Origin of the sequence: Kitasatospora sp. NPDC086009, assembly GCF_044540385.1 — a bacterium.
In the GTDB taxonomy this organism is placed as follows: Bacteria; Actinomycetota; Actinomycetes; order Streptomycetales; family Streptomycetaceae; genus Kitasatospora.
Genome location: NZ_JBITSA010000013.1, coordinates 107,818 through 162,566, shown reverse-complemented (window position 1 = coordinate 162,566; position 54,749 = coordinate 107,818). Strand labels below are relative to the sequence as shown.

Here is a 54,749-nt window from a genome sequence, read left to right as displayed (position 1 = left end):
CGCGACGGCGTCCCGGAGGGCGAGCGGGACGGCGACCTGCTCGCGGCGTACGCCCGGCTGATGGAGAACCCCGACCGGGCCGTCCGCGCGAAGGCCGCCGCCGACTGGCTCGCCTGGGAGGACGCCGTCGTCTCGAACGAGCCCAACGGCATCCCGGGGATGTACAGCGACCGCGAGGTCGACGAGCAGATCGCCTTCGTACGGATCTGCGCCCACTACTTCAGCAACGGTGCCTGGCTGGAGGAGGACCAACTGCTGCGCGACGCCCACCGGCTGGCCGGGATCCCGGGGGTGCTGGTGCACGGCCGGCACGACATGGGGAGCCCGGTGGAGACGGCGTGGGCGCTGGCGAAGGTGTGGCCGGACGCGCGGCTCCACATCTTCGAGGACTCCGGGCACGTCGGGAGCGAGGCGATGGCCGAGGCCTCTCGGGCGGCGATCGAGGAGTTCAAAGACCGGTGACCCGCGCGGGGTCCGAGCACCCGGCCACCACGTGGTCACCGAGGGCCGGCACGTCCCCCGGCGACCACGTGGCGGCCGGTGCGGCCCGCGCGCGGATCAGGAGGGCCGGCCCCCCGCGTACGCCAGCGGTGGGGCGATCGCCTGGGCGTCCGCGCCCTCGCCGACCCACAGACCGATCAGGAACGCTGCCGTCGCCTCCAGCAGGCCCGCCCGGTCGAGGCCGCCCCCGTCGACCGGTGTGCACCCGAGGTCGCGGACGAGGCCCCGTACGGTCTCCAGGGCCGACGCGTCGTCACCGCAGAGCGGCACCGCGAGCGGGCGTCCGTCGAAGACCGGCGGCGTCCTGCGCCACACGCTCTCGTGGCAGAGGTTGAACGCCTTGACCACGGAGGCGCCGGGCGCCGCGGCCGCGATGCGCTCGGCGGCCGAGGGGCCGCCCCGGGTTTCGAGGACGAAGCCCGGGGCCACCGGGTTGGTGCAGTCGATCAGTGCCCTGCCCCGCAGAGCGCCGGCCAGACCGGACACCACGCCGACCGCCGCCGCGTACGGCACGGCCAGCAGCACCGCGTCCCGGCCGTGCTCGGCCGCCTCCCGCGCGGTCCCAGCCCGTGCGCCGATCCGGTCGGCGAGGGCGCCGGCGCGGTCCGCGTCCCGCCCGGCCACGAGCACCTCGTGGCCGACCCGCGCCCACTGCTCACCCAGCGCCCGCGCCATCGTTCCGGTGCCGACGATCCCGATCCTCATCATGCTCAACCCCTCTGTCGTGACCCGTCCTTCAGAATCGGGACGACACTACGAAACCGCTGGGGCACCATCTGGTAAGTGACCACCGACCACGGCTTCCTCGCCGACTGCCGAGCCCGGCTCGCCTTCGATCTGCTCGCCAACACCTGGAACGCCGTCGTGGTGTGGGCGCTGCGCGACGGTCCCGCACGGCCCGGCGAACTGCGCGAGCGGATCGGCGGCATCAGCCCCAAGGTCCTCACGGAGACGCTGCGCCGGCTCCAGTTCAACGGTCTGGTGGAGCGCCGCGCGTACGCCGGGTCGCCGCCGCACGTGGAGTACACCCTCACCGGGCTGGGGCGGACGCTGCTGGAGCCGGTCGAGGCGTTCGGCGCCTGGGCCTTCGAGCACGGCGAGGACGTGATGGCGGCCCGGGAACGGGCGGAGGCGGCCGAGGACGGCCACGGCTGAGTTGGCCGCTCCGGTGCGGGCGGTCAGCGCCCCCGGCCGGCCCCGAGGGCGAAGCGGCGCGCGGCCGGGCGGCCCTCGACCAGGTCCGCGGCGAGGGCGCCGAGCACCGACGCGAACTTGAACCCGTGCCCGGAGAACCCGGCCAGGACCGTCACCGGGCCCCGCCGGTCGACCACGAAGTCGTGGTCCGGGGTGGTGGTGTACAGGCAGGTGGTGGCGGTCGGCGCGGTGTGGTCGACGCCCGGCAGCCAGCGCCGCGCGTACTCCCGCACCCGCTCCACCGCGCGCGGGTCGGGGTCGCCCGCGCGGTGGTCCGGGTCGACGACCGGGCCGACGCCGTGGAAGCCGACCTTGACGCCGTCGACGCTCCCGAGGCCGTACACGCCGACGTCCGAGACCAGTTGCGCCCCGCCGTGGTGGATGAAGCTCGGCCAGTCCAGCGCTGCGGCGGCCGGGAAGTGCACCGGCCGCTCCTCGGTCACCCGCATCGGCGGCAGCCCGGGCACGAGCCCCGACAGCAGGCCCGGCGCCCACCCGCCGACCGCCACCACGACCTGCTCGGCGAGGATCACCTCCTCCTCGGTGGTCACCAGCTCGACGCCCGCGCCGCCGTTGCCCCCGCCACGGCTCCCGTCGCCGTTCCCGTCGCCGCGTACGGCGATCCGGGCGATCCGGACGCCGTGCCGGACCTCGGCCCCGTGCGCCGCGGCCGCCCGCTGGAACGCCGCCACCGCGTGGTCGGCGTGCAGCCGCCCGGCCTCGGGGTGGAACAGCGCGGAGGTGTCGGCCCGCAATCCCGGCCACCGCTCGGCCACCCGCGCCGGGTCGAGCAGCTCGGCGGGCCGCCCGGCGGCGGCCAGCGCGGCGTGCAGGGCCGAAGTCGCGGCGGCCGGGCCGTGGTCCACCGCTCCGGTGAGCTCCAGGAGGGCGGTGCCCGTCTCCTCCTCCAGCCGCCGCCACAGCGGCAGCGCCCGCACGGCGAGGGCGACGTACTCGGGCTCCGGGTAGGCCAGCCGGAAGATCCGTGAACTGCCGTGCGAGCTGCCGCGGTCGTGCCCCGGGGCGAACCGCTCCAGGAGCGTCACCCGCCGGCCCCGCGCCGCCAGGTGCCAGGCCGCCGACGACCCCATGACCCCGCCACCGACGACTACGACCTCACCGGTCATGCCCACTCCGTACGTTGTCGCCACGGTCCGCCTCCCGGCCGCGCCGCGCCCGGCCGTTGACAGTGGAGAGTACCGGAGGGCCGACGGCCCCCGGGTGGAGGGGGCGACGGTGCCGGTCGCCATCGACGGGAGAGCTGCGGCGGAGCGGTCGGCCCCACCTGGCGGGTGCTCAGGGGTTGCCTTCCCGGCAGAAGTTCGGTCTTCGCACCCGGCCCGGTGGTGTACTGACGGAACCGGGAAGTTGTCCGAAGAACCGGTGGAGGTCCCACGGCGCGCCATGTTGGATTGTCCGGCTACGAGGAATCGGCCGAGGGCCGACCGAGCGGCGGACAGCCCGGATCGTCCGCGTACACGGGAGGGGGCAAGAGGTGGGTAGTGCTGGACGCCCGCAGGGGCGCCTGAAGGGGGAGACCGAACAGGCGGACGCCCTGGCACGGTTCGTGCGGGAGGTGACCTCGGGGGTGACCGTCCGCAGGCTCGCCCAGCGCTACCCCGCCGGTCGGACGAGCTGGAGCGCGTACCGCTCCGCGGAGAAGGACATCCCGTGGCACCTGCTCCAACGGCTGGTCCACGACCAGGTGGAGGACCCGCGGGCCCGGGCGGCGCTGCTGGCCCGGGCCGCCCAGCTGCACGAGCAGGCCACCCGGGCGGCCGAGGGGATCCAGCCGCCCGCGGCCCGGCGGTCGGCCGCGCAGCAGGCGCTGGACCGGGCCCGGGACGCGCAGCGGCAGGCCGAGGAGGGCATGGCGGAGGCGGAGGACCTGATCCGTGTGCTGGTCGCGATCGTGGCCGAGCTGCGGAGTGAGCTGGCCGGTGGTGCCGGTGGTGCCGGTGGTGCCGATGGTGGCGGCGGTACCGGCAGTACCGACGACCCGGAAGGTGCCACGGCCGACCCGGTGGCAGCGCCGCTCCGGCAGGTCCGGCAGGTCCGGCTGCGGGAGGCGACCTGGTGTCTGGCCGAGGTACGGCGCATCAGGGAGAGCGCCCGTGAGGCGCGGCACACGGCCGGCCGGGAGCAGGAGGCCGTCGGGCTCCTGGTCGACCAGGAGCGGTCACGGGTCGGGGCGGAGCCGGCGAACAACGGGGTGGAGGCGCACCTGCCGGTGCTGCGGCGGCTGGAGGCCGACCTCGTGGGGGTGCGGGAGGCGCTGGCCGGCCAGTACCGGGAGGTGAGCGGGATGGCTCTCGTCCCGGCCGGGTCCCGGATCGTCCGGGGGGAGCTGGTCCGGGTCGTGGACCACGGCCGGAGCGGCCCGACCGGCCCGACCCGCGAGGTCGCGGTCGGTGCGACCGTCCTCGGCCCGCCGCGCGGCGGGCCCACGGGTGCGCGATGGCGCCGTAAGGCCGGGGCGGGGGTGGTCGTCGGGGCGACGGGGGCGGTGCTGGCCGGGCTCCTGGTGCTGGCCGGGGTGTTGGTGGGCGTCCGTCTGGGCGCGGCGGCGCACGGACCCTTCGACGCCGTCCCGCAGGCGGCCGGCGCCTGGGGCAGGCCGGGCTCCGGCGCCCCCTCACCGGCGGCCGGGAGCCCCTCGGCACCGGCTCCGGGTACGGGGCCGGTCTCGTCGACCCCCTCCGCTCCTGCCACCCCGGGCAGTGCGCCCGACCGGTCCGGCGGGACGCCGACCGCACCGCCGGTGCCGCTGCCGTCCGCTCCGGTGGCACCCGAACCGGGCGGGACGGCCGCTCGGAGTACGGGAGCCGGCCAGCCGCCGGATCCCGCCGTTCCCGCCGTCCCCTCGGCCGAGGCCACGCCCGCCGGTACGCCCTCGGCGCCCGCCAGCTCCACACCGACCGCGGAGGTCCCGGCACCGGGCCGGCTCGGCGGCGCCCCGGTGGTTCCGCCGACGGGATCGGTGGAGATCAGGAACGGGAACAGCCAGCAGTGCATCGCCACGCCCGGGGGCACCCGGGAGGACGGCCGGGAGGTCCAGCAGTACCCCTGCGGGGACTTCCCCGACCACTTCTGGGAGGCGCAGAAGGCCTACACGGACCCGGACGGCGACACCTACTACCGGATCGTCAGCTACAACAGCGCCCTCTGTCTGTCCGTCCGGGACTCCAGTACCCGGGCCACCGCCGAGGTGGTGCAGTCGGAGTGCCGGAGCAGCCCCGGGCAGTCCTGGAAGATCGAGAAGTGGCCGCGCGGCATGCGGTTCGTCAACGACAACAGCCACCAGTGCCTCGCCGTCACCTACCGCAGTACCGCTCCGCAGGCGCCGCTGATGCAGTACCCGTGCGGGGACTACCCCGACCACTACTGGGACTACGGCCCGCGCCGGTAGCCCCGGTCCGGGCCCCGTCGGCGACCCGGGCCGCGTCGGTGGCCCCGGTCCGGGTCTAGCGCGTCGGGACCAGTCCGAGGAGTTCGCCCAGCCGCTGGATCGTGGCGGGAGCCTCGCGGTGCAGACCGGCGACGTCCATGCCCTCGTCGCCCAGGATCATCAGCAGCGCCTGCTCACCGATCGCCAGCACCACGACGTAGCCGCCGTTGCAGCGGGTGACCACGTCGCGCAGGCCGCCCAGGCCGACCTCGGCGGCGGTGCGCCGGCCGAGGCCGAGCATGGCGGCGGACAGCGCGGAGGCCGACTCGGGATGGACGGCGGCCGTGTCGGCGGCCACGAGCAGGCCGTCGGCGGTCGAGACGACGCTCTCGGAGATGCCCACGACCCGGTCACGGAGGGACTTCAACTCGTCGACGAGTGCTGCGGATGACGTCTGGCTGCTCATGGTGCGCTCTTCTCGGTCTCTTCGGTCTTCTCGGTCCGCTCGGCGCGGTGAACGTTCGATGGCTGGCCGGAGACGGCAGCCGGGCCCTCGGGCCGGGTGGGCAGGCGGGGGAGCCCGCCGGCTGCGGTCGGTCCGTCCAGGACCTCCGGGCCGCGCCGCACTGGGACCCGGCGGGGCAGCGGCCCGTTCGTGGCCGGCGGCGGGCCGGTGTGCGGCGCGCGCGGCGCCACGCTCGGCACGGCGGCGGGCGGGACCACCGGCTCGCGGTGGAGCAGCTGCCGGGCGTCCATCCGGGCGAGGTCGAGCAGCACGGCGAACAGTCCGCGCCCGAGGGCGAACCCGATGTCGCGCGCGGTGCGCCGCCCGGTGGCGGCGACCAGGATCTCCCGGTAGCGGTCCGGGATCCGCGGGGCCGTCGACCCGGCCGGGGTGGCCGGGCGGATCCGGCTGCGGGCGAGCTGTCCGGGCGACCCCCAGAGGCGGGTCAACAGGGCCACCCGCCGGCCGGTTTCCTCGAACAGCCGCTGCGGCTCGACGCCGGGGCGCAGCGCGATCCTGGCGGGGGCGGCCGCTTCGGCCACCTCCCAACTGCCGGGCGGGCTCAGGACCAGGGCGAAGGCGCCGTCGAAGGCTGCGGCCGCGCAGACCATTTCGAGTTCGGCGGCGCCGATCGACCCCTGGGCCACCAGTGCCGCGCCGAGGTCGCCGCCCTGCAGGCCGGTGACGCCTTGGGCGTTGGCGGCGGCGGCCGTCTCGGCGGCGGACCAGTCCGCCTCGCCGACGCGCCGTGACTTCAGCAGCAGGGTCTCGACGGTCGGGGCCCCGGGCGTCTCGATCGCGGTGATCAGCCCCCGCTCCAGGTGGATGGTGCCGCCCGGCGCGCTGGAAACGGTGACCGAGCCGGTGAACTCGCCCTGGCGCAGCGTCAGCAGGAGGGCGGGCACGTTGCGTGCGGCGGGAGAGACGCGTGGGGACGCGGCCGCGGCCGGGTCGTGGAGACGGCCCGTCATGCCAGCAGGCCCTCTGCCCGGTCGGCGCTCTGGCGGATCGCCAGGGCGAGGTTGGTCTGCCCGCGGTCCAGCACGGTGGCCAGCAGCAGCGGGTCGCCCTGCCGGGGGACCACCTGGACGACGTGGTGGTGGCGGGTGCTGGTGACCACCAGGCTCTCCAACTCGCCCTCCGCCCCGGCCTCGCACAGCCGTTCGCCGATCAGGTTGGCCAGCTCGGCGAGTTCGGCTCCGGTCCCGAGCAGTCGGTGCTCCCCGGCGGACCGATAGGTGAGGCCCGTGACGGCGTCGACGAGCGCGGCGCCGACCACTCCGGGGGAGTCGAGCACATCGGAGAGGGAAGCTTCGAGCGCGTGCACCAGTACCCCTTCGCTTTCTGAACCGCTGGCAGCGTACTTTATTTCACCATTTCCGTGCGGTGGCCACACCCGATGGCCTTCTTGCTACTTTGATTCCTGCACACGGGGGTTCCGCCCGGATGGCACGCAAAGGACGAACAGGTCATGAACATTGACAGCGCACTCACGGACGCGATGGGCATCGAGGGCGCCATCGGCGTGGCCCTGGTCGACTACGAGAGCGGTATGTCGCTCGGGCATCTCGGGGGGAACCAGCAGCTCGATCTGGAGGTCGCGGCCGCCAGCAACACCGAGGTCGTCCGGGCGAAGCTGAGGGCCATGGCGGCGCTGTCGATCGACGATGTCATCGAGGACATCCTGATCACCCTCGGTGGCCAGTACCACCTGATCAGGCCCCTTGCGGGCGCGCGTGGTTCGCTCTTCCTCTACCTGGCCCTGGACCGCTCGCGGGCCAACCTGGCACTCGCCCGGCACAGCCTCAAGCGCATCGAGGCCGGGCTGGACGTCTGAGCCCGCCCACCGGAACCGGCCACCCCGGCCGGGCGAAATGCGGCGGACCGCGCTCCGCCCGGCAATTGCCGGGCGGAGCGAAAGCGATGCGTGATGAACCGATTACCGCCGGCCGCCCGTAGAAGGGGGTCCGGTATCCATTCGGGGAAATGCGTGACATTCCGATGACTGGGCGTCATATCCACTCCCGGCGGAACGCACAGTAATTCGACGGTGACGCAGCACCGGCGAAATGCCACCCGCCGGAGTTCGCCCGCGGCGGCCGGCGGCATCTCCCGGACCGGCCGGCGGCCGGGGAGGGTCCGCCTCCGCCGCTGATGCGTCGGCGAGTCGCCATGCCATGTCATCCCCATTGACCCGCGCGGCCTGCGCGAACAGCTCCTCGGTGGTGTGGGTGGCACGCGGCACGTGCGGTGCGGCCTGTGCCCGCGACGCACACCGTTTCCCGCCCCCTGCCGGCGAGTCACCCCAGGGCGTCTGTCGCCGCGGTGATCAAGGCACGAGCGGCGGAGCCGTGAACAGCGAGCTGGGCGAAGCGGGCGAAGACCCGCGTGTAGAGCGCCAGGTCGCTGGGTGCGGTCGTCGGGCGTGGTGAGCAGGGGCGGGCGGCCCGTCAGGGCCGGCGGCGCAGGCCGGCGACGAGGAGCGCGGCCAGCGGGCGCGCGTCGTAGCGGGGGTCGCTGTCGGCGCCGATGCAGAGGTTGCCGATGCCGCGCATGAGTTGGTACGCGGTGAGGTCGGAGTCGGTCTCGCCGGCGGCGGCCGCGGCGTCGAGGAGCAGGGTGCACACCGGCAGGAGGCGGTCGAGGAAGTAGGCGTGCAGGGTCTCGAAGCCGGCGCTGTCGGTCTGCATCGCGGCGGCCAGGCCGTGCTTGGTGACCAGGAAGTCGACGAAGAGGTCGGCCCACCGCGCGAGCGCCGCGTGCGGTGACGGGCTGCTCGCCAGCAGGGCAGGGCCGGCCTCGGCGCACGCCTCGACCTGGTGGCGGTAGACCGCGATGACGAGGTCCGCCCGGGTGGGGAAGTGGCGGTAGATGGTACCGATCCCGACGCCGGCGGCGGCCGCGATGTCGCGCACCGGCGCCTCGACCCCCGAGGTGACGAAGGCCGCGGCGGCCGCGTCCAGCAGGGCCTGCTGGTTGCGCCGGGCGTCCTTTCGCTTGGACCCGGCTGCGCTCTCCGCGCCCTGGCCGCTGTCGTTCACCACGGCCCTCCTCCCATGACCGACCGGGGCCGTGACGGACCCGGTCGACGAATGACGATCGACGAATGACGATCGATGACCGACGCTTGTAAAGCGGAACGCCGTTCCGTATCGTTTGCGGAGCGAGGTTCCGTTTCGCCCATGATGGCAGAACACGGGACCACCGGCCATGCCGTCCACCGGCTGTCCCGTCGCCTCCGGACGGCGGAACGCCCACGATCGCCGATTCCCGGCCCGGCGGCGCCAGCCGCCGCCGGGCCCACCGAAGCCACCTGCGCAGCGAACCCGAACGGAAGGCACCTCCATGTCAGTTCCCCCCAGCACCGACGCACCCGCCACGGTGCTCTCCGCCAAGCCGGTCGTCCTGCCCGCCCCGGGCCGCGGTGAGGACCTCCAGGTCCGGGTGTCCGCCCCGGCGACCGGCCGTGGCCTGCCGGTGGTCCTCCTCTCGCACGGCTTCGGCTGGTCGATGGACGGCTACGCCCCGCTCGCGGACTACTGGGCCGCCCACGGCTTCGTCGTCCTGCAGCCCACCCACCTGGACTCCCGCACCCTCGGCATCCCGGCCGACGACCCGCGCACCCCGCGGATCTGGCGCCTGCGCATCGAGGACCTCACGCGCGTGCTGGACGGGCTCGACGTCCTGGAAGCCGCCGTGCCGGGCCTCGGTGGGCGCGTCGACCACGGCCGCGTCGCCGTGGCCGGCCACTCCTGGGGCGCCCAGACGGCGAGCGCGCTGCTCGGCGCACGCGTCCTGGACGCCGACGGCGTTCCCGGCGAGTCCATGGCCGATCCCCGGGTGAAGGCGGGCGTCCTGCTGGCGGCGGCCGGTCTGGGCGACGACCTGACCCCGTTCGCCGCCGAGCACCTGCCCTTCCTGAAGCCGTCCTTCGACGCCATGACCACACCGGCCCTCGTGGTCGCCGGGGACCGCGACCAGTCCCACCTGTCCACCCGCGGCCCGGACTGGTTCACCGACCCCTACACCTACAGCCCGGGCCGCAAGAGCCTGCTCACCCTGTTCGGCGCGGAGCACTCGCTCGGCGGCATCGTCGGGTACGAGGTCGCCGAGACGACCGACGAGAGCCCCGCGCGGGTCGCCCTGATCCGGCGGCTCACCACGGCCTTCCTCCGCAGCACCCTCCAGGCCGAGGACGCCGACTGGCAGGCGGCGCTCACCGCCCTCGGGGCGGACCCCGAGCCTCTGGGCAGCGTCCGGAGCAAGTAGCGAGCCCGGCCCGCCCCGGCGCTACGGCGTCCGGTCGGCCTCCCGGACGTCGTGGAGGTGGACCAGGACGTCGAAGGACGTGCCGAGCGCGACGTTCCCGGGCGGGTACGGGTACTGCGTGCCGTAGGTGCGGACGGGCCGGGTGCCGCTCAGCCAGGCCCTGGCGGCGGCCGGGGCGGTGCGGACGTCCAGGTAGAAGTCCCGGTGGCGGACCTGGTCGAGGGTGTACTCGCTCATGTCCGAGGTGGGCGGCCCCTCGGTGAACTTCTTCCAGGGGCCGCCCAGGGCGGCGTCCTTGGAGAGGAGCGATCCCTGGTAGAAGGTGAAGCCGATCGGCAGGTAGTCGCGGCCCATCGTGTCGTTCAGGTAGGCGCCCTGCGTCCTGGGGTACAGCGCCGGGTCGCCGGCGAGGCGGCCGACGTGGTCGTTGTGGGCGGAGAGCAGCACCTTCCCGCCGGTGCGCCGCTGCCACCAGGTGACGTTCTGCGCCATCACCTCGTCCCGGAAGCGTTCGAACTCGGGCAGTGTCGTGGCGTCCCCGGGGTCGAGGGAGAGGAAGGTGGCGGTCTGGGCGACGGAGCGGGCGTTCTGCTCGGCCCAGGCGGCGGCCTCCGGGTCGCTGCCCCGCAGACCGCCGACCAGGTCGAGGGCCTGCCGGGCCTGCGCGGCGAGTTGCCGGCGCTCGGCGAGCGGCCTGCCCAGGTAGGCGAAGGCGTCGTCGATCGGGCGCAGTCCGGTGTAGAGCGCGTCGAGCCGGGCGAGGGCCTGCGGGTCGGTCTGCCGCACGTAGTCGGTGATCCGGGCGAAGAACGCGTCGTCGAGCGAGGGCGCGCCGATGTCGTCGCCCATGAAGTGGACGGTGCGGTCCGGGTGGTGGCGGTTGTAGTCGCGCATCCACTCGATGAGGCTGACGAACTCCTCGCGGTCCCAGGGGGAGTCGGCCAGGGCTGCCTTGGCGACGCTGCGGGCGTCGCCGCCGCGGCCGGTCTGCAGGTAGTCGTCGATCCGGAGTCCGGCGGACCAACTGAGTTCCAGGGCGAAGGTGGTGAAGCCCTTCTCCTCGACGAGGTGGCGGAAGACCCGCTCCTTCATGGCGAAGAACTCGTGGGAGCCGTGGGTGGCCTCGCCGAGCCCGACCACCTTCGCGTCGCCGATCATCGCCTCCAGGGCGCGCAGGTCGGCCGTGCCGCGGCCCGGTTCGGTCGAGCGCAGCGGGTGGGCCGCCCGGTCCAGCGCGCGGACCACGCCGCTCGTCCCGGCCGCTTCGACGGGCGGTGCCGCCGATGTCGCCGGCGCCGCCTGGGCCGCGACCGGAGCAAGGACCGCTCCGATCGCGACGGCCGCCGCGGCCAGCAGCCCCCGTCGACCGATGTGCTGGTGATGCCGTGCCATGTCTTCGACCCCTCAACTCGCTGACTGTGTCGTGGGATCGATCATCGCCTGCGATTCCATGGCGGCGCGCTGCGGATGGCCTCCGATTGAGGCGGGGGTTTACCCCCGTGGGACGAGCGACAAAGGGGCAGCCCAGGCTGCCCGGACGGCCCGGCCGCACCCCCGCCGGGTTCACCGGGGCAGGGTGATCGGGAGGCCCTCCTCGATGCGGCGCAGCAGCCGGCCGCCGTGGACCTTCGGGGCGTCGAAGCCGCGGTACTCGTCCGGGTCGTCGTCCGCCTCCGTGCGGAGGACCTCGGGGACCAGGACGGTGGCCGGGTCGATGTCCTGGGCGTAGCCGTCGAGGTACGGGGGCGCGATCACCGGGCCGTGCAGCGCCCCACCGACGAGGTCCGGGGCGAACTCGGCGGACAGCACCGTCACGTCCGCGCACAGGTCGCCGTGGATCATCACCAGCTTGTCCGTCATGTTCCCGACGAAGGCGCCGACCCGGACGCTCCCGCGGACCAGCAGTCTGGCATCGCCCCCCCAGGTAGACGGCCGCGCGCACCGGCGGGGGCTCGGCCGGGCTCCGGTGGGAGGGGGCGCTACTGGCCCACCCGGCCGTCGACGCACTCGCGCAGCAGGTCGGCGTGCCCGCAGTGCCGGGCGTACTCCTCGATCCGGTGCACCAGCAGCTCCCGGACGGCGATCCCGTCCTTCTCCAGGCGCGCGCCGAGGTCGGTGTGTCCGGCCAGCGCGGCGTCGGTCGCCGCCTGCTCACGCGCCAGGTCGGCGTACGCGGCGTCGACGGCGGACCGTTCGCCGACCACGTCGTCGAAGTCCGCGTCACGCCTGCCGTACAGCTTGGGCAGTGGCTCGGCGTCGTCCAGCCAGTTCCGCCAGTCCCGTTCGACCTCGGCGAGGTGGCGGACCAGGCCGAGCAGCGACATCGTCGACGGCGGGACCGACCGGCGGGCGAGCTGCTCCGGCTCCAGGCCCTCGCACTTCATCAGCAGGGTCGCACGGTAGTCCGTCAGGTAGCCCATCAGCGTCGCGAGTTCGCCGTCCGGAGCGGGTCCGTCGCCGTTGCGCGGGTCGTTGTCAGGATCGACCCACATGTCGGGGTAGACGGTCGCCTGGGTCCATCGCACGGGTTGATCGTTCATACCGCCGATGATCGCCATTGCGGGTCTGGGCCCGCCAGCGGATTTCTCGACGGCGGGCCGGCCGTGCTCCGCAGGCGGCGGGGCCACCCGGTCGGCCGAGCGTACGGAACCGGCCGGACGCCGGGCAGCGGCCCGCGCGCCGCCCTGGGCGTTCCCCCGCAGGTCACGTTGGGTAGCACGATCATGACCATCCGTAGTGAACGTGATGGTCCCGCACCGCCGCCGAGCGGCCACCCCGCCGCAGGTGACCGCCCCGGTGCGCGGCACGACGATGAGGAGCGGCGGTGTCGGAGCAAGGTCACCCGGGCCGGCGGCCCGACGCCGGCGACCCCGGGCCGGAGCCGGGCGCGACCCCCGCCCCGCACCCCGCGGCGCCGGGCGGCCCCGGGCCCGAGGACGCCCGCGGCGGGCTGGTCGCCCCCCGGCCGCCCGCCGACGGGGAAAGCGTCCCGGGGCGCGCCGGTCGCGGGGACACGCCCTGGCCGGACCGGATGCGGCCACTGGTGCGCATGCCGATGGCCGAACGCCCGCTCGCGGCCGGCGGAGAACCGCGGCAGCGGCCCGGCCCGGCGGAGGCGTCGGGCGTCCTGGACCTCGCCCTGCGGGTGGGCGAGGCGCTGCTCGCCAGCGGCGAGTCCGCGGAGGACGTGGAGGGCGCGATGCTGGGCGTCGCCCACGCCTACCGCGTGTACCCCTGCGAGCCGCAGGTGACCTACACCCTGGTGGCGATCTCCTACCAGCCGACGCCGGACGTCGCGCCGCTGACGGCCGAACGGGCGGTCCGCCGTCCGGCCAGCGACTACACCCGGCTCGCCGCCGTCTTCCGCCTGGTCACCGCCATCACGGCGGGCGAGGTGGCGGCCGAGGAGGCCCGGCACCGGCTGACCGTCCTGCTCGGCCGCCGGCCCCCGTACCCGGGCTGGCTCCTCGTCCTCGCCTCCGGGCTGCTGGCCGGCTCCGCGACCCTGCTGGTCGGCGGCCGGGCCGACGGCCGGGCCTGGCTGGTCTTCGGGACCGCCTTCGTCGCCGCCCTGACCGGTGACCGGCTGGCCGCCCTGGTCGCCCGCCACGACCTGCCCGAGTTCTACGGCTTCGTGGCCGCCGCGACACCGGCCGCGACGATCGGCAGCCTGCTCTCGCTGAACGGGCTCCACCTGCGCGGCTCCGTGGTCATCACCGGCGGGCTGTTCGCCCTGCTGCCGGGCCGCCCGCTGGTGGCCGCGGCCCAGGACGGCCTGACCGGCTTCTACCTCACCGCGGCCGCCCGGCTGCTCGAAGTGCTGTACCTGATGGCCGGCATCGTGATCGGCGTCATGACGGTGCTGTACCTGGGCGTCAGCAACGACGCCGACCTGACCCCCGACGGGGCGCCGGGCAGCACGGTGAACCCGCCGCTCCAACTGGCGGCCGCGATGCTGCTGGCGCTGACCTTCGCCGTCCTGCTGCGCACCGACCGGGCCACCCTGGCCCCGGTCGTCCTCAACAGCGCCGTCGGCTGGACCACCTACGCCGTCCTGGCCGGTGCCCGCGTCGAGCCGATCGTGGCCACCGGGCTCGCCGCCGGGCTGGTGGGCCTGTTCGGCCAGCTGATGGCCCGCTACCGGGCGATGTCCGCGCTGCCGCACGTCACGGCGGCGCTCGGGCCGCTGATGCCCGGCTCGGTGCTGTACTTCGGGATGCTCGCCTTCGTCCAGGGCCGGCCCGAGGCCGGGTGCAGCTGGGTCGGCCGGGCGTGCGCCACCGCGATGGCCCTGGCCATCGGCGTCAACCTCGGGGGAGAGGTGGCCCGCCTCTTCCTCCCGGCCTCGCGGCCGGCGTTCACGTCCTGGCGCCCCACCGGCCGCCACCGCCGCTGAGGGGCGCCGTCCTCCCGGCGGGCGCCGCCGGTCCGACCGACGTAGGTTTCGGCCGGGGGCGCGCGTGCGAGGGCCCGACGAACGGCCGCCCGGGAATGGCGGCCGCGGGAGCGGGCAGCGAAGGACCGGACGCACCCCACCGCCGCCACCGCGGCCTCCGCACGGAAGGAGCGACACCCATGCCCGACTTCGACGCCTTCGCCGCCCTACTGGACTACCCGGTGTACGTCGTCACCGCGGCCGCCGGCCGGGAGCGCGCCGGGTGCCTGGTCGGCTTCGCCGGTCAGTGCTCGATCCGGCCGGTGCGCTTCGCGGTGTGGATCTCCAAGGCGAACCACACCCACGCCGTCGCGTCGCGCGCGGAGTTCCTGGTGGTCCACCTGCTGCCCCGGCACCGCCACGACCTCGCCGAGCTGTTCGGCGGGCGCACCGGCGACGACACCGACAAGTTCGCGGACGTCCGCTGGACGCCGGGACCGGGCGGGGCGCCCGTCCTGGCGGACGCGGCGGCCCACTTCGCCGGCCGCGTCCACGCCCGGACCGACGGCGGCGACCACACCGGCTTCCTCCTCGACCCCGTCGACACCCGGACCACCGCGGACCGAGCGCCGCTCACCTTCCGCGACGTCACCGACATCGACGCGGGGCACCCCGCCTGACCGTCCCCGGCGTGCCGGGGACGGTCCCGGTCCACCGTCCGGCCGACCGCGCGGCCCACGTGCGGGTGACTCCGGCCCGGTTCCCTCCGCGTCGGCTGGACGGCGCGGTCCGGCCCGGCTCGGCTGGAGCGATGACCGACGAGACCCTGCCGCTCAACCTGGGTGAGCAGCTGATGGAACAGTTCCTCACCACGCGACGCACGCTCGACCCGGCCGACGTCCCGGTGCTGGCCCAGCAGTACGCCCAGACCCTCGGCATCGGCGTGAGCACCGTGTACCTGGCCGACATCCAGCAGAACCACCTGTTCGCCCTCGGCGGCGGTGCCGCCCTCCCGATCGAGGGCACGCTGGCCGGCTGGACGTACCGCACCGGGGGGCTGCGGGTGGCGGAGAGCGACGACGGCAAGCTGCTCGCCTGGTTCCCGCTGGTCGACGGCGCCGAGCGGCTCGGCGTCCTGGGCGTGCGGACCGCCGCGCTCGACAACGCCGCGGTGCGCCGCTGCCGGCTGCTCGCCGCGATGCTGGCGATGGTGATCACCTCCAAGCGCGACACCAGCGACAGCTACGCCCGGGGGACGCGGGTGGAGACGATGAGCCTGCCGGCCGAGATGCTGCGGGCCTTCCTCCCCCTGCGGACCGTCTGCAACGGCCAGGTCATCTCGACCGCCGTCCTGGAGCCCGCCTACGACCTCGGCGGTGACGCCTTCGACCACTCGCTGGCCGCCGGCGTCCTGCACGCCGCCGTGCTGGACGCGATGGGGCACGACCTCGCCTCCGGTCTGACCGCCGCGGTCGCCCTCGCGGCCTGCCGCAACGCCCGTCGCAACGGCGCCGACCTCCCGGACCTCGTGGACACCATCGACGACGCCCTGCGGCGCTGGTTCCCGGACCGCTTCGCCACCGGCATCTTCGCCCGGCTCGACCTCGCCACCGGCACCCTGCACTGGTCCAACTGCGGCCACCCGCCCCCGCTGCTGATCCGGGGCCACGAGGTCGTCGCGGACGCCCTGACCCGTACCGCCGAGCCGCCGCTGGGGCTGTCGGGTCTGTCGGGCGGTCCGCGCGCCGTGCACACCTTCTCGCTCCGGCCGGGCGACCGGATCCTCCTCTACACCGACGGCGTCGTCGAGGCCAAGGGCACCAACCACGAGATGTTCGGGCTGGAGCGCTTCGCCGACTTCGTCATCCGCGCCACCGCGGCCGGCGAGGCGGCCCCCGAGGCGCTGCGCCGTCTCATCCACGCTCTCCTGGAGAACCAGGACAGCACGCTGACCGACGACGCCACCATCATGATGATCGAGTGGCAGCCGTCCGACCTGCCGGCCTCCGACCCCGACCGGCTCCCGTGACGCCCGCCCCGGCGCTCCCGGCACGGGGTCGGCCGGTGCTCCCGGCACGGGGTCGGCCGGTGCTCCCTGCGGGGGAACGGCCCGGGCGCGGCGCCGGACCAGGTCCGGCGCCGCGCCTTCGAGCCGTGCGGGTGGTCAGCAGCTGAGGACCGGGCCCGCCCAGTCGGCGTGGTCGCTGATGGTGCCGTCGCCGCCGTCGGTGACCACGAGCCGCAGTTCCTCGGCGCCCGTCAGGTCGGCGGTGAGGTGCCTGGGGGCCGATGTCACGGTCATCAGGCCGCTGTCGGCGACCTTGACGGCGTCCTTGTAGATCTCGAAGGAGACGCTCGCGCGGCCGTTCGCCTCGGCGTCCACCCCCACGTCGGTGGCGAGCGAGGTGCAGGAGCCGCCGAGGAAGTAGACCACCTGGCTGAGCGCGTTGACGCCCAGGCCCTTGGCGTACGTGGTGCCCGCGATGGTGATGGTCCGTCCGTCCCGGGCCTGGTTCTCGCCGTTGCTCATGTCCTTCTCGACCGGGCCCCAGCTGTTGCCGGCGGAGGCCCAGGCGAGGTCGGAGAGCTGGTGGGCACCGGCGGCCGGGCCGCTGCCGCAGGCGAGCCGCGGGCCCGCCCAGTCGGCGTGGTCGTAGCTGGTGCCGTCGCCGGCGTCGGTGACCACCAGACGGACGGTGGTGGCGCCGGTGAGGTCGGCGGTGAGGTGCCTGGCGGGGTCCTTGCCGGTCATCGGCCCGCTGTCGGCGGCCAGGGCGGCGTCCCTGAAGATCTGGAACCTGACCGAGCCGTTGCCGTAGGTCTCGTCGTCGATCCCGACGTCGGTGACCAGGTTCCGGCAGGCACCCCCGAGGTGGACGCCGACCTCGCTGGGCGCGTGCACCCCCAGGCCCTTGGCGTACGCGGCGCCGCGGATGGTGAGGGTGTGGCCGTCAGCGGGCTGGATGTCGCCGTTGCTGCGGTCCCGCTCGACCGGTCCCCACTGGTTGGTGGCGGTGCCGAACGGGAGGTCGCTCAGCTGGGTGACCCCGGTGGGCGGGGGGACGGGCGAGCCCGGGGTGACCCGGAACATCGCGGTTCCGTGCCCCGGCACGACGGCGCTGACGGTCCCGTCGCCGGTGCTGGACTTCTTCGACCAGAGGTCCTTGACCTTGTAGGAGTTCGCCCCGGCGATGCCGAGGGTCCGTGCGGTCACGGTGATGGTGGCGTCGTAGGAGCCCTCGTTGGTCAGGGTGACCGCCCGGCCGCCGTCCGCCAGGGGCTTGGACATCACCACCAGACCGTTCTCGCTGGAGACCACCGAGCCCTGCCGGCCGAGCGGGTCCTGGTCGACCGCGATCACATCGGTGTTGGTCAGTATGGCCAGGGTCTCCGGGGCGGCGGTGCGCAGATCGGTGCCGATCATCAGGGGCGCGGCCATCTCGGCCCAGAGGCTGAAGTGGGTGCGGTACTCCGTCGCGGTCATGCCGCCGTTGCCGACCTCCAGCATGTCGGGGTCGTTGAAGGCCCCGGGCTTGGCGTAGTCGGCCAGGCCCTGGTTGGCCTGGGCGATGGAGATCATGCTGTCCCAGGTGTCGTCGATGTCGCCGGTGGTGCGCCAGGAGTTGCCGACCGGCGGGGCCCACTCCCACGGGCCGGTGCTGCCCCACTCGCAGATGCTGTAGAGGATCGGGCGGCCGGTCGCCTTCAGCGCGTCCCCCATCGCCCGGTAGCGGGTCCGGGCGTCGACGCCCTGGTTGTGGCAGTTGTCGTACTTGAGGTAGTCCACTCCCCAGGAGGCCCAGAGCCGGGCGTCCTGCTGCTCGTGGCCGAGCCCGCCGGGGAAGCCGTTGACGTCGCAGGTGTGGTCGCCCGCGCTGGAGTAGAGGCCGAACTTGAGCCCCTTGGCGTGGACGTAGTCGGCGAGCGCCTTGATGCCGTGCGGGAAGCGGACCGGGTCGGGGACGAGGTCGCCCGCGCCGTCGCGCTGCGGCTGCGCCCAGCAGTCGTCGAGGTTGACGTACTGGTAGCCGGCCGCCTTCAGGCCCTTGCTGACGAAGAGGTCGGCGATGCCCTTGATCATGGCTTCGTCGAACTGGGCGCCGCAGTGCGTGGAGTTCCAGTTGTTGAAGCCCATCTGCGGCGTCAGGTTGAGGCCGTTGTCCAGGGCCAGCGCCGGTGGTGCGGTCGCGAGTTCGAGGCCGACGGCGAGGGCGCCGCCACCGGTGAACAGGGTCAGGGCGGTCAGCGCCGAGGCCATGCGGCGCGGCAGTTCCGTGCGACGCGACCGTGCGGCGCGGCGCGGTGGTGCGGTGCCGGGGGAGCGCAAAGGTCCTCCAGAGAAGGGGTGTCGGGTGGGACGGGGCCCCGGCTCCGGCGCTGCGCCGGAGCCGGGAGACAGGGGAGTTTCCGGCGGACGGCGCGTCAGGAGAGCAGGCTCCAGGACTGCCCGACCAACGATCCGTCGGGCGGGCCGGTCACGACCGGGGAGGTCGCGGCGGTCTGCGGCGCGGAGAGGACGAGACCGGTGGCGACGTTGGTGATGGTCAGCGCGCCGGTCGTGGTGCTCTGGACGACGCGCCACTTCTGGGCCGGGTCGGCCGGGTCCCAGGCGTTCCGGACCCGGGCGGGCTGACCGGCGACGGCGGCGCCGGTCAGCGTGCCGTGGCGCTGCGTGTCGGTGTAGCAGTTGTCGGTGATGCGCACCGTGCCGTCCGGGTTCGGCGCGAAGTTCCACTGCTCGGAGGTGTGCCAGCTCCACCAGGTGTTGATGTCGGTGGGGGAGCCGTCGGGGGCGCTGCAGATGCCCTGGACCTCCAGGGCCTGGCCGCCGGTGCCGCCGGCGCTGATGCCGTGGTAGCGGCCGTCGCCGATGACCGCGGCCGGCCCGGTGCCCGGTAGCGGCTTGAGGCGGTACAGGACGACGCCGTGCGGCTCGACCTGGGCGCCGAGCGCGCCGGTCACGTTGCCGGTGGCGCCGGTCCAGAGGTCCTTGGCCGAGTAGCCGGGGCCGGTCAGGCCGAGTTCGGCGAGCGTGGTGGAGACGTTCCGGTAGCCCGCCGGGTCCTGGTTGACGAGCAGGACGGCGGTGTCGCCGTCGGCGAGCTGCCGCTTGAGGACGATCGGGGCGGTGCTGCCGGCGGGCGGGGCGCCGACCAGGGTGGCGGGCCTGGTCAGCCGGTCCTGGTCGATCGCGATGACATCGGCGTTCTTGTAGACGGCGAGCTGCTCGGCGGTGATGCCGGTGGACCAGGTGAGGCCGTCCCGGGTGTGCCGGGAGTCCGCGGCGGTGCGCAGGTCCGCGCCGGAGATGAGCGGGGAGGCCAGCATGGCGAGGATCGACATCTCGCTGCGCGACTCGGTCACGGACATCGGCTTGTGGCAGGGGCAGGTGTCGGTGACGCCGTACACGCCGTACGGGTTCTGCCAGCCGGCGAACATCATGTCCAGGTCGTTCCAGCTGCCCGGCCGCACGTTGCCCGGGTACTTCAGGGCGGTCTGCAGCTGGCCGTTGTAGAGCACGCCCTCCAGGTCCGGACCGCGGTCGCCGCCGATCCGGCAGAGGTTGGCCACCTGTCCGCACCAGACCCCGGTCGGGGCGTAGCCGGGGGCCTCGAACGCGGGGGTGCCGGCCGCGACCACCACCGGGTCGGTGCGGGCCGGGTCGTCGCCGGCGAGCAGGTAGGGGACCCCGCTGTGCACCGGCTGCGCGGAGACGCTGAGGGCCACCCGCGGGCGGCCCTGGGCCCGGGAGGCGGCGTCGAGCGCCTGCTGGAAGTCGCGCACCCGGGCGTAGATGGACCGGGTCAGCTCCCTCCCCTCGCCCTGGGTCCAGTAGTTGTGGCCGTCGGGCCCGATGATCTGCGGTCCGTAGGGGCAGTCGTCGTACTTGACGAAGTCCACGCCCCAGGCGACGAAGTCGGCGGCGTCGGTGGACTCGTGCCCCAGGCTGCCGGGCCGGCCCTGGCAGGTCGTGTAGGTGTCCGTGGCGTAGAGGCCGAACTTCATGCCCTTGCTGTGGGCGTACCAGGACAGGTACTGGATCCCGTTCAGGGTCTGCCCGTTGACGGTGTGCGCGGGGTAGCGGGCCGGATCGGGGACGAGGTGGCCGGTGGTCAGGTCGAATCCGGTGCCGTCCGTCCCGGTGGTGGGGTTGCGGTTGGCGTCGTAGAGCTGCATCGCGCCGTAGGCGGTCTTCACCAGGTCGGTGGTCTGGCCGTCGCGGTGGCCGAGCGACCAGCCGTCGTCGATGGTGACGGTGTCGTAGCCGGCCTGGACCAGCCCGTTGGCGCCCATGAAGTCGATGGTCTGGAGGACCTCCTCCTGGGTCACTCCGGTGCCCAGGGTGTTCCAGGAGTTCCAGCCCATCGGCGGGGTGAGGGCGAGTCCGTTGTCCAGGGCCGCCGCGGGGGCAGCCGTCCCGAGGACGACGGTGCCGAGCCCGGTCGCCGCGAGGGACAGTGCGACGAGGGCACGGGGCAGCGCACGGCTCAGTGCTCGGGGCACGGCTCGGGGCAGGGGTATCCGCATGGGCGCTCCAGGGTGCGCGAGGGGGGTGGGGGATCGGCAGCCCGCTGCCGTTCGTTTCTGTTCGAAAGTCTCAACAGAAAGCAACGCAGCAAAGAGAAGCACACGTGCTGGCCGTCCTCAAGTGCCTCACACAGACTCGTCCGTGACGGTCACTCGGCGAAGCGCGGCACGGGAGAACCCCTTGCGTGCCGCGTTGAGTCACAGGTTGATCTCGACGTGACGGAGCTCTTGACGAGAGGATGCCAAGTCATGTGACATTTCACATGACGTTGAAATCCGTTTAGTTCTGATTACTTGTCAGGCGTCCGCTCGGCCCCGGCGTGCCCGGCGCCACCCTCGATTCCCGCCTGCGCCGATACCGGGTTTCCCGGCCGGGACGAAGGAGCGTTCCATGAGTCGACACACCGTCGACAGGCTCTCGGTCTCCAAGCCGAACGGCCCTGACGCGGGCGCGCGTCAGGGCCGTGAGCACCGTGCGGCCGACCGGGGCCGCCGGGCCGGTCGCGCGGCCGGGGCGGGGTGGCGGATTCCCGGTGTGCTTAGGATGAGATGACTTGCTGTCAGGACGAGTGGGGATTTCATGCGGGACGATGCGATGACCGGCTGGTCGGGGCCGGTGGCGGCGGGGGAGTGGCAGCCGCCGGCGGAGCTGAACACCGGCACCCCGCACCCGGCCCGGATGTACGACTACTACCTCGGCGGGAAGGACAACTTCCCGGCCGACCGGGAGGCCGCCGAGAAGGTCATCGCGGCGATGCCCGACGCCCGGCTCGGGGCCCGGATCAACCGTGAGTTCCTCGGGCGCGCGGTGGAGTTCGCCGTCGGCCGGGGTGTCCGCCAGTTCCTGGACATCGGTACCGGGATCCCGGCCGTGGGCAGTACCGCGGAGGTCGCCCACCGGGTGGCTCCGGACGCCCGGGTGGTCTACGTCGACAACGACCCGATCGTGCTCACGCACGCCCGCGCCCTGCTGGCCTACCACCCGGCCGGTCACACCAGCGTCCTGCACGCGGACCTGCGGGACCCGGAGGCGATACTGGGGGATCCGGGCCTGAAGGAGGCGCTCGACCTCTCCCGGCCGGTGGCGCTGATGCTGGTGGCGGTGCTGCACTTCGTCCGCGACGAAGAGGGCGCCGCCGAGACGGTGGCCCGGCTGCGGGACGCGCTGGCGCCGGGCAGCATGCTGATCCTCTCGCACGGCACCCAGGACTTCATGACCGCCCGGGCGGCCGCCGAGACCACCGAGGTCTACAGCCGCGCGAGCTCGCCGCTGGTCCTGCGGGCCCAGGAGGAGGTCCGGGAGTTCTTCGGCGACTTCGAGCTGGTCGACCCCGGCCTGGTCCAACTGCCGCTCTGGCGGCCGCAGGCGGAGCTCCCGCCGCGCTGGCAGGAGGCGGCCCCCGCCTACGCCGGAGTCGCGGTCAAGCGCTGACCGGTCCCCGGGGCGGCACGGTGTCCCCCGCGTCGAGACGCGGGGGACACCGGCGTTTCCGGGCTCGGCGGGGCGCCCGTCAGCCCATGCTCTTGGAGCCGTCCAGGGCCTCGCGGAGGATGTCCGCGTGGCCGGCGTGCTGCGCGGTCTCGGCGATCAGGTGCAGCAGGACGCGGCGCGCCGACCAGCGCGCGGAGGCCTCGAACCAGGGAGCCTTCGGCAGCGGCTGCGAGGCGTCCAGGTCGGGCAGGACGGCGACCAGCTCGTCCGTGCGGCGGGCCGCCTTGGCGTAGTCCTCCAGCACACCGGCCAGCGTCTCGCCGGGCAGCAGCCGGAAGTCGTTGTTCCGCCGCTCCCAGTCGGCCTCGGTCATGGTGGTGAAGTCGCCCATCGCCGAGGGCCCTTCCAGGATGAAGGCCGTCCAGGCGCGCTCGACGCTCGCGACGTGCTTGATCAGACCGCCCAGGCAGAGCTCGCTGACGGTGGTCCGGCGCCCGGCCTGCTCGTCGGTGAGGTCACGGGTGGTGAAGCGGAGGAAGTGCCGCTGCTTGCCCAGCGCCTCCAGCAGCTCCGCCCGCTCCCCGCCGGCTGCGGCCGCCGCGGGCTGCTCGGGCGTGGTCGCGGTGGTGGTGGTGTCGGTCATGGTGTCCGCCTTCGTCGTTCGTTCTCCGTTGCCGAGAACCAAGGTAGGAGCCATCTGGGTCAGGTCCTGTCCTAGTGCCGCACCGGAGTGGGGCCAGTTCCGCGCAGCGGCGCACGGGGCGCGCGTGGCGGCCCGCACCGATACGGGGACGTAACGCCTTTACCGGAACCTGACGGTATCGATGAAGGGATGAAACCCCTTCCTGACCGAGGTCTGACGACCCGTCCGTAGCGTGCCGGACATGTCGATAACCCATGGTCGAACCAGTCGCCCCGACGGCCGGACCCACAGCCGGGCGCGCACCCGAGCCGTGCCCCGCGCCGTCCACCGCACCCTCCCCCGGGCCTTTCCCCGCACGTTCGTCGCCGCGGGAGCCCTCCTGCTGAGTACCGTCGCGGCCGTCGTGCTGCTGCCGAACACGGCCCTGGCCGCGGCGCCCGCCGGTCAGGAGTCCGTCACCGCGCACGCCGGCGCCACCACCGATCAGGAGCGCGGCCGGATCGACACCTACTGGACGCCGGAGCGGATGAAGCTGGCCGGTGCCATGGTCCCCGAGATCACCCCGGTGCCCGAGGACGACGACACGGCCGACGATCCCCGGCCGCTGCCCGCGGACACGCCGGACCCCGGGGGCGTCTGGACGCACGGCGGCGCGGTGAACAGGAGCGTCGGCCGGCTCTTCTTCACCTTCAGCGACGGCTACGACGGCAGTTGTACGGCAACGGTCGTCAACAGCGCCAACCGCAGCACCGTCATGACGGCGGCGCACTGCCTGCGGGGCGTCGGCGCCCCGGCCGCCGAGGACACCTGGCACCACAACCTCTACTTCGTGCCCGGCTACCGCAACGGGACGAAGCCGCTCGGCGGCTTCGTCATCAGGAGCGCGGCCACCTCCTCCCGTTGGGACGCCGACCCGGGCGGCACGACCTCGGCCGATCTCGCGGTGGCCGGCTACGACACGGGCGTGCTGGTCGCGCACCGTTCCGCCGACGGCCGACGGATCGCGGACGTCACGGGAAGTCAGCGGATCGCGTTCACCCGGCCGGTCGAGGGCGAGTTCGTCCACACCTTCGGCTACCCGAAGGACCGGCTCAACGACCCCGGCGCCAAGTACGCCGGATCTCGCATGATCCACTGCGCCGGACCGGCCCGGCCCGGCACCGCGGCCCCCCTGCTGTGGGGCGAGCCCTGCGACATGGGCCACGGGGCGAGCGGCGGCCCGCACTTCGCGACGTTCGACACCAGGACCGGCACCGGTACGGTCGTCGGCGTCACCACCACCTCCGAGGACCTGGCCGGCGGCCCGGCCGCCACGCTGTACGCCACCCGCCTCGGGGACAGCGCCCACCGCCTCCACACCTGGGCGCAGACCCGCCCGGCCTGACCACCGCGCGGCGCACAGGCCCGGGAGGTCCGTGCGCCGCCCGCCCCCGGGGCCCGGTGCTCCTGCCCCCCGCCCGCCCCGGCGACTGGCAGGATGGTCCCGCGGCCGCTCCGCTCCCTCCGCGAGTCCGGGTCGGCCGCCGGAGCGGCGGGAAAGCACGGGAGGGGAAGCTCGGTTGACGACCATGCGGATCATCGGTGGCGGCATCGCCGGAACGGCCGCCGCGCTGGCGCTGCACAAGGCGGGGTTCCACGTCACCGTCCACGAGGCGCACCCCGACACGGGCGAGGACATCGGGGCCTTCCTGACCCTCGCCTCCAACGGGATGCGCGCCCTCGCCGAGATCGACGCGGCCGAGGCCGTCGTGGCCCTCGGCTTCCCGATCACCACCATGACCGTGCTCGACGCGAGCGGCGCCGAACTGGCCGCCGTCCCGCTGGGCGAGCCCGGCCACCGGCTGACCCGCTACCGCTGCCTGCGCCGCGCCGAGCTGGCCGCGGCGCTGCGGGCCGAGGCGCGACGGCGCGGCATCGAGGTCCGGCACGGGGCCCGGCTCACCTCCGTCACCGAGACCGACGCCGACATCACCGCGCACTTCGCCGACGGCACCAGTGCCACCGGCGACCTCCTGGTGGGCGCGGACGGCACGCACTCCGCCGTCCGGGCCTGGCTGGACCCGGCCGCGCCCGCGGCCGAGTACGCGGGCCAGCGCGTCTTCTACGGGTACAGCACCGCCGCCGCGCCGTCCGCCGGGCCGGAGCGGATCACCATGGTCCGGGGCAGCGGCGCCGCGTTCGGGTACCTGGTCTCACCCGGCGGCGAGACCTGCTGGTTCGCCCGGGTGCCCGGGCCCGCCGCGTCCCCGGTGGAGGTCGCCGGCACCACTCCCGCGCAGTGGCGGGAGTGGCTGGCGCCGCTGCTGGGCGCGGACCGGACCCCGGCCGCGGGGATCGTCGCCAGGACGGGCGACCGGCTGATGGTCACCAACGCGCTCCACGTCGCACCGGGGGCGCGCTGGCGGACCCGGCGCGCCGTCCTGATCGGGGACGCCGCGCACGCCGCCTCGCCGGCCACCGGCCAGGGCGCCTCGATGGCCCTGGAGGACGCCGTCGTCCTGGCCAAGGCGCTGCGCGACACCCCCGGAGCCGCGGCGGCCCTGGCCCGCTTCGAGCACCACCGCAGGCCCAGGACCGAGCAGAACACGGCCGCCAGCGCCCGTCTGACGGCCGGCCCGCCCTCGGCCGCCCCGCAGGCTCGTCCGGACGGCGCCCGGCCGCGGGTGGACGAGGACCTGCTGCGCCTGCTCGCCTGGGACGTCCCGCTGCCGGAGCCGTCCGGCGCCGTCTGAGGGCCCGTCACCTCGGGCGGTCAGGGCCGTGCGGCGGGCGGGAGGAGCGTGGCGATACCGGCGCAGATCAGCTCCAGGCTGCGGGTGAACTGCCCGTCCTGGTCGTGGGCGGCCGCGGCGACGGTGCGGGGAAAGCGCCGGTGCAGGGCGGCGACGGCCTCCGGGTCGGGCGGTACGACCGGCGGTTCGCTCTGCTCCTGGAGGACGTAGCCGGTCACGTGGCTGAGCACGGTGTCGGCGGCGGTGCCGCACTGCTCCGCCGGGACGCCCGCCGCCGCGAGGGTGTCGAGCAGCCGTTCCATCACGGACAGCGCGCCGGGGCTGAGCGTCTTCGGGCTGTCGGCGAACATGATCGCCCCGCCGGGGTGCCGCCGGATGCTCCGGCGCAGGGCGACGGCCTGCGCCGTCACCCGGGCCTGCCAGCCGCTGGAGGCGTCCAGTGCGGCGAGTGCCCCGGTGCCCGCGTCGTACGCCTGGCGGGCCACCCGGTCGGCCATCAGCTGCAGTAGCGCGGCCTTGTTGGGCACGTGGTAGTAGAGGCTTCCGGCGTGCGCGTCGAGGCGTTCCGCCACCCGCCGCATGGAGAGGCCGTGATAGCCGGACTCGGCGAACACGGCCATTCCGGCGTCGATGATCCGGTCTGCGGTCAGCTTCACCCCGGCAGTCTAACGATCACCCCGGGTTTTCGAACGCCGTTTGAAACCGGCTCGGCAGCCTTTCGGCCACGAGCGGGCCGGGAGGCGGGGTCGGGAGGCGGGGTCGGGAGCGGGCCGGGGGCGGGCTGATGCCGGCATCCCTGGGCGGGGTGCCGGCACGGTGGTTCAGCTCCGGTCAGACCTTGACGACGTTCTCCGCCTGGGGGCCCTTGGGTCCCTGGGTGACGTCGTACTCGACCACGTCGTTCTCGTAGAGCTCCTTGAAGCCGGTGGTCTGGATGGCGGAGAAGTGCACGAAGACGTCCGGGCCGCCGTCGTCCTGGGCGATGAAGCCGAAGCCCTTCTCCGCGTTGAACCATTTGACCTTGCCAGTTGCCATGCCGATCTCCTTCACACGTGCTGGGCGCGGCCACGATACCGCCACTGAGCAGTGTCGATGGCGGAAGGTGTCCGGTCTGTCACCCCGAGTGGTGCGAGCGGGTGATCCGGCGGCGAGGTCAGGTCCGGTCGCGCTCGTCCCGCCGGCGGATCAGCTCCTCCACCGCGCTCGGCAGGGTCGTCTCGAAGTCGATCAGCTTCGCCCAGGTCGGGGTGACGACGATCCGCACCATGCCGTCGTAGAGCGAGCGGACCTCGGCCTCCCACGCGGCCCGCTGCTCGGGGGTCATCTCGTAGGCGCCGTTCCCGCGCAGGTACTCGTCCGGGATGCCCTCGACGACGTCGAGCGCGGCCCGGCCGCGGACGAGCAGGATCTTCGGCGGGTGCGCCTCGGTGTCCATGGTCAGCGCGACCGCCGGGTTCCGGCGCAGGGACGCCAGCTTCGGGGCGTTCTTGACCGTGCACATCACGATCTCCGAGCCGTTCCAGACGAACCCGATCGGTACCACCCGGGGCGTGCCGTCCTTGGCGACATAGGCCAGCCGGGTCAGCGCCCGAACCAGCAGCTCCTGGCTGAGCGGCCGGTTCAGGACCTCGTTGATCTCGGTCGGCTGCACGGTCGATCCCACCTTCCAGCGGTAGTCGAGCAGGGCCGTTCCAGCTTAGGAAGGTTCCGGGGCCGGGGCCTCGTCGGGCGGGGAAGGGGCCGAGCGGGCGGGGAGGGGATTGACAGGGCCCAGGAGAGGAATGAATATTCATTCCGTGGCACCCAGGAAGCCCGACCTCGACCGCCTGCTGATCGACACCGCCCTCGCGCTCTTCGCCGAACGCACCTACGAGGGCACCCAGATGCCCGCCGTCGCCCAGCGCGCCGGCGTGGGCGTGGGCAGCATCTACCGCTACTTCCCCAGCAAGGAGGCGCTCGGCAACGCGGCCTTCCAGCACGCCAAGCGCGCCCTGCTCGACCACCTCGCCGGCGCGCTCGCCGAAGGGGGACCGGCCGGTGACATCCGGGCGGAGTTCGGCCGCTTCTGGCGCGGCTTCACCCGCTACGCCGGCGCGTACCCGGACGCCTTCGTCTTCCTCGAACACCAGCAGCACGACACCTTCCTCGCCCCCGAGAGCCGCGCCCTCGCCGAGGAGATCGACCGCGTCGCCGCCGACTTCATCGAACGCGGCCAGCGGGCCGGCGAGATCCGCGAAGGCGACGCCGCCCAGCTCGTCGCCCTCGCGCTCGGGGCCTTCACCGGCCTCGTCAAGCTCCGCCGCCCGGGCGGCCTGCACACCCTCCCCGCCGAGGACCTCGACCGCGCCGAAGCCGCCGTCTGGGACCTCCTGCACCGAAAGGTCTCGCCATGACCGACGCCGCACGGACCGTGCTGATCACCGGCTGCTCCTCCGGCCTCGGCCGGGAGACCGCGCTCGCCCTCCACCGGCTCGGCCACCGGGTCCACGCCACCGCCCGGCGCCCCGAGACCCTCGCCGACCTCGCCGGCCTCGGCATCACCACGCTGGCGCTCGACGTCACCGACGAGGCCTCGATGGCCGCCGCGGTCGCCGCCGTCGAGGCCGCGCACGGCCAGGTCGACCTGCTGGTCAACAACGCCGCGTACGGCCTCCACCTGCCGGTCGAGACCGCCGGCCGGGAGGAGATCCGCGCCCAGTTCGACACCAACGTCTTCGGGCTGGTGCGAATGGCCCAGCTGGTCCTGCCCGGCATGCGCCGCGCCGGGCGCGGGCGCATCGTCAACATCTCCTCCATGGCCGGCCGCTTCTCCCCGCCCGGCGGCGCCTTCTACCACGCCAGCAAGCACGCGGTGGAGGCGATCAGCGACTCGCTGCGCCTGGAGGTCGCCCCCTTCGGCGTCGAGGTGGTCGTCGTCCAGCCCGGCCCGACCATTACCGGGTTCGCCGCGACGGCGGTGGCCACCATGCACGGCGAGGCCGACCCGGCCGACCCGTACGCGGGGTTCCGCAGCCGCCTCGCGGAGATGTACGGCGGCCGCACCTTCACCCGCCGCAACGGCGCCGTGCCCGCCGAGGCCGCCACCCGGGTCGTGGTCCGGGCGGCCACCGCCGCGCGCCCCCGCGCCCGCTACGCCGTCGGCGCCCTGGCCCGCTCCACCATGCTCGCCAAGCGGCTGCTCCCCGACGCGGCCTTCGACGCCCTGATGCGCCGGAGCTTCCCGCTGCCCGAGCCGGTTCGAGCGGCCTGACCCGTCCGAGGGGGCCGGGCGGCGGGCCGGCCCGCCGCCCCGCTGGGGCAGAATCGCCCCGTGCTCGAAGAACACTTCACTCCCGTGGACGAACCGCTCGCCGGCCTGGCCCGCCGGCTCCTCGCGGCGCGGACCGGCGGCTGGACCGAGGACGGCGCCCGGGCCCTCGTCGACGGCCTCGGCCTGCGCCGGGCCGGCCCCGCCGACGGGGCGTCACCCGACGGACCGCGGCTGCGCCCGGTCGGGCCGTCCGAACGCCGCTACGCCGAGGGGCGGGCCCATCTCGAACTGGCCGTGCCGGCCGGGCGGGGCGGCCCCGACGCCGCCGGCCACGTGCTGGCCTTCGGCCGGGCGCGGACCGAACTGACCGACGAACTCGGCGAGGCGTCGGTGATCGGCTCGTACGGCTCGCTGGGGCCCTACTACGGCCCGACCCCGGCCTGGGGCGCGCCGTTCCTGCGGTGGCGCGGTCCGCACGACACGCTCGAACTGCGGGCGGGCCGCCGGGGGCCGGAGCTCGTCCTGCGGCCCACCGCTCCGCTGGAGGACTGGTACCTCGGCCTCGGCCACGGTGAGGAGAACGCCATCGGCGGCTTCCTCGGCACCCGCCGGGCCCCGTCCACCGCCGGAATGAGCCTGCCCGGCCGCTGGTCGGCGCGGAGTTGGGAGACGGTGACCGGAGCGCTCGCCGCGTTCCTCACCACGCTGCCGGCCGAGTTCGCCGCGCTCGGCATCGCCAAGGTCATGCGGCTCTACGGCCGGACGGGCGGCGGGGCGCCGCGCCTGTTCGACATCGACGCGGACAGCCGGCTGATGCTGGCGTCCTTCGCCGACCACGACGCCGACCCGGCCGCGGCGGGCTGGGGCACCGTCGCGGAGCACCCCGGCACACGGGAGACCTGGGCGGACGACCACGAACCCAGGTGGCGCCTCGACGCGGGCGGCCCGGGCGAGCCGGACGGCCGGGCCCTGGCCGGGACCCTCGTGGCGACCGCGCGCGCGGCGGGCGTCGCCACCCCCGGTGACCTGCTGCTGGGCAGCGAGGCGGAGGACATCGGCCCCTACCGGGTGACCTTCCACGGCCTCGGCCTGGCCACCGTCTGACCGGCCGGCCGGGGGGGGGGGGGGGGGGGGGGCGCGCCCCCCCCCCCCCCCCCCCCCCCCCCCCCCCCCCCCCCCGGCCCCCCCCCCCCGCCGGGGCCCCCCCCCCCCCCCGGGGGCGCGGCGGCCCGGCCCCCCCCCCCCCCCCCCCCCCCCCCGGCCCGGCCCGCCGTCAGCGGACGACGGTGACGGTCACGGTGGTGAAGCCGAGCGAGGTGAGCAGGTTCTGCAGCATCGCCCGGGTGTTCTTTTCCGCCGTCGCGGTGAGCGCGGTCTGCTCGGCGGCCGCCTTGATCTTGTCGGTCGCCAGGATCTCCAGCTTCTGCTGGTCGCCGGGGTTGCCGGAGAAGAAGTCCCCGAGCCGGTCGAAGAGCCCGCGCTGCTGGGAGAACACGTAGGAGCGCTTCACGTCCAGCGCCGGGTCGGCGAGGCGGGCGTGCGGCAGCGTGACGGTGGCCGAGCGCCGGTCGTCGGAGACCGTCACCGCGCCGTTCGCCAGCTCGCCCAGGTCCACGTACGCGTCGACGGTGCCCGCGGCCACGTACAGGGTGCGTTTGCCGAGGATCTGGGACGGGAGGAACTTCGCGTCCTGGTCCAGGTCGACGATGACCTGGAAGTTGCCGCCGGCCGCCGTGTAACGGCTCATGTCCTGGATGGACTTGAGGACGGCGGGCTGGCTCCGGTCGATCTGGCGCTCGGCGAAGGGATTGGGCAGTCCGGGCAGCAGGTCCAGCTTGGCGGCGGCCAGGAAGACCGCGAGGATCGCCGCCAGGGTGACCGGCAGTCCGACGTACCAGGGGACCCTGCGGGGCCGCGACCGGGCGTCCGGGGTGCGGCGGGGCGCCGTCGCCTTCCGCTCGGCCCCTTCCGTCCCTTCCGTGCGCTGCTCGTCGGATTCGTCGCTCCGTTCCGTGTACGGTCTCTCGGTTTCGTGCCGTCGACCGTTCGTCGGCCACCGCATCGCTGGACCTCCTCGACGGGCCCGCGCCGGGTCGGCCCGGGCATCGAGGCCCTTCTGCCCGCTCGGGCGCGGGGCAACGGTTCCGTCGTGTGCGGATCTGTTCCCGGGCGCTCCGGCGGCCGCGCCGGGGGCGGGCGTGGTCGGCGGCCTGCTGACGGCGGCCCTGCCGAGCCGGGCCCGCGCCCGGCATGCCGAACTCCCGCGCCTGCGGGAGGTCTCGGCGCGGGCCGCGGCCGGGCCGGCGCCGGCGGGTCCGGTCAGGTCCGCAGGTGGGAGGCTCCGTTGAGGTCGAGGATGGTGCCGGAGGACCACTCGGCGGCGGGGGAGGCGAGCCAGAGCACCGCGGCCGCGACCTCGGCGGCGGTGGCGACCCGGCCGAACGGACTCTGCGCGCGGATCGCCTCCCCCTCCGGGCCGTTCAGGCGCGGGGCCACCCGCTCCGTCTCGAAGAAGCCCGGGGCGACGGAGGCGACGGCGATGCCGTGCGGGGCGAGGGAGACGGCGAGCGACTGCCCCAGGGCGTGCACGGCGGCCTTCGTCGCCCCGTACGCCGGGTGGTCCGGCTCGCCCCGGAAGGCGCCCCGGGAGCCGATGTTGACGATGCGTCCGCCGCCGCCCCGCTCGATCATCGCGTGGGCGGCCCGGTGGCTCAGGTAGGCCGTGCCGAGCAGGTTGACCGAGACGTGCCGCTGCCAGCTGTCGACCCACTCGTCGTACGGCGTCCCGGGCAGCGGGTGGCGCAGATTGACGGCCGCGTTGTTCACCAGCACGTCGATGCCGCCCAGCGCCCGCACCGCCGCGTCGGCGACCCGGGCGGCCTCCGCCGGGTCGGCGAGGTCACCGTGGACGAGCGCGTGGCCCGAGCCGTCGAGCGAGGCGAGCGTCTCGGCGGCGTCGTCCGCGCGGGTGCCGTAGTGCACGGCCACCCGGTCGCCGTTGGCGGCGAAGGCCTGGGCCACCGCGCGGCCCAGGCCCCGGGAGGCCCCGCTGACCAGCACGCGACGGCCGGTGGAGGGCAGGTTCATGGCGGGATGCTCCCGGGGTCGGGCCGTCGGGCACGGCCGGCTGTCCAGCACCCTACGGCGGGCCCCACCGGGGCGGCCGACCGGGCCGCCGACACGGTCGCGGGCCTCCTGGCCTGCGGGCGCCGGGGTGAACATTTCACTGCGGGAAATATTTACCTCATCACGCATGTTGGAGGTCGGGCGGCGCGGGAAGGACCCGCCCGGCTGAGGACAGGAGCAGCGCCGTGCGCGTCGAGATCTGGAGCGACATCAACTGCCCGTGGTGCTACATCGGCAAGGCACGGTTCGAGAAGGCCCTCGAACGGTTCCCCCACCGGCAGGACGTGGAGATCGTCCACCGCTCCTTCGAACTCGACTCCCGGTCGCCCGCCGAGGCGCGCCCGGTGGTCCCGCTGATCGCCGCCAAGTACGGCCTCGGGCTGGACCAGGCCGAGGCGGCCGAGCAGCGCATCGCCGCCAGTGCCCGCGAGGAGGGGCTGGACTACCGCACCGAGGGGCGCGACGCGGCGAACTCCTTCGACATGCACCGCATGCTGCACTTCGCCGAGGAGCACGGTCGCCAGGCCCGACTGCTGGACCTGCTGTACCGGGCCAACTTCGCCGACGAGCGCTCCGCGTTCGCCCCGGGCCGCCTGGTGGAGCTGGCCGTCGAGGCCGGGCTGGACGCCGGGGAGGCGGCCCGCGTGCTGGCCGACCCCGACGCGTACGCGGAGGCCGTGCGCGAGGACGAGGCGACGGCGACGGCGATGGGCGCCACCGGAGTGCCGTTCTTCGTCTTCGACCGCCGGCTGGGGGTGTCCGGCGCCCAGCCGCCGGCGACCTTCACCGCCGCGCTGGAGCAGGCCTGGGAGAGCCGGGTCGTCCTCCTGCCGACGGCCGGCGCCGAGGCGGGAGAGGTGTGCGGACCGGACGGCTGCGCGATCCCGCAGGGCTGAGCTGCGCGGAGTGGGACGTCGGCCGGTCCGACGCCCTGCTCCGCACCGCCGGCCCCCGAAGGCCGGCGCCCCCGGTCAGAGCCGCTGGGCCGACCAGGACGGGTCCCGCCCGGTGAGGGCGATCAGCTGGTCCTGGGCGTCGGCGCCCGGTGCCGGGCTGCGGGCGGGGGCGAACTGGCCGGTGCCGGCGAGATCGTGGCAGCTCCGGAACTCGGCGAGTGCGTACCGGGCCGCAGCCTCGGGTATCCGGCCGTCCCGGCCCAGCGCCCGGGCGAGGTCCCAGCCGTGCACGACGGTCTCGGCGGTCAGCTCGCGGGCGTAGCCGCCGACATCGCGCAGCCCGTACGGTACGTGCGCCAACTGGTCCGGCGCGCCCGGTCGGTCGAGGGCGCGGACGGCGCTGCCGAGGGCCATCGTCCAGACCCCGACCGGGTTGCGGCCCAGGACGTCGCCCTCGAACCGGTGGCCGATCTGCGCCGGGGTGTAGCCGGCGACCGCCTGGCAGACCCACAGGTGCTGGGCCGTGAGGTGGTTCAGCAGGGTGCGCACGTCCCAGTCGTGGCAGGGGGTGGGCGCCGTCCACCGGTCCTCGGGCACCGCCCGGACCAGCCGGGTGACTTCCGCCCCGGCGGCGGCGTAGCGCTCGCGGACCTCGGTGTGGAACCCGAGTGTGTGGGGACATCCCATGGCCGGGCCTCCGTTCCTGCCCTGGTGACTCCCAGTGAACCGCTACCGGGCGTGAGAAGCCAGATCTACGCGGGCTGATTCCGGCGACGGTGCCGGACGGTGACCGGGGGGTCGCCGAGCGGACCCGGGGGTGCGGTCCGCCGGGCGGGTCGGCGGCTGTGCCGTCGGGCGCTCGGGGCCGGCCGTCCCGGGAGGGCCACCGGCTGCCCGAAACGGCCCGTACCCCGTACGGGCCTTACCGCAGCTGATTGGTTCGTCCACGTGCTGGCGTGTCGGCGACCGGCCGGTGGCCTCGCCCCGCCATGATGACTCCGCGGGCACCCGAACTCCCCTGCTCGGGCGGTCCCGTGGCCGGTCTCCCCAGCCGGCCGGGTGGTGAAGTCCCCGCACACCGCACCGGGAGCATGTGTGACGAACCTTCGGCCGTGGCACCGGCCCGCACCGAAGGCTCCTTCGTGGCACCCGGCCTGAGCGCCCGTCGGCAGTCTCCGGGCCGGTGTGCGGTGTGATCTTCGAACCCGTCTCCGCGGTCGCGTGTCCGCGCCGCAGAACCCGCCCTTCCCCGCGTCGACGTTCATCCAGCCGGGGAGGCCCACGGGCCGGGCGACCTCCTCGCCGTGGGGCCGTCACCGACCAAGGAGACCTCGTGACCGACCTCGAAGACCACCTCGACGCCCAGTACGAGAGCAGTTTCCCGCGCCTCGCGGGCTACCTCCCGGAGAGCCGGGAAGCCATCGACAGGTGGCAGTCGGAGTTCGTCGCCCGGCTCGCCGACGGCCCGACCGAGCCGGCCGGCGCGGTGCTGGACCTCTGGACGCTGCTCAGGAACGACGCGATCGTCCGGATGTACGTGATCCAGATGATGGAGCAGGTGCAGCCGCCGCACAACCGCGTCCGCACCGTCGACCAGTTGCTCCAGGCCCTGACCCGCATCATCCACGACGTGCCCAGGTACGACCCGGACCCCAGGCAGCGGATCGCCTTCCCGATGTCGGCGCTCTTCGTCTACATGATGATGACGCCGGCCGGCCAGGCGGTGTTCCGCAACGAGAAGTTCAACAGCGCGCTCCAGAAGGTCCTGAAGGACTGGTGCGGCTACCTGGACTCCGCCGACAGCTGCCGCGTCCTGAACGAGGGACCGGAGGGCTGGCTGTCCCCGGAGGCCGTCAAGGAGTTCGACCTCGACGACTTCGAGATCGACCGCACCGAGCCGCACTGGGGCTTCACCTCCTACAACGACTACTTCCACCGCAGGATCCGGCCGGACCTGCGCCCGGTCGATCCGGACCCCAAGGCGATCGTCTCGGCCAACGACGGCACCGTCTGGAAGATCGCCCACCTCGTCCGGGAGTACGACCGGTTCTGGCTCAAGGGGCAGCCGTACTCGTTGGCCGACATGATGGCCGGCAGTCCTTACGCCGAGCGGTTCGTCAACGGTCACGTGCTGCAGTCCTTCCTCTCCGGCGCCGACTACCACCGCTGGCACGCCCCGGTCTCCGGCACCGTCCGCAGTGCCGAGGTCGTCTCCGCCCTGATGTTCAGCAACGCCGAGAGCGCGGGCCAGGACAGGACCGCCGGGACGCACTCGCAGGGCTACCAGTCCTCGGTGAACACCCGCGGCCTGGTGTTCATCGAGGCCGACGATCCGAAGATCGGTATGGTCTGCGTGGTGCCCATCGGGATCACCGAGATCTCCTCCGTCACCCTCTCCGTGACGCAGGGGGACACCGTGCGCAAGGGCCAGGAGCTCGGCTACTTCAGCTACGGCGGATCCAGCATGTGTGTGGTCCTCCAGCAGGGCGCCGTAGGGGGCTTCGGCACGCTGAAGGAGAAGGACGTCATCAAGGTCAACGCGAAGATCGCCCGGGCGGGCTGACCTCCGCCGCCCGCGGGGTGCCGCCGCCGACCCGGTCACCGTCGGGCCGGCGGCGGCACCCCGCGGTGCGATCGCCGTCCGTTCCGGGCAACCGGCGCGGGGCCCGTGTAGCGGCCACGGAGCGGGGCAGGCGCGGGTCATGGACGACACCGCGGCCGTGCCGACCGGGCCGACCGCCGGCGCCGGTCCCCCCGGCTGCCCGCTCGACGCAGAGGCCGAAGAGGCGATGAGGACGATCGACCACACCACCGAACCCCGTGCGCAGCAGACCAGGCGGCTGTTCCTGGCGGAGCGAGCCGGCGCCGTACCGCGCTCCCGCGACTTCTGCCGCCGCGCACTGACCGACTGGCAGTGGCTGCCGGCGGCCGACGACGAGCAGCTGGCCGCGGCCGAGGACGTCGTGCTGATGGTCTCCGAACTGGTCACCAACGCGTGCGTGCACGCCCCCGGAGGCCCGTACGAGCTGCGTCTCGCCTGGGACGGCAGCCGGCTGCGGATCGAGGTCGGCGACGCCGGCCGGGAGCCGCCACGGCTGCGCCGGCCCGCCGACCGGGGCGCGCCCGGCGGGCACGGGCTGCGGGTGGTCGACCGGCTCGCCCGTGCCTGGGGGTACCGGCCGGAGCGTGACGGGAAGACGGTGTGGGCCGAGGTGCCGGCCCCGCCCGGCCCCCGGCGGCCCTGACGCGGGGCGCCGGGGGCCGCTCAGCCGGCCCGCAGCCGCTCCACCGCCCCCGGCGCGCGACCGGCACGCACCAGGCCGTCCGCGAGCCGGACGAGGTCGCGCGGCGCGACGAGGCCGGCCAGTGCCCCGGGGCTGCGGGGGAGGCCCAGGGTGGAGGCGCTCCGCCGGGCCCGCGTGTCGAAGAAGGGCCGGAGTTCCGGCCAGACGCCCTGGGTCTCGCGGCAGAAGATGTCGGCGGCGGTCGGGCCGATCCTGGGCACCTCCCGCAGCAGCCCCCGCAGCCGTTCGACGTCTCCGTCGGCCTCCCGGCGCAGCGCCCGCAGATCCCCGTGCCAGCGGTCGAGGACGAGCTGCGCGCCGTCGCCGAGAGCCGTGGCCGTGCTCTCGTCGTACCTGCGGTAGTGGGCGCGGCCCAGCGCGTCCACGCGGTCCTGCCACGTGGCACGCACCATCGCCCGGGGCGTCCGCAGCCCGGCCGCGAACAGCTCGCGGGCGGCGGCGACCGCCGTCTCGGTCCGGATCGGGGCCGCGCACAGGACGCAGAGCACCAGCACCTGGTACAGCGGCGCCGGGGTGTCGGCCAGGCGGATGCCGGCCTGGTGGGCATAGGTCTCGCCGTAGTCGTCGAGCACCCGGCGGGCCGTCCGCTTCGCGTCCATCGGAGTCACCTCCGCTCGGCGGCGCCCTGCGCGGGGGAGGTACCCGGCGCCGGACGGGCGGTTCCTCCCACCGGCTCGGCTACCCGGCCCGGCGCGGGTGACACGCCGGGCCGGTGGCACTGATCGGTGCTCAGGCCCCGGTGGTCTCGCTCAGCTGGGCCTGGAGCAGTTCGTGCTGGACCTCGCCGTCGGCGAGCGCCGGGTGGAGCCCGGCGGCCTCCACCGCCATGCGCCCGGCCCACCCCCCGTTGACGGGCCCGGAGGGCGGGGCGCCCTGCGGGTTCGACCCGGTCGGCGGGGGTACGTACGAGTCGAGGCTTACGGGGGCGGGCGTCCGCGACGGTCGTGGGTGCGGCGGGCCCGCTCGCCGTGGGCGCCGGGCCGGTGCGTCCGGCGCCGGCCGAAAGGGGCAGCAGCATGGGCGACGTGGCACCGGGCGGTGGGCAGGACCGGGACACGGCCGGGTACGCAGGGTCGGCGGACTGTCGCAGGGCCTTCGCGGAGGTCGCCCCGGAGGACGCGGCCGCCCTTGTCGCCCGGGTGCTCACCGGGCCGGACCCGGCGACGGCGAGCGACGCCGTCCGCGAGTACCTCGGCCGCCGGGCCGCCGAACTGCTCACGGACCCGGGCTACCCGGCCTGGTGCCTGGAGATGACCGGCCCGGTGGCGGCGGACGCCTCCGCCGCCCGGCGGCTGCGGGAGTGGACGCTGCTGCGGGCCGTGACGCTGGACGAACCGTGGGAGGCGGACGCCCTGCTCGCCGCCTCCGACTGGCTCCAGCTGCGCACCGCCGAGGAGTCCTCGGCGGTGATCGCCCTGGCCGTTCTCGCCGAGGGCGGCCGGACCAGGCGCATCCGCAACACCGCGCGGTCCCGGCTGACCGGCGCCTAGACCGGGGGACGGGCGGCGAGCACCTCCTGGACCTCGGCGAGCGCGGGCGAGTCCGTCCGGCGAGGGCGAGGGCGAGGGCGAGGGCGGCCCGGCCCCGGCGCTCGACGGCGGCACGGCCCCGGCCGACGGCGTGCTATTTTTGTGAGCGATCGTTCAACTAAGGGGGTCGCGGGTGGGGCGCAAGCAGCTCTGGGACCGGGGCGAGGTCCTGGCCCGTGCGATGGGGCTGTTCCGTCGCCGCGGCTACCAGGGGGCCTCGGTGCGGGACATCGAGGAGGCGACCGGGCTGCATCCGGGCAGCCTGTACCGGGTGTTCGAGAACAAGGACGGCCTGTTCCGCGCGGCGCTGGACGCCTACAACGACCAGGTGGTGCGGGGCCGGGTCCGGGAGCACCTCCTGGAGCCGGCGGACCCGGTGGCGGGTATCCGGTCGTTCCTCACCTCGACGTTGGAGACCGGCCCCGATCCCGACCCGGGGTGCCTGCTGACCAACACCGCCGTGGAGTGCTTCACCGTCCCGCAGGCCGCCGACGCGGTCCACCGGGGGCTGGAGACGATCGAGTCGGGCTTCGCCGAGGCCCTGACACGCGCCCGGGCGCTGGGCCTGTTGTCCGCGGACCTCGACGTCGAGGTGTCGGCGGCCCAGCTGCTGGCGCTCTACCAGGGCCTGCTGGTACTGGTCCGGGCCGCGACCCCCGTCACCAAACTGCGCACGATCACCGACGGCGCGATGGCGTCGATCGGCTACGAGAGAGACGGACAGCGATGAGTGACTCACAGCAGCTCTGGATGGACTACGCCGCGTGCTGGTCGGCGGACGCCGGCGAGCGGCTCGCCGCGCTCGGCGAGGTGGCGGTCGAGGACGTCGCCTACCGGGACCCGGGCACCGAGGTCGCCGGGCTGGCCGGGCTGGCCGGCTACATGGCCGGGTTCGCCGGGGCCTTCCCCGGTCACCGGTTCCGCATCGACGAGGTGCTCGAACACCACGACCGCTCGCTCGCCCGGTGGACCCAGCTCGGCGAGCAGGGCGAGCCCGCCATGGCGGGTGTGAGCACCGCGCTCCACCGCGACGGCCGGCTCGCCGACATCACCGGGTTCTTCCTCCCCGCGTGAGCGGTTCCCGCAGCCTCGCCGAGCACGTCGCCGACCAGCTGGCGCCGCTCGGCGAGGTCACCCTCCACCGCTACTTCGGCGGCTGGGCACTGCGCAGCCGCGGCAGCCAGTTCGCGATGGTGATGGACACCCTCTACCTCCGTGTCGACGGCGCGGCCCGCCCCTCCTATGAGGAGGCGGGGTCCATGCCGTTCACCTACCACGCGGCCGGCCGCGAGGTGGTGGTGCGGGCGTACTACAGCGTCCCGGCGGAGGTGATGGACGACCGGGACGGGCTGTGCGCGCTGGCCCGCGCGGCTCTCGCCTGACCGCGCAGCTCCTCGAGGACACCGCCGCGCCACCCGACCGGGCCGGCGGTCTCTCCGTCTCCCGCCGTCACGGCACTACCGTTTCAGGGCCCTGTACCGCTTGAGGAGAGCGGTGAGCCGCTCCGGGACGGCCGCGCCGTTCAGCTCGGCGGTGAGGTCGTCGGGGCAGAGTTCGTACGGGGCGCCCCACCATCGGCGCCCCCGGTCGTCCCGGACGGCGGGTCAGGGGCCGCGGCTTCGCCCGGGGCTCCGCCGGCCTCCCGGTAGCAGTGGCCGGAGCAGAAGCTGTCCCGCCGCCGGACGCCGGGGTGCTCGTACGCGCGCCCGCAGCGCACGCAGGTCCGCGTACCGGGGCCGGCCGGCTCGGCCGCCAGCCCCAGGGCCTCCAGCAGCAGCCGGCAGTCCGCCTCGTCCAGGGCATGCGCGGCCACCAGGGCACGGGCCCGGGTCGCGACGGAGGCCGGGGCGATCTCGGCGAGCGGCTCGATGGTCTCGCCCAGGGTCATCAGGTCTCGTTCGGCGTGTTGCACGATCGCCACCCCCGTCGGACTGCGCGGTCGGGAACCTTCCATCCTACTGCGCCCGGTGCCGGTCCGGACGGGCGGTGCAGGGGCCGTAGCGCGCCGTCCCGACGTCTCCGCGCTGCCCCGCCCGCCGGACGCGGCGGTACGACGCCTTCCCGACCGCCCCGGCCTCCGGTGGGCGCCACGAGGGCGCCCACCGGCCGATGTGCGAGACAGAGCCGGATCACGTGGCCGAGGATCGAGGTGATCGATCCGAGCGGTTCGAGAACGACGGCCAGGTGCAGAACCTGGCCGGGCCGTCGGCGCGGCCGGGCGGAACCGGGCGCGCCACCGAGAAGGGACATCCGTCATGGGCCTGCACGTCAATGCGAACGAGGTGGTGGCAGTGCTGCTGTCGGACGGCTGGCACGGGGTGAAGCCGGGCACCTTCGCGGTCGGTCCGTTCGCCTTCGGCAGCTCGATGGAGGGCGGGTCCATCGACATCGCGGGGCAGCCCGGCTTCCGGTTCACCACCCAGGACGGGCCCGTCATCACCGGGCCGCTGTCCTCGGTGCTCGCCGTCCAGTCGGAGAGCACCCAGGTGCCGGGGCGCACACCGCTGCACGAACTCGCCGACCGCCTGGACGGCTCGATCGTGGTGGTGAACGGCACCGACGCCGTCCGGTTCTCCTACGCGGGGGAGGACTTCGAGGTCTGGCTGGGCGCGACGAAGTACGGGCCGCGCTGGCTGTTCGCCGCGGCGGGCAACCGGGACGGCGCGGTCGACTACGGCTTCGGCGAGAAGGACCCCGTGGACCAGGTGGCGCGGGCGGCGATGAGCGACCTCAAGGCCGGCATGCGCCCGGGCCGGACGGCCGCTCCCGGCAGCCCGTCGGCCACGCCGTAGCGGCCGCGGGTCCGCCGGGTCGGACGGCCCGGGCGCGTGCCGGCACTCACCGCCAGGTCGTCGCCAGGCAGGCGGTCACCGCCGCGACGGCCAGGAGCGTGAGGTTGAGCGCGACCCGGCGGTCGCCGAGGCGCAGGTGCACGGCGGTGGCGGCGGTCTGCAGGAGCACGAACCCGACGGCCGCGGCCAGGCCCAGCCACGGCGCGACCCCGGTCAGCGGGGGCAGGACCAGCCCGACCGCGCCGAGCACCTCGACCGCCCCGATGGCCCGGACGGCCGCCATCGGCGTGCTGTCCACCCACGCCATCATCGGGCGGAGCCGCTCCCGGCTCCGGAGCAGCTTCAGCCCGCCCCCGTAGAGGTAGAAGAGGGCGAGCAGGCCGGCGGCGGCCCAGTAGGCGGTGTTCACGGTTCTCCTCCAGGAGTGTGTGCGTCGTGGGGGCGGGCGCCCGCGGGGTCACGGCCGGCGCCCGCCCGGCGGTCAGGCGAGGTCGGTCGCGGGCTCGGTGGCGTAGCGGCTCATCACCCCGAGGTGGGCCCGCGGGGTCAGCGCCCCGCCGCCGGCGATCATGTCCTGGAGGTCGCGGAAGTACTGCACGTAGAGGTCCGGCGTGAACGTGCTGAGCATGACGGCCGGTTGGTCGGTCGGATTGGCGAAGGTGTGCGGGGCGCCGGGCGGGACCATCACCAGGGTGCCCGGCGTCGCGTCGTGCTCCCGCTCCCCGACGGTGAACCGCACCGTGCCGGAGACGACGTAGAAGCCCTCGTCGTGCTGGGAGTGACGGTGCTGCGGCGGTCCGGGGGTGTGCGGCGCGAGCACGGACTCGGCGATCCCGAGCCGGTGCCCGGTGGTGCTGCCGTCCTCCAGGATGCGCAGTCGGGTACTGCCCAGGAGGATCGTCTCGCCCTCGCCCGGGCCGACCACCGACACCACGGGCTCCGCCGGCCGTTCGCCGGTCCTCGGTTCGTTCGTCATGCCCCGATTCCACCGCCGGGGCGCGGCGGCCGTCCAAGACCCGTTCCGGGCCGCCGATACCGCGCCGGTATCGTTGCACCATGGAGCTACGCACGCTGCGCTACTTCGTCGCCGTCGCCGAGGAACTCCATTTCGGCCGGGCCGCCGCCCGACTGCACATGAGCCAGCCGCCGCTGAGCCGGGCGATCAAGCAGCTGGAGACCGACCTCGGCGCCGTGCTGCTGTACCGCTCCGCTGCGGGCGTCTCGCTCGCCCCGGCCGGCGCCGTGCTCCTGGACGAGGCGCGGACGCTGCTCGACCGGGCCGAGCAGATCCGGCTGCGGGTGGCCGCGGCGTCGGGCGCCGCGACCATCACCGTCGGCATCCTCGCCGACAGCTTCGACCGGGGAGCGCGGCGGCTGGCCGCCACCTACGGCCGGCGGCACCCGGAGGTCGAGATCCGGATCCGCGAGACCGACCTGACCGATCCGACCTGCGGACTGCGCGCCGGACTGGTCGACGTCGCGCTGACCCGCGGCCCCTTCGACGGCGCCGGCCTGACGGTGCACGAGCTGCGCGCGGACCGGGTGGGCGCGGTGCTGCGCGCCGACGATCCGCTGGCGCGGCGCGACCGCCTGGAGCTGGCCGACCTGGCCGGCCGGCGCTGGTTCCAGTTCCCGGACGGCACCGACCCCCTCTGGCGCTCGTACTGGAACGGCGGCGAGCCGCGCGAGGGCCCCGTGGTGCGCGCCGTCCAGGAGTGCCTGCAGGCCGTGCTCTGGAACGGCACCGTCGGCATGGCGCCGCTCGGCCACCGGCCGCCCGGGGAGCTGGCCGTGGTCCCGCTGGCCGACATGGCGCCGAGCCGGGTGGTGGCGGCCTGGCGGGAGGGCGACGCGAACCCGCTGATCCGCTCGTTCGTCCAGCTCGCCACGGCGGCCTACCGCGACTGACCTGCCGGGCCCGGCGGACCGGGGCGGGAGGCGCGGGGCGAGGCCCTCCGACGGGCGGTCGGGCGGACCCGGCCGGTGTCCCGCACCGGCGAAAAACTGTTGATCATGTCCCGGCCAGGCTCTAGCATCGCCCGCGATGCCTAACAACGAACAGATCATCGAGCAGGCCCTGGGGCGGATCGCCACCGGGTACGTCTTCGCCGAGAAGACCGAGTCCATCGACGCCGCGATCCGGCGTCGGCTCCGGGCCGGTGCGTACGACGGCCTGGACGGGCCGGCGCTGTGCGAGGCGGTGACCGCGGACCTCCAGGAGGTCTGCCCGGACAAGCACCTGCGGCTGCTCTGGGTGGACGAGCCCCAGTCGCTGGAGCCGGCGGACGAGGACGCCGGGCGGGCCGCGTTCCTCGCGATGCTCCGGGCCGCGAACCAGGGCGTGCGCCGGGTCGAGCAGTTGGACGACGGCGTCGCGTACATCGACGTCCGCCTCATACCGGACGCCGAGGGCGGCGCGGCCGTGGTCGGCGCCGCGCTGCAACTGGCCGCCGGCAGCCGCGCCCTCGTCCTGGACCTCCGCGCGTGCCGCGGCGGCGCGCCCGAGGGGGCCGCCATGTGGTGCAGCTACTTCTTCCCCGACGACCAGGTCCACCTCAACGACATCTACGACCGCGCCTCCGGGGCGACGCGGCAGTTCTGGACGTCCGCCCACCTGCCGGCGCCCCGCTACCTCGACCGCCCGGTGTACGTGCTCACCAGCGCCGTCACCTTCTCCGGGGGCGAGGACGTCGCCTACACCCTCCAGGCGCACGGCCGGGCCACCCTGATCGGCGAGACCACGCGGGGCGGCGCCCACCCCACGGACCGGTACCCGGTCACCGAGCACATCATGGTGACCGTGCCGACCGCCCGGACCGTCAGCCCGGTGACCGGCACCAACTGGGAGGGTGTCGGGGTCGTCCCCGACATCGCCGTACCCGCCGACCGGGCGCTCGACGCGGCGCTGGACGCCTTCCGGGCGTCGGCCCGCTAAGCGCCCGCCACCCGGCCTGCTGACGCCTTCCGGGCGTCGGCCCGCTAAGCGCCCGCCACCCGGCCTGCTCCTGCGACCGGTGGCGGGGGGGGGGCCCCCCGGGGCCCGGCCCCCCCCCCGGGGGGGGCCCCCCCCCCCCCCCCCCGGGGGGGGGGGGGCCCCCGGGGGGCCCCCCCCCCCGGGGGGGGCCCCCCCCCCCGCCGCGGACGCCCCGCCAAGCGCCCGCCCCCCTGCCTGCTGTGGCGTTCCGGGCGACGGGCCGCCCCGCCCCCGCCACCTGGTGGGCCGCCCACCACGTCGCCCTCCGCGGCGTCGGCACGAAGGTGCTGCACCACCCCGTGGTCGGCGACCTCACCCTCGACGGGGACACCCTCGCCAGCACCGCCGACACCGACCGGCAGCTCGTCGTCTGGTCCGCCGAACCCGGCTCGCCGAGCCACGACGCGCTGCGCATCCTGGCCTCCTGGCCTCCTGGGCCGACGCCGGGCCTCAGTGGCGGGGTGGCGGGTGGTCGGGTTCCGGGGGCGTCGGCCCTGGGGTCCGGAGCTCGCTGATCACCGCCCAGGCCACCGACACCGCCGGTACCGCGACCACCGCGCCCAGCACCCCGCCCAGCACGGCGCCGCCCGTCACCGACAGGGCGATCACCACCGGATGGATCCGCACCGACCAGCCCAGCACCAGCGGATGCAGCAGATGGCCCTCGATCTGGCCGATCACCACGATCAGCCCGAGCACCAACAGGGCCACCACCGGGCCGCGCGCGGCCAGCGCGACCAGTGCGGCGACGGCCAGCGCGATCGGGGAGCCGATCAGCGGGACGAGGGCGGCGACGAACTCCAGGACGACCAGCGGCAGTGCCAGCGGCACCTGCAACACGGTCAGGGCGATGCCGACCAGGACGGCGTTGGTCGCCGCGACGATCAGGACGCCCCGGGTGTACCCGGCGAAGGTGCGCCACGCGGTGCGGCCCGCCCGGCCCCACACGGGCCGGGCGCGGACGGGCAGCTGACGCTCCGCCCAGGCCCACATCCGGTCGCCGGAGTGCAGGAAGAACACGGAGCAGAACACCGCGAGGGCGGCCGCGGTGACCAGTTCGACGACCCGGCCGGCGCTGCTGATGGCGGCACTGATCAGCGTCGAGCGGTGGGCGTCCACGAAGTCGCCGAGTTTCGCCCGGAAGTCGCTGACGGCGCCCTGCCGCAGGTGGAAGGGCGCGCCGGAGAGCCAGCCGTCGAGCCGGGCCAGACCGCCGTGCAGCTCGGTGTTCAGCCGGCTCCACTCGCCGGCGACGGTCGTGCCGACCAGTGTCAGGACGCCGGTGACCAGGGCGATCGCCACCAGGAAGGCCAGCAGGACGGCGAGCGGGCGGGGGAGTGCGCGGGCCAGCAGGTCGACGGCGGGCCGCAGCACGGAGGTGATGACCAGCGCCAGGAAGACCGCGACGACCGGCAGTTCGAGGCGGGCCAGCAGCATGACGACCAGGTAGGCGGCTACGCCGATCAGCAGCAGCCGCCAGGTGTAGCCGGCGGCCTTCCGCAGGCCCGGCGGCACGCCGTCGCCCTTCGGTGACGGCCGGGCCGGTGGTGTGCGGACCCGGGGCCGCCTGACTGCGGGCGGCCGGGGCCGCCGGGCCGGTCCGCGGGTGTCCATGCGCGAGGGCCGCCTTTCCTGCGGGGGCCTGCTCGTCCGTCGGGTTTCCGCTCCGGAGCAGGCGCCCGGAACCGGGCGGGCCCGGCGACCGCCAGGGGGCGGTCGCCGGGCCGGGTGGGTCCGGGTCAGTGCTTCCCGGCGTCCTTGACCTTCTCCACGGCCTGCTTCAGGTCGCTCTTGGCCTGCTCGCCCCGGCCCTTCGCCTCGATGGTGCGGTCACCGGTCGCCTTGCCGGCGGCCTCCTTGATCTTGCCCTCGACCTTCTCACCGGCGTTGCGCAGCTTGTCGTCGGCACCCATCGTGTCGCTCACTCCCTCTCGTGGAGTCCGGCTCTCTCGTGGACTCGGGCGTCGCTCGCCCCGACCGGCGTCTGCCCGGTTCGCCCGGTTCCACACCCGGTGGTGCCGGGTTCGTCGCGGAACCCGGTGCCGAAGGGTCCGTCGCGGGTCCGGTGGTGCCGGATTCGTCGCGGGCGGGGAGCGTCGCAACGCCCGGCAGGTGTGACCGGGCCGGAGCCGGGCAGGCGCCAACCATGCCGGAGGCGCAGGTGAGAAGGGTGCCCGCCGCCCCCGGGGCGTCGGTTCGGCCGGTTCCCGACGACCGGTCGTCGACCGGCGTCCGCGCGCTCGCCCGTGCCACGCGCCATGATGTGCGGGACGGCCCGCCGCCGTCCGGACCCGACCGGGAGCCAGCCATGCGGAGGCCAGCCGAGCAGCCCACCCGAGGGGCGGGGGAGTGGGTCCGGCACGCCGCGCTCGGTCCCGGCCGGGTGGACGGCGCCGGCCGCACGACGGCCGACGGCACCGGGCGGATCGTCGCCGGGCCGCCCGCCCCGGGCCTCCGCGACTCCCCGGGCCTCCGCGACTCCTCGGGGAGGCCGGGATGAACCGCTCCCCGAGTGGCCCCGTTCCCGACCGGCCCGGCGTTCCGATACCCCCCGGCCGGGGGCCCGCACCCGAGTACTCCGAGCGTCTCCTGCTCGACGGCGGCGAGGGCGCGGTGCGGCGCTGCCGCGAGTTCAGCCGCCGGATCCTGGAGGAGTGGCACTGGCTGCCCGCCGCCGACGAGGAGCAGCGTGCGGTGACCGAGGACGTCCTGCTGATGGTCTCGGAACTCGTCACCAACGCCTGTCTGCACGCCCCGGGCGGCCCCCGGGAGCTGCGGCTGAGCTGGAACGGCGAGCGGCTGCGGGTCGAGGTCGTGGACGCCAGCCCGGTGCCGCCGCGGGTCCGGCCGGCCATCGTCCCGGGGCGGCCCGGGGGGCACGGCCTGCGCATCGTGGCCCGGCTCTCGAGGGCCTGGGGTTCGCTGCCCGCGGGCTGCGGGAAGCTGGTCTGGCTCGAAGTGCCGTCCCCGCTCGGCCAGCGCGTCCGCGGCGGCTGACCCGGGCGGGGACGGCTGTGTCGTGGCAGCGCCGGGCGCTCCGGGCCTGGACCCGCCGGTAGGCGATCACGCGGCAGGCGGGTGCGGGGACCGCCGCGTGGATGCGTCGCGGAGGTTCCAGCCGGGACCTGGTGCGGACACCGACCGGCGCTCAGGCCTGCGGCGGGGGCGGCGGGTTGTCGAGGAGGAGGTCGTGGCCGACGTCGGTGAGGGCGTGGCGGACCTGCTTGCCCTCGCGCTGGGTGGCGATCAGGCCGGCCGCGCGCAGGGCGGTGGCATGGGCGGAGGCGGAGGGCGGGGTGACGCCGAGTCGCTGGGCGAGCTCGGTGGTGGAGCAGGCGCTGCCGGCGATGGCGCGCAGGACGCGGGCCCGGGCGGGGCCGAGCACGGCGGCGAGGCCGTCGGCGGCCGGGGTCCGGGCCGCGGGCTCGGCGGCCGGAAGGGCGATCGGGTGTAGCAGCAGGCTTTGGCGGTCCGGCTCGGCCAGCAGGCTGATGCTCCGCTGGACGAAGTAGTTGGGCCGCAGTTCCAGGCCCCGGCCGCCGAGTTCGAAGGAACCCTCCAGCTCGCCGAGGGTACACTCCAGCACCCCTTCGTCCCGCCAGACGGCCTTCGGGTGGAGCGTGCCGAGCATTTCGCCGATCCCGGAGCGGGCGGCGGTGCGGGCCCGGACGGCGATGTCGGCCTCCAGGGCGCGGCGGATGTCGGGCCAGTCCGGGGCGAGGCAGGCCTGGAACAGCGCCCAGGCGCCGTCGCTGACCTCGCGCAGGCCCCGGCTGCCGTCGTCGCGCAACCGGGCCAGGGCGGCCGGGAGTCCCAGGCGGTTGCCGAAGATCGCGACACCCTCCTCCACGGTCTGCTGCGGGACGGAGAGGAGCGCGTCGAGCTCGTCGGTCAGCTGGCGGCGGACGGCGTCGAGGTCCGCCACCATGAAGTCGGGGATGCCGATCGGGCTCGCGTTGACCACTTCGAGGAAGCGCACGGCCCGGTGGGGCACGTGGCGGCGGGCGTCCCGCCACCAGCGTTCGCTGCGCGACCCGTTGCCCTGGTGAACGCCCAACCGGGCCGAACCGGCCAGCAGATGGTCGAGCGGGGATATGACGAACCGGGTCCTCGCGAGGTCCGCGACCCCGAACCTCAGTGCGATCACGAACCTTCCTCCGGCTCCCCGCAGCCATCCTGACCTGCCGCGTTGTTGACTATTAGGCTCAGAGGCTAATGCATGGCCGTCCGGCCGTCCCCATTGGCATGCTCTCTCTCGTCGGCGCGACTGAGGCCCGCTCCGGCCCCCACCACGAGGGGAGTGGGGGCCGGAGCACGATCCTCGACCGGGCGTTCGCCGAGCCGAGCGCCCGGTGTCGCCCGGCGGATCGGCCACGGCGGCCAAGACGGCCGCGTCGGCCGTGATCTGACGGCCCGCCCGGGCGCAGAGGGCGTTGGCGAAGTCCCGCCGGGTCCGCGACGTCGCAACCGCCCCTAGGTGCTCTTCGCCGCGCCGACGGTGCTGAGCGGCGCGGCCAGCGACTCCAGGCTGCGCCGTTCGGCCCGGACCCCGATCGCGGCCTCGACCAGCCCGGCGGCGGTCATCAGGGCGGCGCCGATGCAGAACGCGAGGGTCGTGTCGGACACCTTGCCGCTGCTCACCAGCCCGTTGAACAGCAGCGGCCCGCTGATGCCGCCGACCGCCGTGCCGACGGCGTAGAAGAAGGCGATGCACATCGCCCGGGTCTCCAGCGGGAAGATCTCGCTGACGGTCAGGTAGGCCGAACTCGCCCCGGCGGAGGCCAGGAAGAGCACCGCCGTCCAGCAGGCCGTCATGCTGACCGCGGACAGCGAGCCCTGTTGGAAGAGGGCGGCGGTGCCGAACAGCAGCAGGCCGGAGCCGATGTAGGTGCCGGCGATCATCGGTTTGCGGCCGACCGAGTCGAAGAAGTGGCCGAGCAGCAGCGGGCCCAGGAAGTTGCCGACCGCGATCACCGCGAAGTAGTAGCCGGTGTCGCCCTCCGGCACCTCGAAGTACTTGGTGAGGATGACCGCGTAGCCGAACGTCACCGAGTTGTAGAGGAAGGCCTGGCCGATGAAGAGCGCGAGGCCCAGTACCGTGCGGCGCGGGTAACTGCCCACCACCGTACGGGCGATCGTGATGAAGCCGAGCGGTCCGCGCTCGCGGATGCGGATCGGGTCCCCCTCGACCGGCGGCAGGGCGCGGCCGGTCTCCTCCGCCACGATCCGTTCGGCCTCGGCCACCACCTCCTCCGCCTCCGCGGCGCGCCCGTGGGTGAACAGCCAGCGCGGGCTCTCCGGGACGTGCCGGCGCACCAGCAGGATCACCAGGCCCAGCACCACGCCGATGGCGAAGGCGAGCCGCCACCCGACGTCGGTGGCGAACAGCGCGGTGTTCAACAGCGCGATCGAGGCGAAGGCGCCGAGCGCCGCGCCGATCCAGAAGCTGCCGTTGATGATCAGGTCGATCCGGCCGCGCACCCGGGCCGGGATCAGCTCGTCGATCGCGGAGTTGATCGCCGCGTACTCGCCGCCGATGCCGAAGCCGGTGAAGAAGCGGCAGAGGAAGAAGAACCAGGCGCTCCAGGAGAACGCCGTGACGGCGGTGGCCACCAGGTAGACGGCCAGGGTGAGCATGAAGAGCTTCTTGCGCCCCAGCCGGTCCGTCAGCCAGCCGAAGAACAGGGCGCCGCTGCACGCACCCGCCACGTACACGGCGGCCGCGACGGTGGTCACCTGGGTCGTCGAGATGCTGACGCCGCTGCCCTGCTCGGCGAGCCGGGCCGCCATGTTGCCGACGATCGTGACCTCCAGACCGTCGAGGATCCAGACGGTCCCCAGGCCGATCACGATCCGCCAGTGCCAGCGGGACCACGGCAGCCGGTCGAGTCTGGCCGGCACGTCCGTCTCGATGACCTCGCCACCGGGCGAGTCCCCGGTCTGCGGTGGCTGTTGCGACCTCTTCGCGGACGCCTTCACCGAGTCGGCCATGACACTCTCCTCCTACGCCGGAACGGGACGCCCCCGCGTCTGCCCGGCTCTCCGGCGATCACACGGGCCGACCCGCGTCCGCCGGGACCCGGCCGTCCCCCGGGCCCCCGACGCGCCGTTGGCGGCCCCGTCGAGGGGCCGCCAACGGCGCGTCATGACCGGGCGGTCAGCGCTCCGGGAAGCGGTGCCGCTCCAGCAGGCGGGCGAAGCCGTCCCAGAAGTCCTCGTCGGCCCGCTCCCCGGGGCCGCGGACGGCGACCCCGGCCAGGTCGGTCGGATCGCCGGCCCCGGCCGCGCGGACGAGCCCGGCGCCCGATCCGAGGACCGCCACCGGCTTGCCGTGCCGCAGCGCCTCGGTGACGAACCGTACGGCGTCCGGATCGGCGGTGAGGTCGGGGCCGGTGCCGCCCGGCACGATCACGGCGTCGTAGAGGACGCCGGTGCCGTCCGGTACCACCACGGCGTCGTAGAGGACGGACGCGGTGGTGGGCAGCGGGCGGTCCACCACGAGGCGGCCGCCGTCCCGTGCGGGCAGTTCGCCGCCGTGTGCGGCGAGGGTCTCCACCGTGGCGCCGCGGGCACCCAGGTGCTCGTGCGCGGCCCGCACCTGGTCGGCGTCCGCGCCGGGGCCGACCAGCACGGCGACCTTGCGGGTGCGGATGCCGGAGCCGCGCAGGTGCTCCAGGCTCAGCGCGGGGGAGACCAGCGGCCCGGCCGCGCCGGCGTCCTCCTGCGCCGGGGCGTCCAGCTCCGCCGGCTCCGGCTCGGGCACGCCGATCCGCCGGGCGACCTCCGCGGCCAGGACGGGGTCGACGTGCACGAGGTTGCCGACGGTGCGTCGCCGCACCTCCTCGTCGACCACCTTGCCCAGCTCGAACGCGAAGGCGGCGGTGATGTGTTCCTGCTCCCAGCCGGTCATGCTGCGCCAGAACAGGGTGGCCTGGCTGTAGTGGTCGGCGAAGCTGGGGCTGCGCCGCCGGATCGTCCGGCCGTCGACCCGCTCCTGGTAGTGCTGGAAGACCCCCTCCGGCAGCCGGCCGCCGCCCATGGTGAACGGGCAGCCGCCTCCCACGGAGTTGGGCGAGTAGCCGTGACCCGGGTGGATGGTCTGCTGGCCGTGGCCGTCGCGGTGGTTGACCCGGACGTCGGCCAGCGGCCGGTTGACCGGCAGCTGCGAGAAGTTGGGGCCGCCCAGGCGGATGAGCTGGGTGTCGAGGTAGGAGAAGTTGCGGCCCTGGAGCAGCGGGTCGTTGGTGAAGTCGATACCGGGGACGATGTTGGCGGTGTGGAAGGCGACCTGCTCGGTCTCGGCGAAGAAGTTCTCCGGATTGCGGTTCAGGACCATCCGCCCGACCGGCCGGACCGGCACGAGCTCCTCCGGCACCAGCTTCGTCGGATCGAGCAGATCGAAGGGGAACGCGAACTCGTCCTGCTCCGGTATCAGTTGGACGCCGAGCTCGTACTCCGGGAAGTCGCCGTCCGCGATCGCCTCCCACAGGTCGCGGCGGTGGAAGTCCGGGTCGCGTCCGGCGGTGAGCTGGGCCTCGTCCCAGACCTGGGAGTGCGTTCCGAGCAGCGGCCGCCAGTGGAACTTCACGAAGGTCCCGCGACCGTCGGCGTTCACCAGGCGGAAGGTGTGGACGCCGAAGCCCTGCATCATCCGGTAGCTGCGGGGGATGGCCCGGTCGGACATCGCCCACATGAGCATGTGGGTGGACTCGGGCTGGAGCGAACAGAAGTCCCAGAAGGTGTCGTGGGCGGAGGCGCCGGTGGGGATCTCGTTCGGGGCCTCCGGCTTCACGGCGTGCACGAAGTCGGGGAACTTGGCGGCGTCCTGGATGAAGAACACCGGCATGTTGTTGCCGACCAGGTCGTAGTTGCCGTGGCGGGTGTAGAACTTGGTGGCGAAGCCGCGGACGTCGCGCACGGTGTCGGCGGAGCCGCGCGGGCCCTGGACGGTCGAGAACCGGACGAAGACCGGAGTGCGCCGGCCGGCCTCCTGGAGGAAGTCGGCGCAGGTGAACTCGGCGAGCGAGGCGTAGGGTTCGAAGAATCCGTAGGCGCCCGCCCCGCGGGCGTGCACCACCCGCTCGGGGATCCGCTCGTGGTCGAAGTGGGTGAGCTTCTCCCGCAGCTGGAAGTCCTCCAGCAGGGTGGGCCCGCGATCGCCGACCGTCAGCGAGTTGTCGGTGTCGTCGACCCGCACGCCCTGGTCGGTGGTCAGCGCTCCGTTCGGGTCAGGAGCCCGGGCGGCGTCCAGCGCGGCGTCCTTGGCATCGCGCCCGTGCTCCACCGGCGGCCCCGGATTCGGGGTCCCGGTGACGAGGGGCGCGTGAGGGCGGTGCTCGGGAGGTCCGGGGTTGATCGTCATGGCACGCTCTCCGTCCTGGAAGGGGCCGGGCCGCCGCTCTCCGGGCGCCCGGCCTGGGTCGGCGGTGCGGCTGCCCGATGGACGGGAGTGCAAACCGGGCGGCGCGCGTCCGGGCCCCGGCCGGCGGAGGCTCAGCGGTCCCGGTCCCTCCGGTGGGCGTGACGGCGCAGCACCGAACGGGGGAGGACGAGCCAGCAGACGCAGAACCACGCCAGCGCCGCGCCGCTGAGCACCCAGGCCGCCGGTGAGCTGTCGGTGGCGGTGCGCAGGAGCAGCAGCAGCGCGGCCGAGATGGTGAGGGCGAGCAGCACCAGGCCGAGGCCGATGAGCCGCGCGGCGACGTGGATGAGCTCGGGCTTCATGCCGTGGCCGGACATGAAGCGGTGGAACGCCACGGGGGCGATGAGCGTGCCGGTGGCGAAGGCGCCGAGCAGGACGGTGGCCACGTAGAGGTGCTTGTCGAAGTCCGGCAGTGTCGCGAAGCGGGGGGTGAAGGCGGTGGCGAGAAGGAAGCCGAAGAGGATCTGGGCGCCCGTCTGGCAGACCCGCACCTCCTGCAGCATCTCGTTCCACAGGCGGTCGGCACGCTCTTCCGGAGTCTCGTCACGCCCCCGGGCCGGTCGGTCGTGGTCTGCGGTCATCGGCGGGTCCCCTGCGGCGGTCTGGGCCGGGCGCCGACGGGGCGGCGCAGCGCGGCGAACGGGTATCGGCGGCCGGTGTGCCCTCGGCGGGACCGGCGCCGCACCCGTCTGCCCAGTCTGGCGACGGCCACGCAGGGGCGCCACCGGGAGCGGCGGCCCGGCCCGGGCGGGCGGCGGAAACCCGCCGGGCGGCGCTCACGGGCCCGGACCGACGGCGTCCGGGCACCGGCCTCCACCGGCCGGGTTTCGGCCGGCCCCGACGGGTCAGACGAGAGCGCGGGGAGTTTCTCCCGGTCCCCCGCCGGCGAGTCGAGCTGCGAACGGAGCCCAACAGATGAAGGTCTCGGACTACATCCTCGAGCGTTTGCGGCAGTGGGACGTCGAGCACGTCTTCGCCTATCCCGGTGACGGCATCAACGGCCTGCTCGCCGCCTGGGGCAGGGCCGACGACAAGCCGCAGTTCGTGCAGGCGCGGCACGAGGAGATGGCCGCCTTCGAGGCCGTCGGCTACGCCAAGTTCTCCGGCCGGACGGGGGTGTGCGCCGCGACCTCCGGCCCGGGCGCGATCCACCTGCTGAACGGCCTCTACGACGCCAAGCTCGACCACGTCCCGGTCGTCGCGATCGTGGGCCAGACCGACCGCAGCGCGATGGGCGGCTCCTACCAGCAGGAGGTCGACCTCCTCTCGCTCTACAAGGACGTCGCCTCCGCCTACTGCGAGATGGTCACCGTCCCCGAGCAGCTGCCCAACGTGCTGGACCGGGCGATGCGCATCGCCGCCACCAGCCGCACCGTCACCGCCGTGATCGTCCCAGCTGACGTCCAGGAGCTCGACTACCAGCCGCCGGCCCACGCCTTCAAGATGGTGCCCTCCAGCCTCGGCGTCGGCCGGTACGCGCCGGTGCCGTCGGACGCGGACCTCGCCCGCTGCGCCGAGATCCTCAACGCCGGCGAGAAGGTGGCCGTCCTGGTCGGCCAGGGCGCGCGGCGGGCGCGCGCCGAGGTCGAGCAGGTCGCCGGGATCCTCGGCGCCGGGGTGGCGAAGGCGCTCCTCGGCAAGGACGTGCTGCCGGACACGCTGCCCTACGTGACCGGCTCGATCGGCCTGCTGGGGACCCGGCCGTCCTACGAGCTGATGCGCGACTGCGACACCCTGCTGGTGATCGGCTCCAGCTTCCCGTACACCCAGTTCCTCCCCGAGTTCGGCAAGGCCAGGGCCGTGCAGATCGATGTCGACCCGTCGATGGTGGGCCTGCGCTACCCGTTCGAGCTGAACGTGGTGGGCGACGCGACGGAGACCCTCAAGCGCCTCATCCCCCTGCTGGACCAGAAGACGGACCGGTCCTGGCGGGAGACGGTCGAGGAGAACACCGCCCGCTGGTGGGAGGTCATGGAGCGGCGCGCCGCCGTCTCCGCCGACCCGCTCAACCCCGAGCACGTGGTGCACGCCCTCGACGCCCTGCTGCCGGAGAACGCCATGATCGCCGCGGACTCCGGGTCCGCCGCCAACTGGTACGCCCGCCACCTGCGGATGCGCGGGACGATGCGCGGCTCCCTGTCGGGCACCCTCGCCACCATGGGCCCCGGGGTCCCGTACCTGATCGGGGCGAAGTTCGCCCACCCGGACCGCCCCGCCATCGCCATCGTCGGGGACGGCGCGATGCAGATGAACGGCCTCGCCGAACTGATCACCGTCGCGAAGTACTACCAGCAGTGGTCGGACCCGCGGCTGATCGTCGCCGTCCTCAACAACCAGGACCTCAACCAGGTCACCTGGGAGATGCGGGCCATGCAGGGTGCCCCGCAGTTCGAGCCCTCCCAGCACCTGCCGGACGTGCGGTACGCCGACTTCGCCGTCCAGCTGGGCCTCTACGGCACCCGGGTGGAGAAGCCCGAGGACGTCGAGCCGGTGTGGCGCCAGGCACTCGCCTCGGAGCGGCCGTACGTCATCGACTTCCGCACCGACCCGGCCGTGCCGCCGATCCCGCCGCACGCCTCGCTCGACCAGATCACCGCCGCCGCCTCGGCGGTCCTCAAGGGCGACAGCGACCGCGGGTCCATGGTCAAGCAGGGCCTCAAGGCGAAGATCCAGGAGTTCCTGCCCGGCAGCGGCAAGGAGTGAGCGCGATGACCAGGGCCCCGGCCGCACGGCACCTGCCCGGGCTCGTGCCCCGCGCGGTGCACGACGTACGCCACGGCCGCTTCGAGCGGTCCCTGTCGCTGCTGATGTCGGGCGGCGCCCTGGTGACGGCCGCCGAGATCTACCTGGAGCACGACCGCGCGAGCTTCGGCAACCGCGTGATGTGG

The 54,749-nt window shown here is 74.5% G+C and carries 56 protein-coding genes (2 of these 56 only partly in view); 28 read left to right on the top strand and 28 right to left on the bottom strand.

Annotated features, from left to right (window positions below):
- Nucleotides 1–462, top strand: the final stretch of a protein-coding gene (gene pip / locus ACIF6L_RS27250; RefSeq protein WP_396490171.1) for a prolyl aminopeptidase. Its footprint begins 498 nt before the window's first position; 462 of the gene's 960 nt are visible here — the last part of the coding sequence; its start codon lies off the left edge, out of view; the stop codon is at nt 460–462.
- A gap of 96 nt (nt 463–558) precedes the next feature.
- On the opposite strand, the gene ACIF6L_RS27245 is transcribed toward pip, so the two are convergent.
- Nucleotides 559–1,206, bottom strand: coding sequence for an NADPH-dependent F420 reductase (locus ACIF6L_RS27245; protein ID WP_396490405.1), 648 nt, complete (start codon nt 1,204–1,206; stop codon nt 559–561).
- Between the two features lie 78 nt (nt 1,207–1,284).
- On the opposite strand from ACIF6L_RS27245, the gene ACIF6L_RS27240 reads away from it, so the two are divergent.
- Entirely contained in the window at nt 1,285–1,656 is a 372-nt protein-coding gene (locus ACIF6L_RS27240) for a helix-turn-helix domain-containing protein (RefSeq protein ID WP_329485696.1), read from the top strand.
- 23 nt (nt 1,657–1,679) lie between these two features.
- Here the strand turns inward: ACIF6L_RS27240 and ACIF6L_RS27235 are convergent, their stop codons facing one another.
- Nucleotides 1,680–2,822: an FAD-dependent oxidoreductase gene (locus tag ACIF6L_RS27235; protein WP_396490173.1), complete on the bottom strand. Its 1,143-nt coding sequence runs from the start codon at nt 2,820–2,822 to the stop codon at nt 1,680–1,682.
- 368 nt (nt 2,823–3,190) lie between these two features.
- Here ACIF6L_RS27235 and ACIF6L_RS27230 point away from each other — a divergent pair, with 368 nt between their 5' ends.
- Nucleotides 3,191–5,104, top strand: a complete 1,914-nt coding sequence (locus tag ACIF6L_RS27230; RefSeq protein WP_396490175.1) for an RICIN domain-containing protein — start codon at nt 3,191–3,193, stop codon at nt 5,102–5,104.
- A gap of 55 nt (nt 5,105–5,159) precedes the next feature.
- On the opposite strand, the gene ACIF6L_RS27225 is transcribed toward ACIF6L_RS27230, so the two are convergent.
- Genes ACIF6L_RS27225 through ACIF6L_RS27215 form a run of 3 tightly spaced genes read right to left on the bottom strand, consistent with a single transcriptional unit; the run spans nt 5,160 to nt 6,915 of the window.
- Entirely contained in the window at nt 5,160–5,549 is a 390-nt protein-coding gene (locus ACIF6L_RS27225) for a roadblock/LC7 domain-containing protein (protein WP_359807602.1), read from the bottom strand.
- Nucleotides 5,546–6,559 (bottom strand): hypothetical protein, encoded by a 1,014-nt coding sequence (locus tag ACIF6L_RS27220; RefSeq protein WP_396490177.1) that lies wholly within the window; start codon nt 6,557–6,559, stop codon nt 5,546–5,548. Before ACIF6L_RS27220 ends, ACIF6L_RS27225 begins: the two co-directional genes overlap by 4 nt.
- Entirely contained in the window at nt 6,556–6,915 is a 360-nt protein-coding gene (locus tag ACIF6L_RS27215) for a hypothetical protein (protein ID WP_359837825.1), read from the bottom strand. Before ACIF6L_RS27215 ends, ACIF6L_RS27220 begins: the two co-directional genes overlap by 4 nt.
- Before the next feature lie 144 nt (nt 6,916–7,059).
- On the opposite strand from ACIF6L_RS27215, the gene ACIF6L_RS27210 reads away from it, so the two are divergent.
- A complete protein-coding gene (locus tag ACIF6L_RS27210; protein WP_329485690.1) occupies nt 7,060–7,425 on the top strand; it encodes a hypothetical protein in 366 nt (121 codons plus the stop codon).
- A 613-nt stretch (nt 7,426–8,038) separates the two neighbouring features.
- Here the strand turns inward: ACIF6L_RS27210 and ACIF6L_RS27205 are convergent.
- A complete protein-coding gene (locus tag ACIF6L_RS27205) occupies nt 8,039–8,629 on the bottom strand; it encodes a helix-turn-helix domain-containing protein (RefSeq protein WP_359837876.1) in 591 nt (196 codons plus the stop codon).
- 304 nt (nt 8,630–8,933) lie between these two features.
- On the opposite strand from ACIF6L_RS27205, the gene ACIF6L_RS27200 reads away from it, so the two are divergent.
- Nucleotides 8,934–9,857: an alpha/beta fold hydrolase gene (locus ACIF6L_RS27200; RefSeq protein WP_359807610.1), complete on the top strand. Its 924-nt coding sequence runs from the start codon at nt 8,934–8,936 to the stop codon at nt 9,855–9,857.
- Nucleotides 9,858–9,878: 21 nt separating this feature from the next.
- Here ACIF6L_RS27200 and ACIF6L_RS27195 read toward each other — a convergent pair whose 3' ends face one another.
- The 3 genes from ACIF6L_RS27195 to ACIF6L_RS27185 form a co-directional block, all read right to left on the bottom strand.
- Entirely contained in the window at nt 9,879–11,249 is a 1,371-nt protein-coding gene (locus ACIF6L_RS27195; RefSeq protein WP_396490179.1) for an erythromycin esterase family protein, read from the bottom strand.
- Between the two features lie 171 nt (nt 11,250–11,420).
- Nucleotides 11,421–11,717 (bottom strand): hypothetical protein, encoded by a 297-nt coding sequence (locus ACIF6L_RS27190; RefSeq protein ID WP_396490181.1) that lies wholly within the window; start codon nt 11,715–11,717, stop codon nt 11,421–11,423.
- Between the two features lie 119 nt (nt 11,718–11,836).
- Nucleotides 11,837–12,397 carry a DinB family protein gene (locus ACIF6L_RS27185; protein WP_359807616.1) on the bottom strand — a complete coding sequence of 187 codons (561 nt, stop codon included), beginning with the start codon at nt 12,395–12,397 and terminating at the stop codon, nt 11,837–11,839.
- A 509-nt stretch (nt 12,398–12,906) separates the two neighbouring features.
- On the opposite strand from ACIF6L_RS27185, the gene ACIF6L_RS27180 reads away from it, so the two are divergent.
- From ACIF6L_RS27180 to ACIF6L_RS27170, 3 genes are all read left to right on the top strand, one after another.
- A complete protein-coding gene (locus tag ACIF6L_RS27180) occupies nt 12,907–14,253 on the top strand; it encodes a threonine/serine exporter ThrE family protein (RefSeq protein ID WP_396490184.1) in 1,347 nt (448 codons plus the stop codon).
- A 179-nt stretch (nt 14,254–14,432) separates the two neighbouring features.
- The gene (locus tag ACIF6L_RS27175) at nt 14,433–14,912 is read left to right on the top strand and encodes a flavin reductase family protein (protein WP_329485681.1); all 480 of its coding nucleotides are present in this window, start codon (nt 14,433–14,435) and stop codon (nt 14,910–14,912) included.
- A gap of 131 nt (nt 14,913–15,043) precedes the next feature.
- Complete coding sequence (locus tag ACIF6L_RS27170) at nt 15,044–16,261, top strand: PP2C family protein-serine/threonine phosphatase (RefSeq protein ID WP_359807622.1); 1,218 nt, start codon at nt 15,044–15,046, stop codon at nt 16,259–16,261.
- A gap of 135 nt (nt 16,262–16,396) precedes the next feature.
- On the opposite strand, the gene ACIF6L_RS27165 is transcribed toward ACIF6L_RS27170, so the two are convergent.
- Nucleotides 16,397–18,490, bottom strand: a complete 2,094-nt coding sequence (locus ACIF6L_RS27165) for an NPCBM/NEW2 domain-containing protein (protein WP_396490185.1) — start codon at nt 18,488–18,490, stop codon at nt 16,397–16,399.
- A gap of 164 nt (nt 18,491–18,654) precedes the next feature.
- A complete protein-coding gene (locus tag ACIF6L_RS27160) occupies nt 18,655–20,760 on the bottom strand; it encodes an alpha-galactosidase (RefSeq protein ID WP_396490187.1) in 2,106 nt (701 codons plus the stop codon).
- A gap of 580 nt (nt 20,761–21,340) precedes the next feature.
- Here ACIF6L_RS27160 and ACIF6L_RS27155 point away from each other — a divergent pair.
- On the top strand, nt 21,341–22,192 hold the full coding sequence (locus ACIF6L_RS27155; RefSeq protein WP_329485677.1) for an SAM-dependent methyltransferase: 852 nt from the start codon (nt 21,341–21,343) through the stop codon (nt 22,190–22,192).
- A 79-nt stretch (nt 22,193–22,271) separates the two neighbouring features.
- Here ACIF6L_RS27155 and ACIF6L_RS27150 read toward each other — a convergent pair whose 3' ends face one another.
- The gene (locus ACIF6L_RS27150; protein WP_396490189.1) at nt 22,272–22,835 is read right to left on the bottom strand and encodes a DinB family protein; all 564 of its coding nucleotides are present in this window, start codon (nt 22,833–22,835) and stop codon (nt 22,272–22,274) included.
- A gap of 241 nt (nt 22,836–23,076) precedes the next feature.
- On the opposite strand from ACIF6L_RS27150, the gene ACIF6L_RS27145 reads away from it, so the two are divergent.
- Entirely contained in the window at nt 23,077–24,219 is a 1,143-nt protein-coding gene (locus tag ACIF6L_RS27145) for a trypsin-like serine peptidase (RefSeq protein ID WP_396490191.1), read from the top strand.
- Between the two features lie 184 nt (nt 24,220–24,403).
- Entirely contained in the window at nt 24,404–25,567 is a 1,164-nt protein-coding gene (locus ACIF6L_RS27140) for an FAD-dependent monooxygenase (protein WP_396490407.1), read from the top strand.
- Nucleotides 25,568–25,587: 20 nt separating this feature from the next.
- On the opposite strand, the gene ACIF6L_RS27135 is transcribed toward ACIF6L_RS27140, so the two are convergent.
- The 3 genes from ACIF6L_RS27135 to ACIF6L_RS27125 all read right to left on the bottom strand — a co-directional run bounded on the left by ACIF6L_RS27135 (nt 25,588) and on the right by ACIF6L_RS27125 (nt 27,218).
- Nucleotides 25,588–26,223 (bottom strand): TetR/AcrR family transcriptional regulator, encoded by a 636-nt coding sequence (locus ACIF6L_RS27135; protein ID WP_396490193.1) that lies wholly within the window; start codon nt 26,221–26,223, stop codon nt 25,588–25,590.
- 175 nt (nt 26,224–26,398) lie between these two features.
- Nucleotides 26,399–26,602, bottom strand: a complete 204-nt coding sequence (locus ACIF6L_RS27130; protein ID WP_329485672.1) for a cold-shock protein — start codon at nt 26,600–26,602, stop codon at nt 26,399–26,401.
- 118 nt (nt 26,603–26,720) lie between these two features.
- Entirely contained in the window at nt 26,721–27,218 is a 498-nt protein-coding gene (locus tag ACIF6L_RS27125) for a pyridoxamine 5'-phosphate oxidase family protein (RefSeq protein ID WP_396490195.1), read from the bottom strand.
- Between the two features lie 145 nt (nt 27,219–27,363).
- Between ACIF6L_RS27125 and ACIF6L_RS27120 the strand changes: the two genes are divergently transcribed.
- The 3 genes from ACIF6L_RS27120 to ACIF6L_RS27110 are packed head-to-tail and all read left to right on the top strand — an operon-like array spanning nt 27,364 to nt 29,921.
- On the top strand, nt 27,364–27,960 hold the full coding sequence (locus ACIF6L_RS27120) for a TetR/AcrR family transcriptional regulator (protein WP_380389595.1): 597 nt from the start codon (nt 27,364–27,366) through the stop codon (nt 27,958–27,960).
- A complete protein-coding gene (locus ACIF6L_RS27115; protein WP_359807639.1) occupies nt 27,957–28,817 on the top strand; it encodes an SDR family NAD(P)-dependent oxidoreductase in 861 nt (286 codons plus the stop codon). The genes ACIF6L_RS27120 and ACIF6L_RS27115 overlap by 4 nt, the downstream gene beginning before the upstream one ends.
- Nucleotides 28,818–28,877: 60 nt before the next feature.
- Nucleotides 28,878–29,921, top strand: coding sequence for a hypothetical protein (locus tag ACIF6L_RS27110; protein WP_396490197.1), 1,044 nt, complete (start codon nt 28,878–28,880; stop codon nt 29,919–29,921).
- Between the two features lie 169 nt (nt 29,922–30,090).
- Here ACIF6L_RS27110 and ACIF6L_RS27105 read toward each other — a convergent pair whose 3' ends face one another.
- On the bottom strand, nt 30,091–30,879 hold the full coding sequence (locus ACIF6L_RS27105) for a DUF4230 domain-containing protein (protein WP_396490199.1): 789 nt from the start codon (nt 30,877–30,879) through the stop codon (nt 30,091–30,093).
- Nucleotides 30,880–31,136: 257 nt separating this feature from the next.
- Complete coding sequence (locus ACIF6L_RS27100; protein ID WP_396490201.1) at nt 31,137–31,904, bottom strand: SDR family NAD(P)-dependent oxidoreductase; 768 nt, start codon at nt 31,902–31,904, stop codon at nt 31,137–31,139.
- A gap of 224 nt (nt 31,905–32,128) precedes the next feature.
- Between ACIF6L_RS27100 and ACIF6L_RS27095 the strand changes: the two genes are divergently transcribed.
- Entirely contained in the window at nt 32,129–32,839 is a 711-nt protein-coding gene (locus ACIF6L_RS27095; protein WP_396490202.1) for a DsbA family oxidoreductase, read from the top strand.
- A gap of 75 nt (nt 32,840–32,914) precedes the next feature.
- Here ACIF6L_RS27095 and ACIF6L_RS27090 read toward each other — a convergent pair whose 3' ends face one another.
- On the bottom strand, nt 32,915–33,526 hold the full coding sequence (locus ACIF6L_RS27090) for a TIGR03086 family metal-binding protein (protein ID WP_396490204.1): 612 nt from the start codon (nt 33,524–33,526) through the stop codon (nt 32,915–32,917).
- A 646-nt stretch (nt 33,527–34,172) separates the two neighbouring features.
- On the opposite strand from ACIF6L_RS27090, the gene ACIF6L_RS27085 reads away from it, so the two are divergent.
- Nucleotides 34,173–35,402: a phophatidylserine decarboxylase associated domain-containing protein gene (locus tag ACIF6L_RS27085; RefSeq protein ID WP_396490205.1), complete on the top strand. Its 1,230-nt coding sequence runs from the start codon at nt 34,173–34,175 to the stop codon at nt 35,400–35,402.
- A 139-nt stretch (nt 35,403–35,541) separates the two neighbouring features.
- On the top strand, nt 35,542–36,084 hold the full coding sequence (locus ACIF6L_RS27080) for an ATP-binding protein (RefSeq protein ID WP_396490207.1): 543 nt from the start codon (nt 35,542–35,544) through the stop codon (nt 36,082–36,084).
- Nucleotides 36,085–36,104: 20 nt separating this feature from the next.
- On the opposite strand, the gene ACIF6L_RS27075 is transcribed toward ACIF6L_RS27080, so the two are convergent.
- Nucleotides 36,105–36,743, bottom strand: coding sequence for an endonuclease (locus ACIF6L_RS27075; RefSeq protein ID WP_396490208.1), 639 nt, complete (start codon nt 36,741–36,743; stop codon nt 36,105–36,107).
- Nucleotides 36,744–37,160: 417 nt separating this feature from the next.
- Between ACIF6L_RS27075 and ACIF6L_RS27070 the strand changes: the two genes are divergently transcribed.
- The 4 genes from ACIF6L_RS27070 (at nt 37,161) to ACIF6L_RS27055 (ending at nt 39,055) form a co-directional block, all read left to right on the top strand.
- Nucleotides 37,161–37,634, top strand: coding sequence for a hypothetical protein (locus tag ACIF6L_RS27070; RefSeq protein ID WP_396490210.1), 474 nt, complete (start codon nt 37,161–37,163; stop codon nt 37,632–37,634).
- A 172-nt stretch (nt 37,635–37,806) separates the two neighbouring features.
- Nucleotides 37,807–38,403, top strand: a complete 597-nt coding sequence (locus tag ACIF6L_RS27065; RefSeq protein WP_396490211.1) for a TetR/AcrR family transcriptional regulator — start codon at nt 37,807–37,809, stop codon at nt 38,401–38,403.
- Entirely contained in the window at nt 38,400–38,747 is a 348-nt protein-coding gene (locus tag ACIF6L_RS27060; RefSeq protein WP_329485657.1) for a nuclear transport factor 2 family protein, read from the top strand. Before ACIF6L_RS27065 ends, ACIF6L_RS27060 begins: the two co-directional genes overlap by 4 nt.
- A complete protein-coding gene (locus ACIF6L_RS27055) occupies nt 38,744–39,055 on the top strand; it encodes a TfoX/Sxy family protein (protein WP_396490213.1) in 312 nt (103 codons plus the stop codon). Before ACIF6L_RS27060 ends, ACIF6L_RS27055 begins: the two co-directional genes overlap by 4 nt.
- A 140-nt stretch (nt 39,056–39,195) precedes the next feature.
- Here ACIF6L_RS27055 and ACIF6L_RS27050 read toward each other — a convergent pair whose 3' ends face one another.
- The gene (locus ACIF6L_RS27050; RefSeq protein ID WP_396492593.1) at nt 39,196–39,561 is read right to left on the bottom strand and encodes a hypothetical protein; all 366 of its coding nucleotides are present in this window, start codon (nt 39,559–39,561) and stop codon (nt 39,196–39,198) included.
- A gap of 367 nt (nt 39,562–39,928) precedes the next feature.
- Between ACIF6L_RS27050 and ACIF6L_RS27045 the strand changes: the two genes are divergently transcribed.
- A complete protein-coding gene (locus ACIF6L_RS27045; RefSeq protein ID WP_329485654.1) occupies nt 39,929–40,465 on the top strand; it encodes a hypothetical protein in 537 nt (178 codons plus the stop codon).
- Nucleotides 40,466–40,511: 46 nt separating this feature from the next.
- On the opposite strand, the gene ACIF6L_RS27040 is transcribed toward ACIF6L_RS27045, so the two are convergent.
- Together ACIF6L_RS27040 and ACIF6L_RS27035 are read right to left on the bottom strand one after the other, a co-directional pair.
- Entirely contained in the window at nt 40,512–40,874 is a 363-nt protein-coding gene (locus tag ACIF6L_RS27040; protein ID WP_396490216.1) for a DoxX family protein, read from the bottom strand.
- A gap of 72 nt (nt 40,875–40,946) precedes the next feature.
- Nucleotides 40,947–41,441: a cupin domain-containing protein gene (locus ACIF6L_RS27035; protein ID WP_359807676.1), complete on the bottom strand. Its 495-nt coding sequence runs from the start codon at nt 41,439–41,441 to the stop codon at nt 40,947–40,949.
- A gap of 80 nt (nt 41,442–41,521) precedes the next feature.
- Here ACIF6L_RS27035 and ACIF6L_RS27030 point away from each other — a divergent pair, with 80 nt between their 5' ends.
- The 3 genes from ACIF6L_RS27030 (at nt 41,522) to ACIF6L_RS27020 (ending at nt 43,954) form a co-directional block, all read left to right on the top strand.
- Nucleotides 41,522–42,373, top strand: coding sequence for a LysR substrate-binding domain-containing protein (locus ACIF6L_RS27030; protein WP_359807678.1), 852 nt, complete (start codon nt 41,522–41,524; stop codon nt 42,371–42,373).
- A gap of 136 nt (nt 42,374–42,509) precedes the next feature.
- Nucleotides 42,510–43,400, top strand: a complete 891-nt coding sequence (locus ACIF6L_RS27025; protein ID WP_396490219.1) for a S41 family peptidase — start codon at nt 42,510–42,512, stop codon at nt 43,398–43,400.
- A 230-nt stretch (nt 43,401–43,630) separates the two neighbouring features.
- The gene (locus ACIF6L_RS27020; RefSeq protein WP_396492601.1) at nt 43,631–43,954 is read left to right on the top strand and encodes a hypothetical protein; all 324 of its coding nucleotides are present in this window, start codon (nt 43,631–43,633) and stop codon (nt 43,952–43,954) included.
- Here ACIF6L_RS27020 and ACIF6L_RS27015 read toward each other — a convergent pair.
- Complete coding sequence (locus ACIF6L_RS27015; RefSeq protein ID WP_396490220.1) at nt 43,890–44,954, bottom strand: AI-2E family transporter; 1,065 nt, start codon at nt 44,952–44,954, stop codon at nt 43,890–43,892. The genes ACIF6L_RS27020 and ACIF6L_RS27015 overlap by 65 nt on opposite strands.
- Before the next feature lie 224 nt (nt 44,955–45,178).
- The gene (locus ACIF6L_RS27010) at nt 45,179–45,364 is read right to left on the bottom strand and encodes a CsbD family protein (protein WP_329485648.1); all 186 of its coding nucleotides are present in this window, start codon (nt 45,362–45,364) and stop codon (nt 45,179–45,181) included.
- A gap of 571 nt (nt 45,365–45,935) precedes the next feature.
- Here ACIF6L_RS27010 and ACIF6L_RS27005 point away from each other — a divergent pair.
- Entirely contained in the window at nt 45,936–46,436 is a 501-nt protein-coding gene (locus ACIF6L_RS27005; protein WP_396490222.1) for an ATP-binding protein, read from the top strand.
- A gap of 151 nt (nt 46,437–46,587) precedes the next feature.
- Here ACIF6L_RS27005 and ACIF6L_RS27000 read toward each other — a convergent pair whose 3' ends face one another.
- The 4 genes from ACIF6L_RS27000 to ACIF6L_RS26985 form a co-directional block, all read right to left on the bottom strand.
- Complete coding sequence (locus ACIF6L_RS27000) at nt 46,588–47,586, bottom strand: winged helix-turn-helix domain-containing protein (RefSeq protein ID WP_359840031.1); 999 nt, start codon at nt 47,584–47,586, stop codon at nt 46,588–46,590.
- Between the two features lie 326 nt (nt 47,587–47,912).
- Nucleotides 47,913–49,430 (bottom strand): MFS transporter, encoded by a 1,518-nt coding sequence (locus ACIF6L_RS26995; RefSeq protein WP_396490224.1) that lies wholly within the window; start codon nt 49,428–49,430, stop codon nt 47,913–47,915.
- A gap of 166 nt (nt 49,431–49,596) precedes the next feature.
- Complete coding sequence (locus tag ACIF6L_RS26990; RefSeq protein WP_396490226.1) at nt 49,597–51,801, bottom strand: catalase; 2,205 nt, start codon at nt 51,799–51,801, stop codon at nt 49,597–49,599.
- A gap of 131 nt (nt 51,802–51,932) precedes the next feature.
- Nucleotides 51,933–52,442, bottom strand: a complete 510-nt coding sequence (locus ACIF6L_RS26985; RefSeq protein ID WP_359840036.1) for a DUF6328 family protein — start codon at nt 52,440–52,442, stop codon at nt 51,933–51,935.
- A 334-nt stretch (nt 52,443–52,776) separates the two neighbouring features.
- Between ACIF6L_RS26985 and ACIF6L_RS26980 the strand changes: the two genes are divergently transcribed.
- The gene (locus ACIF6L_RS26980) at nt 52,777–54,564 is read left to right on the top strand and encodes a thiamine pyrophosphate-requiring protein (RefSeq protein ID WP_329485642.1); all 1,788 of its coding nucleotides are present in this window, start codon (nt 52,777–52,779) and stop codon (nt 54,562–54,564) included.
- A 5-nt stretch (nt 54,565–54,569) separates the two neighbouring features.
- Nucleotides 54,570–54,749: the 5' end (the start) of a hypothetical protein gene (locus ACIF6L_RS26975; protein WP_359840038.1), read on the top strand. The gene runs 279 nt beyond the window's last position; the window shows 180 of its 459 coding nt (coding positions 1–180); its start codon is at nt 54,570–54,572; its stop codon lies beyond the right edge, outside the window.

Bases quoted from the DNA above. Each gene is read 5' to 3' on its own strand.
- ACIF6L_RS27050 (WP_396492593.1), bottom strand. From the start codon at position 39,561: ATGACCCTGGGCGAGACCATCGAGCCGCTCGCCGAGATCGCCCCGGCC.
- ACIF6L_RS27170 (WP_359807622.1), top strand. From the start codon at position 15,044: ATGACCGACGAGACCCTGCCGCTCAACCTGGGTGAGCAGCTGATGGAA.
- ACIF6L_RS27160 (WP_396490187.1), bottom strand. From the start codon at position 20,760: ATGCGGATACCCCTGCCCCGAGCCGTGCCCCGAGCACTGAGCCGTGCG.
- ACIF6L_RS27185 (WP_359807616.1), bottom strand. From the start codon at position 12,397: ATGAACGATCAACCCGTGCGATGGACCCAGGCGACCGTCTACCCCGAC.
- ACIF6L_RS27070 (WP_396490210.1), top strand. From the start codon at position 37,161: ATGGGCGACGTGGCACCGGGCGGTGGGCAGGACCGGGACACGGCCGGG.
- ACIF6L_RS27210 (WP_329485690.1), top strand. From the start codon at position 7,060: ATGAACATTGACAGCGCACTCACGGACGCGATGGGCATCGAGGGCGCC.
- ACIF6L_RS27130 (WP_329485672.1), bottom strand. From the start codon at position 26,602: ATGGCAACTGGCAAGGTCAAATGGTTCAACGCGGAGAAGGGCTTCGGC.
- ACIF6L_RS27155 (WP_329485677.1), top strand. From the start codon at position 21,341: ATGCGGGACGATGCGATGACCGGCTGGTCGGGGCCGGTGGCGGCGGGG.
- ACIF6L_RS26980 (WP_329485642.1), top strand. From the start codon at position 52,777: ATGAAGGTCTCGGACTACATCCTCGAGCGTTTGCGGCAGTGGGACGTC.
- ACIF6L_RS27245 (WP_396490405.1), bottom strand. From the start codon at position 1,206: ATGAGGATCGGGATCGTCGGCACCGGAACGATGGCGCGGGCGCTGGGT.
- ACIF6L_RS27220 (WP_396490177.1), bottom strand. From the start codon at position 6,559: ATGACGGGCCGTCTCCACGACCCGGCCGCGGCCGCGTCCCCACGCGTC.
- ACIF6L_RS27150 (WP_396490189.1), bottom strand. From the start codon at position 22,835: ATGACCGACACCACCACCACCGCGACCACGCCCGAGCAGCCCGCGGCG.
- ACIF6L_RS27145 (WP_396490191.1), top strand. From the start codon at position 23,077: ATGTCGATAACCCATGGTCGAACCAGTCGCCCCGACGGCCGGACCCAC.
- ACIF6L_RS27235 (WP_396490173.1), bottom strand. From the start codon at position 2,822: ATGACCGGTGAGGTCGTAGTCGTCGGTGGCGGGGTCATGGGGTCGTCG.
- ACIF6L_RS27035 (WP_359807676.1), bottom strand. From the start codon at position 41,441: ATGACGAACGAACCGAGGACCGGCGAACGGCCGGCGGAGCCCGTGGTG.
- ACIF6L_RS27005 (WP_396490222.1), top strand. From the start codon at position 45,936: ATGAACCGCTCCCCGAGTGGCCCCGTTCCCGACCGGCCCGGCGTTCCG.
- ACIF6L_RS27115 (WP_359807639.1), top strand. From the start codon at position 27,957: ATGACCGACGCCGCACGGACCGTGCTGATCACCGGCTGCTCCTCCGGC.
- ACIF6L_RS27175 (WP_329485681.1), top strand. From the start codon at position 14,433: ATGCCCGACTTCGACGCCTTCGCCGCCCTACTGGACTACCCGGTGTAC.
- ACIF6L_RS27165 (WP_396490185.1), bottom strand. From the start codon at position 18,490: ATGGCCTCGGCGCTGACCGCCCTGACCCTGTTCACCGGTGGCGGCGCC.
- ACIF6L_RS27045 (WP_329485654.1), top strand. From the start codon at position 39,929: ATGGGCCTGCACGTCAATGCGAACGAGGTGGTGGCAGTGCTGCTGTCG.
- ACIF6L_RS27100 (WP_396490201.1), bottom strand. From the start codon at position 31,904: ATGAACCTGCCCTCCACCGGCCGTCGCGTGCTGGTCAGCGGGGCCTCC.
- ACIF6L_RS27090 (WP_396490204.1), bottom strand. From the start codon at position 33,526: ATGGGATGTCCCCACACACTCGGGTTCCACACCGAGGTCCGCGAGCGC.
- ACIF6L_RS26995 (WP_396490224.1), bottom strand. From the start codon at position 49,430: ATGGCCGACTCGGTGAAGGCGTCCGCGAAGAGGTCGCAACAGCCACCG.
- ACIF6L_RS27180 (WP_396490184.1), top strand. From the start codon at position 12,907: ATGCCGATGGCCGAACGCCCGCTCGCGGCCGGCGGAGAACCGCGGCAG.
- ACIF6L_RS26985 (WP_359840036.1), bottom strand. From the start codon at position 52,442: ATGACCGCAGACCACGACCGACCGGCCCGGGGGCGTGACGAGACTCCG.
- ACIF6L_RS27030 (WP_359807678.1), top strand. From the start codon at position 41,522: ATGGAGCTACGCACGCTGCGCTACTTCGTCGCCGTCGCCGAGGAACTC.
- ACIF6L_RS27200 (WP_359807610.1), top strand. From the start codon at position 8,934: ATGTCAGTTCCCCCCAGCACCGACGCACCCGCCACGGTGCTCTCCGCC.
- ACIF6L_RS27225 (WP_359807602.1), bottom strand. From the start codon at position 5,549: ATGAGCAGCCAGACGTCATCCGCAGCACTCGTCGACGAGTTGAAGTCC.
- ACIF6L_RS27140 (WP_396490407.1), top strand. From the start codon at position 24,404: ATGCGGATCATCGGTGGCGGCATCGCCGGAACGGCCGCCGCGCTGGCG.
- ACIF6L_RS27105 (WP_396490199.1), bottom strand. From the start codon at position 30,879: ATGCGGTGGCCGACGAACGGTCGACGGCACGAAACCGAGAGACCGTAC.
- ACIF6L_RS27060 (WP_329485657.1), top strand. From the start codon at position 38,400: ATGAGTGACTCACAGCAGCTCTGGATGGACTACGCCGCGTGCTGGTCG.
- ACIF6L_RS27195 (WP_396490179.1), bottom strand. From the start codon at position 11,249: ATGGCACGGCATCACCAGCACATCGGTCGACGGGGGCTGCTGGCCGCG.
- ACIF6L_RS27190 (WP_396490181.1), bottom strand. From the start codon at position 11,717: ATGACGGACAAGCTGGTGATGATCCACGGCGACCTGTGCGCGGACGTG.
- ACIF6L_RS27080 (WP_396490207.1), top strand. From the start codon at position 35,542: ATGGACGACACCGCGGCCGTGCCGACCGGGCCGACCGCCGGCGCCGGT.
- ACIF6L_RS27025 (WP_396490219.1), top strand. From the start codon at position 42,510: ATGCCTAACAACGAACAGATCATCGAGCAGGCCCTGGGGCGGATCGCC.
- ACIF6L_RS26990 (WP_396490226.1), bottom strand. From the start codon at position 51,801: ATGACGATCAACCCCGGACCTCCCGAGCACCGCCCTCACGCGCCCCTC.
- ACIF6L_RS27075 (WP_396490208.1), bottom strand. From the start codon at position 36,743: ATGGACGCGAAGCGGACGGCCCGCCGGGTGCTCGACGACTACGGCGAG.